The organism is Microbacterium murale (assembly GCF_014635185.1).
Lineage (GTDB): Bacteria > Actinomycetota > Actinomycetes > Actinomycetales > Microbacteriaceae > Microbacterium > Microbacterium murale.
Map to the genome: position 1 here is coordinate 1 of NZ_BMCM01000007.1, position 57,671 is coordinate 57,671.

Below are 57,671 nucleotides of genomic sequence, written 5' to 3' on the forward strand. Positions count from 1 at the left end.
GAACGCGGTTCAGATGCGTGGTGACGTCGCCGGCTGCGTAGTTCACTCCGACCGCGGGTCGCTGGCCGTATTCAACCGGTCGTCGCAACGATTGTTTGTTGGGTCGATCGTAGTAGCTCTTCGAAGGCCTCGGCGGGGGTGCGCCAGTCGAGGATCTCTCTCGGGCGGTTGTTGATCGCGTCCGCGACAGCGGTGATCTCCGCCGCGCTCCACCGGGAGAGATCTGTGCCCTTGGGGAAGTACTGGCGTAGGAGTCCGTTGAGATGCTCGTTGCTGCCGCGCTGCCAGGGGCTTTTCGGATCGGCGAAATAGACCGGCAGCCCGATCTCAGTCGTCAGCAATCGGTGTGCAGAGAGCTCTTTGCCGCGATCCCAGGTCAGCGAACGACGTAATGCCGCCGGCAGTGTGGAGAACGTCGCAGTGAGGGCGTTCTTCGTCGTGATCGCTCCATACCCCGCCAGCGCGGGGCCATTTTTCCGTGGTGGAATGATCCCGTATCCAGCCTGACGTGGAAGATGAACGAGCATCGCGAATCGAGTGGTCCGATCCACGAGCGTGGCGATCGCGGAGCGCTTCAACCCGATGATGAGGTCTCCTTCCCAATGCCCGGCGGTCTTGCGATCCGTTGCCTCCTTCGGACGCTTCGATAGCACCGTGTCCTCGGTGACGTGAGCCCACGCCTGCTGCCTGGTCCGTGCCCTTGGCATGCGCTTGGTTCGTCCTCGACGTAGATGCCAGGATCGGTGCCGCTCCAGTCCTCCGCGCGCTTCGACGTAGAGGGCCTGATAGATCGCTTCGTGCGAGATCCGCATCGAAGGATCGCCGGGGAAATCGATCGGTAGCCGCTTGGCGATCTGCCGTGGACTCCACGCCGTCACCCACTCCCGATCCCCGCGATGCGGTTTGTTCTTCCCATCCCAGGCAGGCCCGACCGGCCCGATCCGTGTGCCGTCCGCAGCGAAGAGGCTGCCGCTGAGCTTGTCCTGGACGTAAGTGCGCAGCGCATCGTGGGCGACGAGCTTCGCGTTCTTCGGCCTGCGTGCACGACGCTCCGCATGCCACTGCGCCGTCGACGCCTTGTACTCGAGCCGATACGTACGCGTGGACGCATTGCGCCGCAACTCCCGCGAGATCGTCGATGGCGCACGCCCCAAGCGTCCGGCGATCTCACGCACGCCAGCTCCTTGCGCACGCCACAGCGCGATGTTCTCACGTTCTGACGGCGACAGATATCGACCAGACACGGTGGGAGGCAATTGTGGATTCACTCCACCAGCGTCGCGGAACCACCGGTGCGCGACCGGTTCCGAAACACCCGCAGCCGCCCCCGCCTCGCGTGTCTTCTTCCCCGCAGCGATCGCCACCCAAAACTGCACCCGATCCTGCCGCCACGCGACGCTCGGCCGACCAGGAGACACGATCTGCCCTCGATATGCCCGGACCTGCTTCTGCTTGTCCCACACGCTCATCCGATACCCCGATTCGCCGGTGTTGCGACGACCGGTTGAATACGGCCAATACACGGCGCTGCGCTACACCGAGCGGCTCGCTGAGGTCGGCGCGATCGCATCGATCGGGACCGTCGGCGACAGCTACGACAATGCCCTCGCCGAGAGCGTCGTCGGGCTCTACAAGACCGAGTGCGTGAAGATCGATGGCCCGTTCCGAAGCGCCGACGACCTCGAACTCGCGACGCTGTCCTGGGTGCACTGGTTCAACGAGAACCGGCTGCACTCCTCGATCGGCTACCTCACACCCATCGAGAAAGAGAACGACTACTACCGTGAGATCAACCCCCAACGCCAGCCGGCGCTGGGAGAACTCGCCCTCCACTAAACCCGGGGCGATTCATAGGTCTCATCCTCTCGGGATTTCAGACCCTCCACGAGACCCGGGGCGATTCACCACCGACCCCACACCGGAATCGACGGCCAAACACCATCAGAACGTGTTAACAACCTCACGGGACTACCGCTAGGCGAGCTCGTCCCGGGATGGCGGGTTAGCGCCACGTCTCGATACCGTGACGGCTGCTGCTCTGGCGGCCCAGTCCAGGATTGATGCGAGACTGCCCTTCGTCATAGCGCGGAGATCGGGGCGGGCTGAGCCATTCGACAATCCTGCGGCGATTAGCCCGTCGATGAAGGCGCCCATGAAGGTGTCGCCCGCTCCGACGGTGTCGACGATGTCGACCGGGTGGCCCGGTACATCGATTTCGCCCGCGTCGGCGACCGCGAAGGCACCGTCTGCTCCTTCCGTCACGATGACCACTGCGGGTCCCGATGCCTGCCAAGCGTGAGCGGTCTCGTGGGGATCGCGACGCGGGTAGAGCCAGTGCAGGTCTTCGTCGCTGGCCTTCACCACGTCCGCCCGAACGACGAGTGCCTCGACTCGCTGCCGTGCATTTGCCCGGTCAGAGATGAGTGCTGGGCGGATGTTCGGATCGTATGTGATGAGGGCAGTGTCGCGCTGATCGTCGAGGATGCGGAGCATGTCGGACGCCCCTGGTTCTAGCAGGCCGGCGATCGAGCCAATATGGATGAGACCAGCCGGCTCGATGGCCGCGTCGGCGAGCGACCACTCGATGTCGAAGACGTATGTCGCGGCTCCTGCCGCGTTCAGCTCGGCTGTCGCCGTCGCCGTGCGCAAAACATCGACGTACGCGGTCGCCACGTCGGACTTCGCAAGCCAATCGCGTAACTGTCGCCCGCGGTCATCCGTCCCGAGTGCGGTGAGAAGGTGCGGCGATCGCCCGAGCCGACCGAGGGTGATGGCCACGTTCGCGGGGCTGCCTCCTGGGATCTCCTCGACGGTCCCGTCGGCGCAACGGACGACGTCGATGAGTGCCTCGCCGATCACGAGGATCCGGGACGCCATCAGGCGCTCCACGCGGTGATCGAAGCAGGGGTGAGGAAGCGCAGGGTGCTTCCATCGCCCACAATGTGCTCGGTAAGTCGTGTGTTGAACGCTTTTCCGGCATTCGCACCGAGATGGGCATCGAATGCGGCGCGATCGCGGTAGACCTCGAAGACGAAGAAGTCCGCTGGCGTCTCTGAACTCCGGTACACGTCGAAGACGATGTTTCCCGGCTCCGTGCGTACGATCTCGGCGTACTCGCCGATCAGCCGTGACACGTGCTCCTCTAAGCCGGGGCGGGCGGTGAATTCAGCATGCAGGACGACGGAGTCCTCTCCGGTCATTGTCTGGTCCTCTCGCGGTGGCGTTCGGAGGCGAGCCGGCCGCCCGCCCGCCGCCCAGGGCAGGGTGTTGCGAGCGGCCGACCTCTGGCCTTATGGGATGGTCGTGATCACCACGTCGCCGACGTCGATGCCGCCGTCAACGACGTCGATCGTCAACTGCGAACCGGCCGGCGTGTTGAACCGCGTGTTGAGTGCGACATCGTCGATGTATAGCGTGGCGATGTCGCCGTCGAAAACCAGAGCAACGGTGTGCTCGGCCCCGTCGTCGATCGCCAGCGGACGGTCCAGATCACGATTGTCGAACTGGCCCCAGGGCCAGTTCGGGAACCGGTCGAACTCGAGACGACCCTCGGTGGGACGTAGCGCGAACTGATATCCGGCCTGCGCGACCGGGTCCTCGCCGAAGCGGATGTTCACCACGCGCGTGCCGGGGTCGACACGGAGCGTCGTGGAGACGAGCGCAGTCTGCGGAACTTGCGCGGCGAGAACCCGCTCCGTGACCCCGTCACGACGCTCGAGGCGGAAGGCGGGAACAGCGTCGACGATGCGCGACGCCAGGTGCGCCGCCACGCTGTCGGGGACCTTCGTGCCCAGGGTTCCGTCAGTACGCACGACAATCTCGTGGATCACGAGGGTGCCGCCCCACTGCCAGCCCTTGGTGTCATCATCGTCCCAGCGCGTCGGTACCCAGCCGACCAGGTACCGATGCGTGCCGTCGGACACCGAGCGTGCAGCGTAGTAGGCGCGAGCGTCGAACGCATCGTCGGGTGTGGCCTCCCATGGTCCTTGAAGGGAACGAGACCGGCGATAGACCGTCTTGGACTTGTCGGAGTACTCCGTGACGAGGTGGTACCACCAGTCGCCTTCTTGGAACAGGTCGGGCATCTCGTGCATGGTGTACAGCCCGGGCGCCCAGAAGTCCCCTTGGAACTCCCAGTTCTCCAGATCCTTCGAGGTGAATGCCACGGTGCTGCCGGTCGCCTGCGTCTTCGGCCCCGCCTTGCGGGCTCCCAGGATCATCAGGTACTCCCCGCGCTCGTTATCCCAGATGACCCACGGGTCACGCCAATCGTCTGCATCGTAACCTGGCTGCGGGGCGACAATCGCTTTGTCGGTCTTCGTCCAGTGAACGAGATCGTCGCTCTCAGCGATCATGAGCACCTGCGACGGCTTGCCCGCCGCCTCGAAATGATCACGGTTGTAGCCGGTGTACATGGCGACGAATTTGTCGTTCGCGCGGATCACGGATCCGGCAAAGATGAACTGGTCCTGATCGTGGTCTCCGCCGCGGATGATGACGTCCCCAAGGTCTTCGTAAGTGACGAAGTCAGTGGTGCGGGCGAGGGCCCAGCCGAACGGCTCACAGTTGGGGAGCGGGCCAGGGTTGCGCAGGTCGCGCTGGTGGAAGAGGTAGAAGGCGCCGTCATGATGGATCGGCATGCAGTCGCCGAACCAGGTGTCGGGATGCTGGTAGTAGACCTCGGGCATAGATTCTCCTTTATGGGGTTGAGGACGAGTCATCAGATCTTGGCGCCGCCGAGGCTGGAGGCGAAGACCCGTTGGAAGAGCAGGAACACGATCACGGTGGGGAGCGAGACGAAGAGTGCGCCGGCGAGCACTACGGGCGGACCAACGGTGCCGTAGTTGGACTGCAAACCCGCGAGCGCCGCCATGACGGGGCGGATCTCCTCCGAGTAGCTAAGCGTGATGCCGAACAGCAGCTCGTTCCAGACCCAGACGAACTGGAAAATGAACGCCGCCGCGAGCGCGGACTTCGATAGCGGCAGGAAAAACCGCGTGAACACGGTCCACCAGCCGGCCCCGTCGAGTTGCGCCGCCTCGTTGATCTCGGGGGGGATCGACAGCATGTGGTTGCGCATGATGAAGAACGAGAAAGGCACGCAGGTCGCGATGTAGATGAGGAACAAGCCCCATCGCGTGTCATAGAGCCCGGTCTCGGCATACCCGGTGAACAGCGGGCGCAGGAACGCCTGTGCGGGGAACAGCGCACCAGAGTAAATCAGCCAGAACCAGAACGTGCGCCATCCTCCCTGAATCGCGGAGACGGCGAACCCTGCCAAAGCCGCTACGAGGACCGCTAGCGCGCCCGCTACGACGGCGTACAAAAGCGAATTCATTAGGGATGGGCCGAGATTGGCGGCCCGCCAGGCGATTGCAATGTTCTCGAAGAGGGCAAAGTCTTGGGGGAACCAGGCGACCTCGCCGGTGTAGCCCTCGTTGGAGTTGAAGGCGTTCACGATGATCAGGTAGGTCGGAACGAACCAGAGCACGGCGATGATGATGATCAGTGCCGAGCGCAGTGCCGTGCCCGCGTGGAATGTGGTCTTCATGGATGGCCTCAATCGTTCTTGAGCTGTTTGCGCAGGTAGGTGACCGAGACGGCGACGACGACGATGGTGAGGACGACGGCAATCGCGGCACCTGAACCGGGACGCTGGAGCACGAAGCTCTGCCAATACATCGACACGGCGAGAGTTTCGGTTGCTCGGCCGGGGCCGCCGTTGGTCAGCACCCAGATCAGGTCGAAGGACTTCAGTCCGTTGGCCAGGCTGATCCCCATCACGACGGCCGTTGTGCCGCGCAGTTGCGGGAGGATGATCTGGAAGAAGCGCCTCACGCCATCGACGCCGTCAAGGGATGCGGCCTCGATTGTCTCTCTCGGGATGCCCTGGAGGCCGACGAGGTACAAGATGACGGCCACACCCGATGCCTGCCAGGAGTTGGCGAGGATCAGCATGATCGTGTTGCCCGGCCATTCGAGCAGCCACGGGTGGGCCAATCCTCCGAGCCCGACGCCACGCAGGAAGGAGTTCAACGCGCCCGAGTCCTGGAGCACGAAGTTCCACACCACGGCGACTGCTGTTCCTGACAGCGCGTACGGAAGCACAATCGCGAGTCGGGCCCACTTCCCCCAGTTGACGGTGTTCGTCAGTGCGGCGATCACCAGCCCCAGACCCACCGGGATGATCACCGTTCCAATCAGCCACATCAGTGTGTTGACGAGGGACTTGACGATCACCGGATCCGAGATCAGACGCGCGTACGAGGCAAGCCAGTTGAACTGAGGATCGATGATGGCATCGTCGAAAAGGCTGCGCCACACGGTCGCGAAGAAGGGCAACAGGCTCAAAGCGCCGACCAGCGCGACTGCAGGCAACAAGAACATCAGCCGCGGCCGGCCACGGGTGATCCTGTTGCGGCGGCGAAGTGAAGCAGCATTTTCACCGACCGGTCGTGCACCTCCAGTGAGAGGTGAACCGGTCACGATTGTTCGGGTCTCGCTCCGGTGACTCATCGCGTCGCCTCCGTCCAATACGACCACTCAGACATCGCCTTCTGGTTCAGCGACGCAAGCACGGCTTCAGGGTTGTTGGGGTTGGCCATGAATCCGCCGAGGTCCTGCGTGACGCCGACGACAAGAGGTGGCGGTGACGCTTCCCAATATCGGTTCACGACTTGGACGTCGTCGCGGCGGATCTCGGTCTGCAGACGCTGGCTGACCTTGTCCGTCCACGGCACGGTCGGGTTCGCAGAGGAGCCCGACAGGAAGTCCGACCATGGCTGTTGTACCTGCGGGTCGAGCCAGGAGCACATCGCCTTCGTAACGTCCGCCACGTTGAGGGAACGCTCGGGGACGACCAAACCAGCGACCTCCGTTACGACGGACTGCGCGTCGCCGTTGACCATCGGAAGCAGGAAGGCGTCGTAGTCTTCTCCTGACTGCATGCCAAGCGCCTGGAGAGACTGCGAGCTCCAACTCACCGGGGTTGGCCACATCCCGACCTTCTCGCTCTGCAACATCGCAGGGAAGTTGTCGCTCAGCGAGTCGGCGGACGTGTGGTAGCCCTTGTCGATCATCTTCTGCCACAGATCCATCAGCCCTTCGGCTTCGTCATCCTCGAAGGACGCCCTGTTGTCGCACAACCGAACGAACCATTCAGGGTCGTACGCGGTAGCGAGCATGCTGAACCAGTTCGCAACGGGCCAGATGTTCACCTGAGTGGTTCCGATTGGCGTGATGTCTGCCGCCTTCAGCGACTCACACACGTCGATAAATTCGTTCCATGTCTTCGGAGCCTTCAGCCCGAGCCGGTCGAAGACAGCGACGTTGTAGAACATCACGTAGAACCCTTGAATCAACGGCAGTCCGTAGACTCCATCGCCGTAGCTGAACGCAGACCGCAGCGAGTCGTCGAGCCATCCCTTCGCCACTGAGCCTTCCCACGCGTTGGTGAGATCAGCGAGACCGCCGGTGCGCGCGAGGTCTTGCATGCGATACCCGCTGCCCCATTTCACAAGGTCAGGCGGGTTCTTCGTCTGCAACAACGAGCGGACCACCTGTTCGTACGCGGTCGCGTTCGGAATGGTCTGAGGGTCAATCGACCATCCGGTCTTCTTCAAGAGTTCGGCGCCGGCTGCCTTGTAGCCCGGCCCCCACGAGGCTGCGTCATTGAAGAACTGGATTGCACCGCCCCGGCCGGGCGAGACTGACTCGACGCCGGTGCAGCCGGCGAGCATAGCCCCGATGCCCGCTAAGCCTGCGCCGATCAAGAATTCACGTCGCTGCATTGCGATGTCCCTTTCTATGACGACGTTGTCAGAACGTTCCGCCGATAGAGCGTGGTCGTCCGTCGCTTTCTCTCAAACCATAGATCCGCATTGGAGCTAGATTCCACGTAGATTTAAACGCTGCACGTCTCTAAGACGCCTTGTGAGTGCCAAGAGCCGCGAGATTTCGCATCTGACAACGATGACAGAAATGTATCGAGTAGACTGGTGTTTCGGGCGGCACGAGCGATACGGGAGATCTGGATGAGCGCAAACCGCGCCAAGATGGAGGACGTCGCTCGTCACGCAGGGGTGAGTACTAAGACCGTGTCGCGCGTGTTAAATCAGGAGGCGTACGTCTCGGTCAACACTCGGGAACGCGTGCAAGCCGCGATGCGGCAGCTGTCCTACCGACCGAACCCAGCAGCACAGGGACTGCGCCGTTCCTCATCTGGTTCAATCGCGTTCGTCTGCGAAGACATCTCCGAGCCGTTCGCCGCTCAGTTGGCTCTTAGCGTCGAGCGTGCTGTCGGGGACCGGTACGTCGTGATCGTCGCGTCGACTCTGGGCGATGCCGCGCATGAACGCGAGACACTCGAATCTCTCGCAGCGGGCCATGTTGACGGGATCGTGCTCAGCCCTACCCCGACCCCGAAGAGTTACTTCGCCCGCCTCTTGCGAAGCACGCCGATCGTATGCATTGACCGGCCTGTGCGGGGACACGAGGCCGATGTCGTGCTCTCGGACAACGCCGGCGGCATGGATGCCGCCGTACGTCACTTGATCGCCGCCGGACATCGCCACATCGCGTATCTGGGTGATGACGAAGAAGTCTTCACGCAGCGCGAACGTCTTGACGGGTACCGTACGGCGCTACTGGAGGCCAACATAGACCCCGAACCGTCTCTTATCTATCAGCATACTCCCGACGCCCGACGCGTCAGGCAGCACCTCGCCTGGCTACGTCATTTGCGCACGCCCCCGACCGCGCACGTCTCGGGGAATTCGCTCACGACTCTCGCCATGCTCCATGCCGGATTCAATGCCGCATCGAACTCCTTCGTCGCCTTCGATGATTTCCCGCTCGCCGACGTCATAGGCGGCGGTATCAACGTCGTCGCTCAAAACGCCGAAGCACTCGGGGCCGAAGCCGTTCACACCGTGTTGAGACGTATCGAGAACGATGCTGCCCCTGTGAAGACCACCCGAATCGGGACGCGGCTTCTGATCAGAGCGCCGTTTCAGGAATCATCCGAGACCCCGCACGGCACGCTCGTCGACTCGAAGGAAGACGGAGTTGACGAGGCGCTCGCCGGCGAAGCCCTTGGTGCGGCTGGAGCCTCGTTGGATCGTCGACGTATCGGCGGCGATCGTGGCCGGGGAACGGCTGATCCCGCAGGCCGAGGATCCGGTCGCCAAAGTACGCTTTAGTCGCTCCTCAACTGGTCAGCACGCGCCGCCACCATCACCGCGCCACTCTCGGGAGTAAACCTGGTTCTCCGCGATGAACTCGTCCAGACCATTGACACTGAGCGGGGCACTCGATGCGAGACGGGTGAGGCATCGGAAAGCCGGAGTCCGCTGTTTTCGAGAGTCTCACCTGCAGTCCGTTGAAATCAAAGTATTGACATCTCGAAGCAAGACGATACATTAAGTAAACGATTACGTAATCGATTACGTGTCAGACTCGATCTCATCAATCCAACGGAGGCTTGAAATGAAGCGACCGATTTTCGGCATCGTTGCCGTAGTCATCACTGGTCTAGCAATGTCCGGATGCACTGGAAATGTCGGACTGACTGCGTCTGACGACAAGACGATCAACTACTGGGGATACGAAGGTGGAATCTCGACCGAGACCGCAAAGGAGGTCATCTCGGACTTCGAAGGCGCGCATCCTGGATACACCGTGAACGCCGTCGTCATGGACACCGCCGACTTTGACGTCAAGCTTCCAAGCACCCTGGGCAAGACTTCGGGACCTGACCTCGTCTACGCGGGGACGGAGCCCAATCATCTGGGTCGCTACGTCAACGTCGGTCAGGTCTCCGCCCTCGACGACGTCTGGGAAGTGAACGGCTGGGACGATCTCGTTCCATCGACGCAAGAACGGCTCACGTATGACGGAACACCGTACGCCGTCGGGAACGAGCTCGAGACCGTCGGCTTGATGTATAACCAAGTTGTTCTCGATCAACTTGGCATTGCAGTGCCCACGACCCTGGACGAACTTAAGACGGCGATGAACAAGGTGCTCGAGGCCGACGCCGGCACGCCCATGGTCCTGGCCTGTGGCGGCCCCTGCTACGCGGGGCTGCACATGATGCACGCGCTCGGCTACGCGACGATTCCATCCGATCAGATCGTCGCCACGACATCGGACGGCACCGGCGCCTACACCGACAACGGTTGGCTTGAGATGCTCGAGACGTTCGAGGCCTGGAACGAGGCCGGGTACTTCACCGCGAATGCAAGCGGGATTCCGGACGAGAACCACACAGCGGACTTCTGCGCCGGTAACACGGCATTCATGGTGAAGGGGCCGTGGATGTTCGATGCGATGGCCGAGTGCGAGAAGGCGAATCCGGATGCGTTTAAGTTCGGGTTCACCGAGTTCCCAGTCGCGGACGACTTGCCATTCCAGGCGTATGTAGGCACGGGGAAGGCTTGGTTCATGTCGTCGACTCTCGATGAAAACGACGAGAAACGTCAGGCTGTGCTGGATCTTGTCGAGGCTTTCACTGATCGGTCGATCTTCGCGTCGTGGATCGAAACCGATCAGAGGTTCCCTGCCATGCCGTTCGAGCCATCCGACTACGCGATGACCGAGCCGCAGCAAGAGGCGATGCAGATCATCCAGAAAGCCGGCGACAATGGCGGTGCCGTCGATATCGGATTCAATAACAGCGCGGCAGAAACCCAAGTCTGGGTCGCAGGGCTGCAGGGGATCCTCGAGGGTACGGCCACGCCGCAAGAGGTGATCGTCAATCTTCAGGCCCAGCTCGAGAAGGACCAGGCGGCATGGGCTGAAGCGAAGTGAGCGCGCGTCCAGGGCGGTTGACGCCCTACCTGTTCATCCTGCCGGCAGCGGCGATATACGGGGTCTTTCTGATCGTCCCCCTCGTTCAGACCGCGGTGATGAGCTTCTGGAAGTGGGACGGGTTGTCTCCGGTCTACGAATGGATCGGTTTCGACAACTACGTGCGGATGTTCAGTGACGGGACGGTCTGGTCGGCGGCGGGGAACAACCTGAAATGGGTGGTACTGGCAGTCTTCCCGATCGTGATCGGGCTCGCGCTCGCGCTCATCCTGCAGCAGGCCAGACCGCGCGGACGCACGGCATACCGCGCGATTTACTTCTTGCCGTACGTGCTGCCAACAGTCGTCGTGGCGCTTGCCTGGGGGTGGATCTACCACCCCTCTTTCGGAACGTTGAACTCCGGGCTGGAGGCGATCGGTCTCGGCGCGCTCGCTCAGAACTGGACGGGCGACTCGAATCTCGCACTCTTCGCGCTGGCGACGGCCGCGAACTGGACTGGTTTCGGCTTCTGCATGACACTTTTCCTCTCGGGTCTCAATGCCGTGGACCCAGCATTGTATGACGCGGCGAAAGTCGATGGCACGTCCGCGTGGCAGCGCTTTCGATACGTGACGCTTCCGGCGATCGCAAATACTACGAACATCGTTGTGCTCGTCGTGTTCATCAATACCGTGCGCGTATTCGACATTGTGTTCGTCATGACTGGAGGGGGCCCAGCCGGAGCCACCGAGGTGCTCGGGACGAAGATCTACCGCGGAACCTTTCAGGATCTCGACATCGGGTACGGCTCCGCGATCGCCATGTTCATGGTGCTCCTCATCCTGGTCACCACCGTCGTCTACCTGCGTTCGAGGGAGCGTGATAACGCATGAGCCGCAACAAGGCCGCACGCCGCACCGGACGCGTCGGCATCCAAGTAGTCCTCGTTTTCATGGCGTTCGTGTCGTTAGCGCCCATCGCTGTCATCCTGTCGATCGCGCTGAAGAGCAACACCGAGCTCGCGACGAACCCGCTTGGGTTTCCTCACGACTGGCTCTTCAGCAACTTCCTCGACGCCTGGAGCGAGGCCGGCATCGGGCGCTACATCCTGAACAGCATCATCGTGTCTGTCCCCACGCTGCTCATCGTCGTTCTCGCCTCCAGTCTCGCCGGGTATGCTTTCGCGCTCATCCGGTTCCGCGGTCGAGAGGTCATCTTCACCCTGTTCCTGGTGGGTCTGATGTTGCCAGCAGTCAGCATCGTTACGGCGCTCTCGTTCATAGAGCAGAGTCTTGGGCTCTATAACACTCTGCCCGGTCTCGTGCTCGCAGAATCGGCGATGTGCCTCCCGCTCGCGGTCTTCATCATGCGCGCCGCGTTCAAGGATCTACCGGGTGAGCTGCGCGAAGCCGTGTTCATTGACGGGGGCACCGAGATCACCGCATTCTTCCGTGTGATGTTACCGTTGGCGCGCCCGGCCGTCTCCGCAACCATCGTGCTTACGTTTCTGACGGTGTGGAACGACTATCTCATCCCGCTAGTGCTCATCAACACTGAGTCGCTTCGAACCGTCCCGCTCGGCCTTGCGTTTCTCAAGACTGCGTTCACCTCCGACACCGTGCTCGTGGCCGCGTCCACAGTACTCGCGGCGATTCCGAGCATCCTCATCTACGTCCTCCTCCAACGTCAATTCATTCAGGGCATCGCCCAAGGCTCGATCAAATAACTCTCTACCGACCAATACTCGAAAGGCACCTTCATGCTGTTTTCATCCACCACGAACTCCACTCTCTGGGATGTCTGGCTCTACTACGAGAATGAAACCCACTACCTGTTCTATCTCGCGAACTCTCGTCCCGACCGCCCGTGGGACGGCATCGGACTCGCAACCTCGTCAGATGGCGTGCACTTCGACGATCATGGAATGATCATCACCAAAGCATCCGACGCCGAGTATCTCGGGGCCGGGCACACGTGGAAGGTCGGTGACAAGTACGTCTTCAACTTCTCCGAAAGCCGGAACGGAACACTTGAGATCTTCTTCGCCGAATCGGAAGACCTCATCCACTGGAACCGCATTCCAGCTGAGCAGTCCGTCTCACGATCGAACAGTGAATGGTATGCCGACACAACCGAGATCTCACAGCAGCGCTGGGACAACATCTGGGCGAACACCGACGCAAGCGGCGACGGGTACTTCGGATACGTCACCGCCGTCGCGAAGGACGGCCCGGTGGGGCTTCGTGGCACCTGCGCATCAGTGACATCAAAAGATGGCATCGTGTTCACCACGGGCGCACCGGTCATCGAGCCCGGGTCCTGGCCCGATCGACTGGAGATCGGCGGGGTCACCAAGGTCGGCGACCAGTACTACATGTTCGCCGCGCTCGCCGAGGTACCGCTGGGGTTGGATTGGGCGAAGCATCATTCTCAGGCGGTCGGGGGCGTCTACGTGATGCGCTCGGACACTCAGGAGGGCCCGTTCGAGCTGGACACGAGGCAGCCGCCGGTGCTCGTGTCGTCGTTGGGACACCACACCTATTTCGCACGCTTCTATCCCTGCGGTGACGAGTTGCTCGTCGCTCATCACTCGCTGGAGTCGCGCGGATTCATCGCAACAGTGATGCCGAAGATGGGCACCTGGATGGCCCCTCTTAAGAAAGCGGAAATTGATGAAGGGATCCTCTCCCTTCATTGGTGGGCAGGTAACGAAGCGATGCTTGGTCGAGACCTGCCAAGAGTGACGGACTTAGTCGAGGCGAGATTGGCACAGTCACTCACGCCGAATGCAGACGGCTCCTTTACCTTTGAGGCCCCCCTCTACTCGCACGCTATGCTGCCGTTCCGGTATGACTTCGAGAAGGGAGTGTGCATAGAAGCCACACTTCGAGGGTCCGCCTATGACAACCGCGCCTTTGCCGCGGGTGTGCTGCTCGAGGGCGACGAGTCGTGGAACGGAACGGCGATCGTGCTCGACAGTACTGGGAAGTTCGAGATGGGGCACACGAACGGCTACTCCTTCTGGGACGAGGAAGGACTCAACACCGCACCACTGCGTGCCGAAGGTAGCAGGTTCCGCGTACTTGTCCGCGGCACTTTCGTTGAGGTTTATATTGACGATGCACTCATCCAGTGCTTTGCGCTCGACAAGATTCCGCACGGGCGGCTGGGCTTCGTCGCCGCAGCAGGCACAGTGACGGTGTCGGACGTTCGTGTGCGCGAGTTGAGTATGTAGTCCAGAGACGCGACAAATGGGAACAGTAGGCTTCACTTGAGCGCGGTCGAATCGCGCGTAACCGGGAGAAACGCAATGGTAGCGTCACTGATGGATGTCGCCCGAATATCCGGAGTCTCGACGGCCACAGTGTCGCACGTCATCAACGGCACACGACACGTCAGCCAGGCGACCATCGAGAAGGTTCAGAGGGCGATCGCGACTACGGGGTATCGGCCTAACCCGCACGCTCGGGCGTTACGAACGGCCACGTCGGAATCGATCGGATTCGTTGCTTCGGACGTCTCGAATCCATACTCAACATCGGTCATGCGAGGAATAGCCGCCGAGTTGAGACAGCAGCGGTATACGCTTCTCGTGGCCAATGCTGACGAGGATCCGGTGCTCGAACATGAGGCGATCGGAGCGCTCGTCGAGCGCAAGGTCGATGGATTGATCATCGCACCGACCACCTCGGCGGATCCGGGATCGTTCGAACAGGTGCAACGGATCGTGCCGGTGGTTCTGGTCGACCGCGCGGTGCCGGGACCGTTCGATCAGGTGCTCGTGGAGAACGTGGACTCGGTTGCGGTAGTGGTCGGTAGCATGCTCGATGCCGGGCATCGCCGGATCGCGATTATCGGTGGGCGCGCCGGCCACAGCACTGCCCTCGAGCGTGTGGAGGGGTGGCGGAAAGCACATGCCGACCGGGGGCTCGCATGCGATGAGCGACTCATAGCGCTCGGCATCGCCACCCCCGGTACCGCACGGCACGCGACGGAGACGCTGTTTTCTCAGGATGACCGCCCGACTGCCGTTTTTTCCATGTCGAACGTGACCAGTCTGGAGATCCTTCGCGGACTGTCGGACCTCGGTCTCACTGTTCCACGGGATGTGTCATTCGCCGCGTTCGATGACATCGAATGGGTCGACCTGCTTGACCATCCCGTCACCTGCCTTGCGCAGCCGACTGACCAGATCGGAAGGACCGCAGTCGAGCTCTTGATGGCACGCATTGCCGACTCCGATATTCAGCAACGAGTCGTGCGGCTCGCACCCGATCTCCGCGACCGCCATTCGATTGTGGCGCCACTGAGATCATGAATCCCGAAACGGAGCACGAAACATTGCGCGCAGCAACAACTTCGGATCCGCTCCGCCCAAGCTACCACTTCACCGCGCCGGCAGGATGGCTCAACGACCCGAACGGCTCGGCCCAACGCGACGGCGATTTCCACCTGTTCTACCAGTACAACCCGGTCGCCGCAGTGCACAACCGGATTCAGTGGGGCCACGCGGTCAGTCGCGACCTTATGCGTTGGGAGGATCGACCCATCGCCTTGCGCCCGGAGCACGGAGGGCCAGATGCCGATGGCTGTTGGTCTGGTGTACTTGTGGACGACTGCGGACGACCTGTGATCATATATTCCGGACACAGCAATGCCTTGTCTACCCAGACTGCCTGCCTTGCCTACGGGGACCTGGCCCTCGATCACTGGAGGAAGGAGCCGGCGAACCCGGTGATCGCCGCACCCCCGGCAGGCTACGACGTGACGGCGTTCCGCGACCATTGCGTGTGGCGGGAGAACGACGTGTGGCGCCAGCTCATTGGCAGCGGCATCCGCGATGTCGGCGGCTGCGCATTTCTCTACGAATCGCACGATCTCGTCACCTGGCGCGAACTCGGTCCGCTTGTCATCGGCGATGCTGGAGCACTCCCTGAAGAAGACCCAGCATGGGCCGGCACTATGTGGGAATGCGTGGACTTCTTCCGCTTCCGACCGGATGGCACCAGCGCATCGCCCGACGCCGCGTCAGGCGACCCCCATGTGCTCATCTTCTCGGCCTGGCATGAGGAGGTGACGCGACATCCGCTCGTAGCCCGCGGTCGATACCACGATGATCGGTTCGAGATCGAGGCGTTCCAGCGGCTCGATCTGGGCGGGCGCCACGCCTATGCCCCGCAGACCTTTGCTGATCAGAGCGGGCGGCGTGTGCTGTGGGCCTGGATGCAGGAAGCGCGCAGTATCGAAAGGCAACGTGTGGCAGGGTGGTCGGGAGCTATGATCCTGCCTCGTCGGCTCTGGCTCGATGCTGCGGGTGTCCTACGGCAAGAGCCAGTCGCTGAAGCCGAAAGCCTGCGCGCAGAGCCGCTTAGCTGGCAGGAAGATGGTACGGCAGCGGTATCCTCCGGGGTGCAGACTGAGGTCTCCCTCACGGTCGAACTGTCGCCGACTTCCGCCGTACGTTTCTCTGCGTTCTCAACGGGCGACAGCGGAGAGAACACGTGCGTCGAGCTCGGGCGGTCGGCAGAGGGCCAGTTGCGGCTCGTTCTTGATCGGTCGCACTCCTCTCTCGACAGCGACCTCGACCTATCGGGACACGAGGGAGAATTGCCGAGCGCCAAGAACCCCATCACGATGCGCATCCTGCTTGATCGATCCAGTATCGAGGTGTTCGCCGACGGTATCGCACTCACCTCGCGTGTCTATCCAGCACGGGGTGATGCTACGGGTATCCGCGTCGAGGCGGTGGGAGAAGCTGTTGTGCGCAAACTGCGGGGATGGCACCTGGCTGGTGTCGAGCAGGCGGAACGCGTGTAGTTGCCCGTATGGTGGTCTGCGGCACGATGGGCGTCGGTTACGTCGCGGACGTGGCCGACTCCACCGTAGGATCTCTCGAGGAAATTCTCGTTCGAAACCGGGCTCCGGCAGGACCGCCCGATGCGGGGACGGCCTGGTGACGCCATGACGCTCTTCTCCCAGAAAGGTGCGTGCGGTCTCGAAGAAGCGTTATGCGACCGACGTGGACGCGTCGGGCGCGATCTCGCCGCTGCCCCTCTCGACGAGCCGCATAGGAACCGTGATACGTGCGGGCGGATCCTGGTTGCCGTTCAGCCGCTCGAAAAGCCGCTTGGCAGCTAGGCGGCCGAGGGCGACGACGTCCTGTGCCACCACGGTGATAGCCGGATCCAGAAGGTCGGCCATCGGGAGGTCGTCGAACCCGACCAGCGCGATCGCATGATGGCGGCCCGTCGCCCGAAGAGCCCGGATCGCGCCGACGCTGATGGTGTTCCTGGCGCAGAATAGGGCCGTAGGCTCGTTCGGCGACTCCAAGAGGCGCCGAACGAGCGTCTCCGCCTCCGCCTCACTCGTGAGGTCTTCGTGTATCGTGACGGTGCCTCCGACGCCATCAATCTGGCGCATCGCGTCGACGAACCCACGTTTACGCTCGATCGAGGTTGCCAGCTCGTGCCGACCGCCGAGGTAGGCGACGTGCCGATGCCCGTGCTGGAAAAGATGTCGCGCAGCGCGGTCGGCTCCAGCCCTGTTCTCACTCATGACGATGTCGGAGAGCAACCCCATCGGCTCACGATCGACGAAGACGACGGGAGTGCCTCGCGCTACCTCGCTGGCGAGATAGTTCAGCGAGTACGACGGGACGGCCATGAGGATCAGCCCGTCGACGCGTCGGCCGATGAACGCGCGGATAGCGGTCTCCTGCCTATTCGCATCGTCATCCGAGCTGGCGGCGAAGACGGTGTACCCGTGCCTCACCGTTTCGTCTTCGATGGCTCGATGCAGTGCACTTGAGAACGGGTTGTCGACGCTGTTGACCAGGAGCCCGATCGTCTTCGTGCTTCCACCGCGTCGCTTCAGGCTTCCGGCACGGAAATCAGGGGAATAGTTCAACGCCGCCGTTGCCTGGTGAACACGCGCAGCGAGCGCAGGCGAGACGTTGCCCTCTCCGTTCACGACACGCGAGACGGTCTTGAGACTCACACGCGCCAACGCGGCAACCTGCCGCATTGTCGGGCGAGCGGCATCGGTGGGTCCATCGTCCCCGACAACTGGTTGCGAGTTCAATGCGGAATCGCCTTCGAACCGTGAATCGGTCGCCGACGAACATCAATGTGTCGCATAATGCCGCACCGCTTCCTCATTGACCTCGACCCCCCACCCCGGAGCATCGGGAAGCTGGAGATAGCCGCCCGTGATCTTGGGCGGCGAACTCACCAGCTCGCTCCGCCAAGGCACGCCGTCCACGTCGACCTCCAGAGTATCGAAGTTGGGGATCACAGCTGCGAACTGCGCACTGATCATCGTTGCGAGGTGCCCATAGAAATTGTGCGGCGCCACCGCGACGGAATGCGTCTCACACATCGATGCTATCTTCACTGATTCTGCCAAACCGTTCCAGATGACGTCCACGATCGCGGTGTCCCACGCTCGCGCCTCGAGGAATGGGCGGTAGTCGAGCCGCCCGTACTGGGTCTCTCCGGAGGCGAGAGGTACGTCCACCGACGATCGCAGTGCGGCTACTCCGGCGGGGTCCTCGTGGTCGAACTCCAGCCAAGAGAGACCCTCGTCGTCAAGCGCCCGAGCCAGCCGTCGGTATCCCGCCAGGTCGAAGCTGTAGCTGACGTCGAGGTAGAGATCCAGGTCCTCCCCTGCGCCTTCCCGGAAGGCGTGAACGGTCTTCTCAGCCTCTCGGATCATTCTGTTGTCCCAGTCACGTCCCGTGTTTGCAAGGAGTCGAGTGTAGGGATCCGGTCGTTCTTGAATGTCCAGATCGTCGAGTCCGAGAATGTTGGCTTTTAGGCCGAGATATCCCTTCTCGCGAACTTCAGCGCCGAGTTCACGCACATCCGCATACGTGCGCACCGGCTGTTCGCCTGTGAACTTCGCGACGCGCGGCAGCCGATACCACCCGCAGTGAGACCAGTAGACCGGAAGCCTGTCGCGGACCGGTCCGCCGAGAAGGCCAGCCACGCTGAGGCCCCGTGCTCTGGCTGCGATGTCGAGCAGTGCATTCTCGATGGCACCCAACGCCTGCCGGTTGACGCCGCCCCTCGCGGGACGATGAAGCATGTCGATGTCGTGTGTGATCCGACCGAAGGCGAGTGGGTCTTTCCCCACGAGGAACGGCGTCAAGCGCGCGATGGCTGCCGCGACGCCGGCGTTCCCATGACTCTCATTGAACTCCGACCAGCCGTCCGGTCCGTCGTCGACGCTGATCTTGAGAAACGACAGCCTGCGCCAACCCATGTCGCACTCGAACGCCTCCACTGCGGAAATCTTCATCTGATACTCCTTCTCTGAAAGTTGACAAAGCTGCCTGGAGTGGCGACTCGGCCCATCACGATTTGACCGCACCAACGGTCATGCCTGCGATCACACGCTTCTGTAGCACGATGTAGATCAGAATCTGCGGGATCAGAATCAGGCACGTGGCTGCCATGATGGCTCCGTAGTCGACGGTGTACTCACCACGGAACTGTGAGGCGACGAGCGAGATTGTCGCCATCGAGTCATCGGCGATGAGGATCGATGCGAACGGGAATTCGTTAAAGACATAGAGGAAATGGAGTATCCCGCACGTCGCGAAGATGGGCGCCATCAGGGGAGCGACGATGCGCGTGGCGAGCTGCCTGAAATTACACCCGTCGATGACCGCTGCCTCGTAGAGCTCCTTGGGAAGATCATTCAGGAACCCGGAGACCAGAAGGACGTTGAACGGGATCTGGACCGCAATGTACGGCAGGATGAGCGCAAGGTACGAGCCGTACAGGCCCAGAGCTAGGTCGATCCGATACACCGGGAACAGCAGAATGTACACCGGGATCGCCAATCCGGCGAGGAAGACACCGCGCACGATGTTCTGCAACTTCGGGTTGCGGAAGACCAGGATGGTCACGGCCATCGCGACCATGAACGAGAGCACGAGACAAACGACCACCGCTGAGACGGCGATCAGAAGCGTGTTCGCGTACATTCTCACGAGCGGTACGTTCGCGAACGCTTTCGCGTAGTTCTCGAGAGTGAAGTCCTTCAGCGCCAGCGGGTCCTGCAGGAAGCTGCCACCTTCGCGGAACGACAGGAGTAAGACCCACGCCAGCGGGAAGACTATGAGGGCGGTCACTACCCATGCGGCGACGGTGACGACCGTACCCCGACTGGTCCGACGCCGCCGCTGTGCTGGCGCGGTCTCCGCTCCGGACGTCTTGCGCAGTTCCTTCTGGTCCAACAGATTCACTGGGTCCGTTCCTTTCCGCGAGCAAGCGCCAGGTAGCCGAGAGATCCGACGGCGCCGATGATGGCGATCACGACGGCCATGGCCATGCCCGCTCCGTATTGCTGCTGTGTGAATGCGGTGTAGTACATGTAGCTCACCAGCACCTCCGACATGTGCACGGGACCACCGCCCGTCATCGAGTAGACGATTTCGAAGACGCGGAGGGCCCCGGTGATCGCCAAGACGATGCAGATCATGAACGTCGATCGCATGAGCGGGATCACGATGTGCCACACCTGTCGAGGCCGGCTGGCACCGTCCATCTGACTCGCCTCCAGCAGCTCTGCAGGAAGGCTCCGGATTCCCGCATAGAAGATGGTGACCAAGAAGCCGATAGCAGTCCACATGAAGACCACGGCCGAAGATATGGGACTCCACTCGGCACTGCCGATCCATGACGGAGGGTTCTCAATGCCCAAGCGTCGCAAGATCTGATTGAGCACTCCGAGCTTCGGATCCAGCATGAACACCCATACGAGCCCGACCAGGATGGGTGCGATGATGTGTGGCGCGAAGACGAGGGCTCTCGCCGTTCCTCCACCTCGGACCCCGCCCGCGAGCAGCAAGGCGAGGAGGAAGGAGCAGGGAATGAGTACGAAGATCGCGGCGACAAGGATGATTCCGGTGTTCCTGAGCGCTACCCAGAACAAGTCGTCGGCTAGGAGGGCGTGGTAGTTCTCCAGACCAGCGAATGTCGGCTGCCCGAACCCTTGGTAGTTCATCAGGCTGATGACGACGGAGTACCCGACCGGATAGAGAACGAAGACGATATAAACCACCGCGGCCGGGATCACCAGCCACCCGAAAGTCGACCTCTTGCTGAGCCAATGCACCTTGACGTCCTGTCGTTGTCTGAGAGCTTGCGAAAGACCAGGTCGTGGACGCGTCTTCTTCGGTGAGCGTGCCCACGACCAGTTGGAGGAGGTCCCGACGGAACCAACTCGGAGCGGTTCTAGCGGGCCGCGTCGATGGCCTTCTGAACGATGTCGAGCGCTGCATCAGCGTCTAGGTCGCCGGTGACGAGACCATTGAAACTGTCGTACATCGCGTTCTGCACCGAGGTCGGAACTACGGAGTCGACCTGCGCCCGAGGGCTCCACCAGCCGTCAGCGCTCGCCTGCTCGACGACGTCCAGGACGGCAGCAAAGGCCGGACGCTTGGCGGGGTCGATCTCGGCGGTATAGGTCGTGGCGGGGGCGAGCCCGCCTTCGGCTGCGAGGATCTGCTGCCCCGCATCCGAGTACCAGTACTCCACGAACTTCTTGACGGCTTCGATCTTTGCGGGGTCGTCGGCCACAGAACGACCGAACGCGATCGGTGCAGCAGGAACGTTCACGATCATCTGCTGATCGCCGACCCCGTCCGAGAAAGTTGGGCCCGCCCAGAAGCCGACGTCCACGCTCTCGACCTTCGATGAATCGACGATGGTCGATGCGGAGGACGTCGAGTTCACGAACGCCGCGTTGCCCTGCGCGAACTCGTTCATCGCCTGTGTGTACGACTGCGTGGTCGCGTTGTCGGAGAAGCATCCGACGTCGTGCATTTTCTGGATGTACTCATAGAGGATTCTGAAGTCGTCGTTCGCGTACGAGTCATCGCCCGCGAGGATTTCTTCGTATCGGTCCATATAACCGAATCGCTGCAGCATCCCGGTGAATGCCCAGATCGAGTACGTCGACCCGTTGAATCCCTGAGCGATCGGCGTGACGCCAACGGCATGGAGTTTCTCGCATGCCATCAGAAGATCGTCCGCCGATTGAGGTACCTCGAGACCGAACTCATCGAGGATCGTCTTGTTGTAGTAGAACCCGGTGACGATCGCGGTATAGGGCAGCGCGTACTGCTTGCCATCCATGCTGAACTGGCTCAGCATCTCACCGGAGAACCGCGACTCGAGGTCGAGGGAGTCCTTCATCTCGGTGACATCCATGGTGACGCCGGCCTCGAACATATCCCGCGCGTTCGCGTCGTTGATCCAGAACATATCGGGCAGGTTTCCGCTCTGCGCCGCCACCACCATGTTGTTCAGGTGCGTCGCGACCTCGTCGCCCTTGAGTTCGACCGTGATCCCGGGATTCTTGCTCTCGAAGTCCTGGATCGCTGCCCAGACAGCGGGAATGTTCTTCTTTGGATCCGCGTAGTGATCAACGAACGTGATGGTGACGTCGCCGTCCTCACCGACGGAACCGTCGCCGCCCGGCGAACATGCCACGAGCGCCCCCATAGCGAGAGTCGCGGACAATGACACCGTTGTGATCCGCGAAAGCGGACGCCGCAGAGTTTGCCTCTTCATTGAGTTCCTACCCTTTCAATTTGGGATGAGCCTTCTTTGGAAGCGATGCTAATCTCGGGGAGACACCGTTGTCAAACATTTCTAGAAGGGACCAAAATGGCACTGCCCAACGCCACGATCGCCATCGCCGACCCCCAGCTCTCCGAGCGATTGGCATCGTTCGATCACCTCGACCTCGTGCCCTTCAATTCGGATGCCATTCCGGACAAGGCGATCGATGTGATGGTTCGGCCCCTGGGCGCGTCGGCCTCCTGGCTGCGCACATTGCGGGGGCACTCGATCAGGCTCGTACAGGGCGCCGCGGTCGGAACGGACGGCGTCGAAGCCAACCTTCCCCCTGAGTTCACGTACGCCAACGGAAGGTCTGCTCAAGAAGCGTCGACGGCCGAGTTTGCGCTACTCCTCGCTCTCGCGATGGAGCGATGCCTGCCTCAGTACGTCCGCGACTCAATGGAGGGCCGATGGGCACCCGGATTCGGCGGTGCGTTGCTCGATCGGCGCGTGCTCGTCCTCGGTTACGGTCAGATCGGCAAGCGTATCGCGTCGCTTTTTCGCGCGCACGGGTCACGGGTCGAAGCCGTCGCATCTCGGCGCAGGCACGGGGAAGACGTTCCGGTGTACGGTGTCGAAGAATTTCCAGAGCGAGTGCGCGCGTGCGAGATCTTGGTGATTTGCCTTCCCCTGCAAGCGTCGACAACACGAATCGTGTCCAGTGAGATCCTGGCGAGCATGCCTCCGGAATCCCTTGTCGTGAACGTCGGCCGTGGCGGGGTTATGGACTATGAGGCCGTTCGACACGAGGCAGCCGCTGGACGGCTGCGGTTCGCGCTCGACGTGACGGATCCCGAACCGCTTCCTTCCGACGACTCGCTCTTCATCATGCCCAACGTGCTGATCACGCCCCACGTCGCAGGGGCGACCGATCGGATGTTGGACGCTTTCGCCGACCTGATCGCTGAACAGGCGCGCCGGCTGGTGTCTGGACGGATTCCGCTGAACATCGTGTTCTCCCCGTGACCATTGCGGGCTCTTCACGAACGAGGGTGTAGTCGGGGTCTGAATCCTCCTGACTCGAGCAATGATCTGGCGATGTAGTGGTTGAGGTTTCGGAAGCCGAGGGCGGTGCCGCGGAGGTGTTCGAGTCGGCCGTTGATCGCCTCTGTCGGGCCGTTCGAGGTGCCGGGTCGGTCGAAGTAGCCGAGGACGTCGGTGGTGCGTTGCTTCAGCGTGCGCGCAAGTTTTCGCACCTCGACGAGGCCTGCGGGAACGCCGACGCCGATCCGGTCGATCGTGTCTTGTAGGAAGAACCGTCCCAGCCCGCGGTCTTTCTCCCGGTATGCGGTGATCATGTCCTGGTAGACGCCCCGCGTGGCCAGGACTTCGACGTGCCGCTCGTCAGCGAACGGCGCGTCGAGCCGGGTGTGTTGCTTCTCGGTGAGGAGCCCGGCACCGGTGAGCAGGGTCCGTCGGGCTTGGTAGAGCGGGTCACCCTTCATGCCCCGGCGTCCGAAGACGTCATGCTGGACGCGGCGTCGACAGTTCTCCAGTGCGTCACCGGCGAGGCGGATCACATGGAACGGATCCATCACCGCCGACGCCTTCGGGAGCTCTTCCGCGGCGGCGGTCTTGAACCCGGTGAACCCGTCCATCGCGACGACCTTGATCCCATCACGCCATGGCTTCGGCCTGTCAGCGAGCCACTGCTTGAACACGGCCTTCGAGCGCCCCTCGACCATGTCCAGCAACCGTGCCGGTCCGGTCTTCGTTCGCACCGGGGTGAGGTCGATGATCACGGTCACGTATTTGTCGCCCTTGCGCGTGTGCCGCCAGACATGCTCGTCAACCCCGCTCGTGGTGACGCCATCGAAGCGGTTTTCGTCACCGATGAACTGCCGTTTGCCTTCGGCGAGGACAGCCGCGTTCGCGGCGTTCCAGGACACCCCCAGTCCTGCCGCCAGGAGCTTTCTGGGGATGTCCGGCGGACCCGCCCGGAAGGTGTCGCTCGTCAACAGTTGACCGTACCTACGAGGAACCCGCATGCGCATCGACGTGCACGCCCACCACTATCACCGGCATTCGCAGACGCCTGGACCGAACACACAGGATCCCCCCTGCGCGCGATGCACCCGACGGATCTGGCAGACCGCTGCCGAGCATGGACGCCGCTGGCATCGAGCGGCAGATCATCAGTGCGGGCGCGCTCATGTACGACGATAATGAGGCGGCAGCCGTGGCGTTGGCGAAGCGGATCAACGACGTGTACGCCGATGCTGTGACCGCCCATCCTGATCGCTTCGCCTTCGACACGGTTCCTCTCGGCACGTGGCAGCGAGGCAGAGCGATGCCTGGATGTCTTCGGGTTCGATGGATCGCCCTCGGCAGCAGAACGAAGAAGCCGCCCATCGACCATGAGGACTTCGCTCCGGTCTGGCATGCACTCGACGCGAGAGCCGCTCTCGTTACATCCGCCCCGGAGTCAACAACGGGTCGGTCATCTCCGCAGCGAATGCCGTTTTCAGCGCGACCGGTCGTCAGGCAACCCGGCCGAGATGGCCAGGTGGGTCGCCCGCCTCGCGCTCGCGCGATGGGGCCAGCAGTAACCCTTCGTCCGCCTGGTGATCGGGAACTGGGGTGGTCTACGTCGGCCGGATGGCACCACTTCCCCGCGCCCTGGAATGCAGCAAGGACCTTGCACCACTGCAGGAGCCGAAGTCGATATGGTTCGACACCGGAACGATCACCGAGTCCGCACTGCTCGCCATCAGATCGAGCTACGGGATCGACCGTCTCGTGCTCGGCACCGACGCCACATACGGTGACGCCGCTGAGACGGTCGATCTCATCCGCACGACGAAGACACTGGCGTCGGGCGAGGCCCACTGGATCCTCGACGCGGCAACGGCCTCGATGCTCGGGGGGCTGTGGCTGTCAGCGCGGTTTGCGTTCCCGCACAGGTGGTAGCTCTGGGAACGGAGCATTGATCGTCGTCTGGTACCAGTAGGCAGTCGTGGAGATATCGTCCGCGCGCTCGAACAACCCGTGGTCCCAAGTTCCGATCTGCTGGAGCGTGACTTTGAGGCGCTCCAGGAAGAAGATCGGATCGGGGAGGTGCCACCGGTACATGCCGTGCATGGGCAGCATCGGCGTCCAGAACTCCGAGGCCTTCGTCTCGTCTTTCGCGCTCGCGAAGGGATAGCCGAAGTACGGTGCGCTGAACGTGATCGGCTCGGGCTCGGGATCGGCGCTGAGCATGTCCTGGAACGCCCAGGCCCCGCCCGCATAGTCCTCCAGACCGGTGCTGCACAACGTCGGAAGATCCGTATCGTCATCGACGTAGAACTTCACCTCTCCTTCACCCCACCAGTAGCGCTGAAGCGATGCGAGCGCCACGTAGGTGCCGATGTAGGTGCCGGTTCCGTTGATGTCGTCGGCGATCACGTGGTCTTCCCCCAGCGCGGTCGTGCCGTTGCTGCGGCGCCACTGAGCATGGAAGTATCCGGGCCAGTCTTCGAAATCGTCGCCCGTGGTGTAGTCGATCTGGAAGAAGACGTGGCCGATGTCGGCGTCGTGCTCGCTGGCGATCTCGATGCGCGCACCGGTGCGGAACGGCATCGGGAAGTACGAGTTCATGCCGCTGGTCGGTGCGACGACGATCGGTTCCGAAGTGACGAGCGCGCGTGCACCGAACCCGTTGCAAAAGAAGTCTCCGAGTGGCACTTCCACTTGAGGGTGGGCTGCGTTGTCCCAGTACGCTCGGAGGATCAGGTCGCGAAGCACGAACGGCCCGGCGTCGGTCTTGTCCGTGACCGTGATCCAGATGTGGCGGATCACGCCTGCACCGGAGATGTCGGCGAGTGTGACGGTTTCTCCCGCTGGCAACTCATACCAGGCGCTGCCTTTACGGCCCGGCCCGAGGTTCGAGCTCGCGGCACCGGCCGCTCCCGATGCACCGGTCGGGTTCTCGGCGTTGATCGAGCGGCTGCGGAGGGTGCCGTCATTGCGGAGGGCGTTGTACTGCGTGGGCATGTCGTACGTCTTTCTCGTTCGGGATGGAGATCGGTCACTTCACCGCGCCGGCGGTCACGCCGCGGCTGATGGTGCGCTGGAAGATCAGGAAGAAGATCAGGGTCGGAATGAGCGACAGCAGCGACCCGGCATTGACCACGGTGATGTCGATCGAGTGCTGCCCGCGCAGCGTGGACAGGGCGATGGGGACGGTCTGCGAGGCGGGATCAGACAGAAGGATCAGCGGGATGTAGAACTCGTTCCATGACCAGATGAAGATGAACACGACGAGCACCGACAGCGTCGGCCGGACGATGGGGAACACGACGGTCCACAGGATGCGCCAGCGCGTCGCGCCGTCGATCGCCGCGGCCTCGAGCACCTCACGAGGGAACGTCGACATCACGCTGGAGAGGATGTAGGTTCCGTACGCGGCCCACAGGATCGTGAACACGATGACGATGGACCACACCGTGTTGAGGGTCTTCGTCGCCTGCGCCCCGTAGAACAGCGGATAGATCAGTGCCTCGTGCGGAACCATCGTCGCGATGAGCAGCACCGCCGTCACGGTTGTGCGCGCCCGGATCCTCCCGATGCCGATGGCGTAGGAGGCCAGCAGGGCCAGACCGGTCGCGGCGAAGGCGATGATCGTCGAGCTGACGACGGAATTCCAGAGGGCGAGCGGGAAGTTCACCCTTTCGAGGTAGCCGATGAAGGCATCCAGTGTGAAGGTCGTCGGCCACGCGAGCGGGCCGTGCGCGGAGTAGTCGGCTCCGGTCTTGAACGCGTTGAGCACCAGAAGCAGGAACGGTGACGCCATCACGATGGCGACGATGATCGCCACTGCGAGCATGGCCCAGTTGGTGCGGGTGCGGCGCGGCTTGTTGAACGCGGTGGGATCGATGAGGGCGACGGTGGCCATCAGCGGTGCTCCTTTCGGGACTCGCGGTGCTGCCAGATGAGCATCACGGTGGCGACGATGAAGATCACGACAGACATGACGGTCGCGATGGTGGACCCGTAGCCGACGCGGGACAGTTCGAAGAAATTGCGGTACGCGTAGTAGGAGGGGACGATCGTGGATTCCTCGGGGCCGCCACCGGTGAGGATGAGGATCGGCGCGAAGACCTTCAGCGCCGCGATCGTGGCGGTGAGGACTACGACGAAGATCTCCGGGCGGATCTGCGGGATCGTGATCGCCTGGAATCGGCGCCACCAGCCGGCCCCATCGAGCTCTGCGGCTTCGTAGAGTTCAGGGTCGACGCGTTGCAAAGCCGACATGAAGATGACCACCGGGTATCCGATCTGCAGCCAGATCAGCATCAGCATGACGGCGTAGATCGCGATATTCGGATCCCCCAGCCAATCCGGCTGCGATGAGATGCCGAGGCTCTTCAGACCGAGATTGATCGAACCCTTCTGGGTGTCCAGGATCCAGGCCCAGATGAACCCGGCGACAGCGATGGGAAGGATCTGCGGCACATAGTAGGTGGCACGCAGCAGAGCGATCGCTCGGTCGCCGAATCGGCGGCCGAGATAGTCGAACAGCAGTGCCGCCAGCAGGATGCCGATGATCGTGGGAATCACGGTAATGGCCACGATCATCGCGATGGTGTTCTGGAAGGAATGCCAGAACGTCGCGTCTGCGAACAAGTCCGCGTAGTTCTCGAGCCCTGCCCAGCGCATGCGCGCCTGGCCACCCTTCCAATGGAAGAGGCTGGTGTACACGTTCATCGCGAACGGAGCCGCGACGACGACGACGAATCCTGCCACCAGCGGCAGCAGATAGAGCCAGTACGAACCCCGCCTCGCTTTGGGACGGCGGGCAGCTGTGGCCGTGGATGCCATGAGTGTTCTCCTTCGGGGTCCGGGTGGGGCCGCGCCGAACGCGGCCCCACCCGACTCGGTCAACCGGCGAGCGCAGCCTCGCGGCCGTCGTCGTAGAACTTCTGCAGCTTGTCGGTGTATTCGTCGGCATCCTCGTTGCCGTTCGATATCGCCTGCATGTTCGACTGGATGAAGTCGAGGAATCCGGGAACGGGATAGTCCGGGTAGAACGTCAAGGTGTCATCTGCCATGAGCTGGTTGAACCGCTCGGTGTACTCACGCGTCAGCGGATCCTCGATGGTCGACGCATCACCGGCAAGCGGCAGGCCGCCCAGCTGACCGATCTTGTTCTGCACTTCCTCACTGAGAGTGATGTCGATCCAGTCGTACGCCAATTCCTTGTTCTTCGCGTTCGCAGGCACGCCCCAGAGGTGACCGCTCGAGCCCATCTGCATATTCGCCCCTGGCAGGGTGAAGTAGTCCCAGTCGAATGTCGCCTGCTCTCGGATGCGGGCGAACTCTCCCTGGTTCCAGATCAGCATCGCCTTGTCACCGCTGAGGAAGTTGACGGTGGCCTGCTCGAAGTTCAGACCGCCCAACTGATCGCCGACGTACCCCTTGTCGATCCACTCCTGGAATCGGTCGGCACCCGTCGACCACGGAGCCTTCGAGAAGTCGATGGGCTCGCGCAGGAACATGTAGTCATCGATGGCCTCGCGATCGGCCTCCGCCGACACGAGCGAGTACCAGATCCACATCTGGTTGAAGCCCTGGCTCGTCGATGCCGACGACGAGATCGGGGTGATGCCGGCGGCGACGAGTTTGTCCATCGCGGCCTCGAACTCGTCGAGAGTCGTGGGCTCCTCAGTGATGCCCGCCTGCGCGAACACCTCCTTGTTGTAGTAGAACATCACGTACTCGCCGATGTTCGGGATGCCGTACCAGTCGCCGGAGCCCGCGAGGCCCTGCTCGTCGTACTTCGCGAACGCCTGCATGGCGCCCGTGATCTTGTCGTCCCAGCCGTATTCCTTCACCTGATCGTTCAGCGGTGTGAGCAGGCCCTGGCCGGCGAGCTGTCCTCCGTCGGCGTTGCCCTTATTGAACTCGATCACGTCCGGAACGTTGTCGCCGGTGAGGGTGATCTTCGCGTTCTGCCGCATCGCGTCGAAGCTCGTGGTCTGGAAATCGACCTTGACGTCAGGATGCTCTTTCTTGAAGATCTCCAGAGCGAGCTGCCAGCCCTGCCCCTGTGCGGAGTCGGGGTTCTCGTACTGCATGATCGTGAACGTGTCGCTGCCGGCGGCTTCGTCGGATGCAGCGCATGCGGTGAGAGAGCTCGCCACGGCGACGGTGGCCGCGATGCCGACTGCCGCGCGCAGGGCACTGCGCTTGATGGTTGCCATTCTTTCCTCCATTGGTGAGTGGATGGTGCGCCGGGGCGCACCGGGTACCAGTGACGCGTCGCGTCACCGGAAGTGAGATGAGAGTCAGTGGGCGGGTGGTCCTACCGATGCGCGTTCGACCAGCGGGCACGGAACTCGCACCGAGATCGGTGGGCCGACAGCTTCTGCACGGATGCGGCCGATGACGCGCTGCGCAGCCCACGCCCCCATGGCATGGTGCGGAAGCTGCACCGTCGTGAGGCCGGGACGAAGAGCATCGGCGATGAACTCCTGATCGTCGAAGCCGATGACGGAGAGATCCTCAGGGATGCGGAGTCCGAGGTCGGTGCAGACCTGGTACACGGCGAAGGCGATCTGATCGGAGAAGCAGAAGACCGCGGAGGGCCGGTCGTCAGATGACAGCATCTCGCGCAGCGGCTCGACGGCGTGCGAGGTGCTGGGGTCGGGAAGGGACAGGATCATCGCCAGGTCGACATCGACACCGTACTCGGTCAATGCGCGCTCGTACCCGTCGAACCGCAGCTTCGAGGCGATGAAGCGCTCACCACCCACAGTGCAGAATCCGATGCGCCGGTGACCCGCTTCGAGAAGGTGGCTGACGGCGGCGTAGGCCCCACCGGCCTCGTCTGGAACGACGCAGTCGGCAGTTGCAGGGTCGTCGGGGATGCCGTCGAGCACCACGACCGGAATCGTCGGTGGAACGCTGGGCACATCGATGACGCGGTGGTAGTCGGCGGCGATGATCATCGCCTCGATGTCGCGTTGGAGAAGAGACTTCGATGACTGGGCGACGAGTTCCGGACGGTTCGTCGTGTCGATGATCATCGCCAGGTAGCCGGCGTCCCACGCCGATGCCTGTACGCCCTCGAGCATCCGTCCCGCGAACGGCACGCTGGCGACGCCGTCGGAGAGGAGTCCGATCGTGTGCGTGCGCTTCGTTCTCAGGCCGCGAGCGAGGACGTTAGGGATGTAGCCCATCTCGGAGGCCGTCGTCCGGATGCGCTGCGCGGTCTGCGCGTTCACCCGGCCCTCATGCCTGTCGTTGAGCACGAGGGAGACGGCCGACGCAGACACCCCGACCGCGGCGGCGAGGTCTTTCAACGTGATCACGGATGCTCCTTGAATCAATCGTTTGACGCGGTCGTGTCAGGGGCCGGGTCAAACGTTTGATGCGAAAGTACGAAGGTCAAACGTGTTGACGCAAGCGCGTTATCCGACTGTTACACGACGGAGTCGAACAGAACGGGGGGCTCGGCACCGTCGCAGCACCGAACTGCCCACTCTCAGATGCGGTCTACGCACGCTATCCGAATCGCTAAGCTCAGAACCGACCCGACCCGACCCGACGCTAGATCTCCCCGATCTCCTGCCCGAGCCTTAGATAAATCTCCGTGACCGCCTCATCGTTCACGCGGTAAACCACCCATTCGCCGCGCTTGCGCTCACCCCGAGGCGGATCCGCCAGCAACAGCCCAGCGGCCTCCAACTCTCCAAGGTAGGGAACAAGTGTCGAGTGTGGCACCTGGAGCGCGTCGGCCACCACCTTCCGCCCTGCGCCACCTTGCCATGGACGGCAAGGCACCCGTACCACCCGTCCACATCACCGAGCACAAGCGGATCTATCGACGCATCGACGTCGAACGCCTTGCGGGGGTGGTGACATGAGCGTCGAAGCACGGTCAACAAAGGCTGGCACCCGCTATCTGGCGAGGGTGAAGTCCGGCCCGAAACTCGTTGCTTCAAAGACCTTCAGCCGCAAGAAGGACGCTGAGGCATGGGAGCGTGAGCAGAAGCACCTGCTCGAGACCGGACGACCGCTCCCGCCAAGCCGCAAGTTCACCCTTGAGCAACTCGTGAAGAGATTCCAAACGTCGCGCAAAGGCGGCAATCCGCACACCGTCAACACCGATGACAACAACCTCGCCGCTCTTCCGCCCGCGCTTCTCGCCCGTCCGATCACCACGATTCAGACCAGCGACATCCGCGCGCACCTCATGTCGGAGCTGCACAACGGCAAGGCACCTGCCACGGTGGCCCGCGCCAAGACGACTCTGAGTGCCCTGTTTACCTACGCCGAGGCCGAAGGCATGCTCAGCCAACCGCATCCGGTGCGATCGATGAAGAAGATCACTCAGCTGTCGATCACTCAACCATCGGTAAGCCCTGGCAATATTCCGACGCCCGAGATCCTTGCGGCAAGGCTCGAGGTACTGCGCGAGCGTCGCGAGGACATTGCGGACGTGTACGAGTTCAAGTCGCTGACCGGTCTTCGATGGGGCGAATTGCGAGCGATGCGTGTCGGGTGGCTGATCGAAATTCCCCTTGCGCAACTATCCGTGACGCGCTCGCACTCGGACAACTACGAGGAGAAGGATCCGAAGTCATGGCGCGGAACCCGATTGGTACCGCTGTCCCCGCGCGCGCTTGAAATCTTCCAGAAGTACGCGGACGGTAAGTCGGCCGATGAATACCTCTTCACGAACAGGTATGGCGGGCAGCTGAAGGCTGGCGTTGTGCGCAAGTTCTCTCTCGGCTTCCGACGCCATGCCCTACGCCACTATGCGGCGTCGACATGGCTCAGGCTGGGGACTCCTGTCCACGAAGTGGCCGAATATCTCGGTGACGATCCACGCACTGTTCTGAAGATCTACGCGCACATCCTCGGCGAAGGACAACGGCGTGATTTCGTGCGTCGCCTCGGCGAAGCAGAAGCCGCTCAGAATAAGGCGGGACACTACAGGGACACTAACATTTCGAATTCGGCCACACCGGCCAAGATTTCCGACCCGAACGGCTTCGGAATCTAGCGTCTGATCTGGGATTCAATGGCGGAGACGAGGGGATTTGAACCCCTGGACCCCTTGCGAGGTCTCCACCTTAGCAGGGTGGTGCACTAGGCCGGACTATGCGACGTCTCCAGGCATCCGACTCGAAGAGTATGGATGCGCTCTGCAATCATAACTGGTCGAGCGTCGAGGTTCGAACCAGGCGGCTGACGTCAGGAACAGGTTCCACAGTCGCGAGGCGGGTCGCTTCACCCATCCACGCTCCGATCGCCTGGCGCAAGAGCGTCGTCGGGGACGAGCGGCAGGATCAGTTCGTACACACGTCGCAGATCTTCGGAGCCGACCGGAGGCATGATCACGCTCGCACCGACCGAGATGAGATACGGCAGCAGGGCCGCGATGCGGACCTGCTCAGCATCAGAGGCGAGGGGACGCCAGATCTCCTGGAGGACCTCGAGGCGGGACTGGTCGATGTTCGACTGCGCGCGCGCGGCGTCAGGATCGGTAAGCGCCCAGGCGCGCAGGGCGACCTCGAGCTCTGGCCGATAAAGACCCCCGTCCGCATCGGTGAGGAGCGACGTCAGACGTGCCAACGTTTCACGCCCACCGACAGCGGGCACGGGTGCCGCGACGACTGCCTGCAGGGCGTCGGTCAACAGGCCTTCAACATGGTCGAGAAGGACGCGCTTGAAGTCATCCGCACCACCGAAATGGTGATGGAAAGAACCCTTGGACAGTCTGAGCCGTGCGGCCAGTCGATCGATCCGAACGCCGTTCGCCCCCTCCTCGGCGAGCGCCTCGACACCGGCTGTCAGCCACCGATCACGTGCTCGCGACATCAACGCCCCCGAGAACGAAGCAGAAGAGCGTGACGGCAAGGCAGGTGAGCAGCATCCCGCTCGCGTTGAGGAACAGATTGCGCCCGAAGTCCCGAGCCCGTATGTGCATCCCGATCGCCACCACGAAGTACATGATCAACGCGACCGCCGTGACGACCCCGAGGAATGGGATCCAGATGCCGGCGATGAGCCCGACCGCTGCCGCGAGTTTGAGCGGCGGCAACATCCACCAGAACCGTCGAGGGAACCGCACGTCTTCAAGGCAGGCTGCAACGAACGCGACCGGCCTCAGACAGAGGATCGCGTCGATGAGCTGAATGACGGCGAGCGCGACGATCGGCCAGATCGGCTCGGGAAGTGCGGACATGGCGACCTCCTCCACGGGACCATACCATACCGTATGGTCCTGTACATGCATGCAGGAGCGCGCAGACTCTCTCAGCTCGCCGGCAGCGCTTCGCCGCCGTCGGACAGCAGGCGTGCAGTCGCGGTCGCCATGTGGACAGCCATCGCGGACGCCGCAGCATCGCCGTCGCCTGCACGCACCCCTGCCAGCACGGCCTCATGCTCGGCGACCGCCCGCTCCGCCTCGGCACGGTCGTGCACCGCCCGATCCGCGTAGACCTGCAGGAGCGAACGGATGACGTGCACATGGTCCGTCAGCGTCTCGTTGCCTGCGGCTTCGGCGAGCGCGTGGTGGAAGTCAAGGTCGGCCTTGGCGAAAGCAGGGAGGTCGCCGACGGTCTCACGCATTCGCTTCACGCTCTTGTCGAGGCGGGAGAGGACGCCGGCATCCGCCCGCGCGGCAGCAAGGCGGGCGACGTAGATCTCCAGGCCTTCGCGCAGCTCCAGCAACTGAGCCGTGTTGCGCTCACCGATCAGTAGACCCCATCGCAGCGTCTGCGGCAGGAGCTCACTCGCGAGCCCGCGAAGGTACGTGCCGGACCCCGGCCGCACATCGACGATTCCGAGGATCTCCAGAGCGGCGAGCGCTTCGCGCACGGCCGAACGACCGACGCCGAGCGTTGCGGAGAGTTGCCGCTCCGGTGGCAGTCGAGTGCCGGCTGCCACCGAACCGCTCGTGAACAGGTCGAGCAGACGGCGCGCGACTTCTGACACCGGTGTACCAGAGGGCAGCGCGCTCAGTGCGGCGGTGATGTCATCAACCGGTTCGCCGGGGTATGCGGGCATGGGTTCAACATACCCGGATCACTTCACAAGGCGAGACTTGCAATTGGTCAACCGGTTTGCCAAAATGTTCGAAGCATCGCCCGTGATCATCGTCGATTCAGGAGTCACTGTGGACAACCCTCAGACCGAGAGCCCGGTCGCGAAATCTGCGATCCGCAAGGTCGCCATCCGCCTCGTGCCGTTCGTCGCCCTGATGTTCTTCATCAACTACCTCGATCGCACCGCCATCGGCTTCGCCTCCCCCAATGGCATGAACGACGACCTCGCCCTGAGCGCCGCACAGTTCGGTTTCGCGTCCGGCGTCTTCTTCATCGGCTACATCCTTCTCGAGGTACCGTCGAACCTCGCCCTGCACAGGTTCGGTGCCCGCCGCTGGCTGGCCCGGATCATGGTCAGCTGGGGCATCGTCGCGCTGCTGTTCACCTGGGTCCAGAACTTCGAACAGCTCGTCGTCCTGCGCTTCCTGCTCGGGGTCGCCGAAGCAGGCTTCTTCCCTGGGGCCATCCTGTTCCTCAGCCTCTGGGTCCCCGCTCGCTACCGCGGCCGCATCCTGATGCTCTTCTACCTGGCGCAGCCCCTGACCACGGTCATCGGCGCGCCGCTCGCCGGGGCTCTCATCCAGCAGCACGGCGTCTTCTTCGGCCTCGAAGGCTGGCGCTTCATGTTCATGGGCGTGGCGATCCCGGCGATCGTCGTCGGCGTCATCGCCTGGTTCTATCTGAAGGACAAGCCTGCCGATGCGAAGTGGCTCACTCCCGAAGAGCAGACCTGGCTCACGGGCGCACTGGAAGCGGAACGCAAGACGACCGAGTCCTCCGAGAAGCACGTCTCCGCACGATTCGCCTTCTCGAGCGGACGCGTCTGGATGCTGTCGTTCATCTACTTCGGCTTCATCTACGGTCTCTACGCGCTGGCGTTCTTCCTCCCCACGATCATCGAGGGGTTCCAGACGGAGGCCGGCGGAGCATACGACGTGTTCCAGAAGGGGCTCATCACCGCGATCCCGTATCTTCCCGCAGCCATCGTGATGTACTTCTGGTCACGCGATGCCGGCAAGCGCGGGCTCAAGACATGGCACATCGCCGTCCCCGCGCTCGCGGGTGCGGTCTCCATCCCGCTGGCGCTGTTCATGGGATCACCGGTGGCGACGATGATCGTCATCACAGTCACGGCGTGCGCGATCTTCGCGGCGCTGCCGAACTTCTGGACCCTGCCGACGCAGTTCCTCACCGGTGTCGCCGCAGCAGCGGGCGTCGCCCTGATCAACACGATCGGCAACCTCGCCGGCTTCAGCGCGCCGTACATCACCGGAGCTGTGCACGACTGGACCGGTGGTTACGAGGTGCCGATGTTCATCGTCGGCGGCTTCATGCTGCTGTCGGCGGTGCTGATGGTCGTCCTCGCACGGCAGAATCGCAAGACGCCGGATGCCGTAACCGTCGAGCGCGCCGAGTCGGTGGCAGGCGAAGGATGATCGGTCTCGGCACCTACGCCTACTTCTGGCAGCACTCCGACCGCGTACCGGAGCCGCTGAGCCTGATCGACGCCTTCGAGGACACCCGCGCCCAGGGCGTCGACCTCTTCCAGATCTGCGACTACGCACCGTTGGAGCAGATGAGTGACTCCGAACTGCGCGATGCGGCGGGAGCAGCTCGCGACCTCGGTCTCACGATCGAACTCGGCACCAAAGGCATCGTTCCCGAGCACCTGACCCGCTTCCTCGAGCTGGCCAAGATCTTCGATGCGCACCTGGTGCGCAGCATGCTCTATGGCCCTGACTCACGCCCCTCACTCGCCGAGGCCGAGACCTGGTTGCGGCACACACTTCCCACTTACGAGGCCGCCGGCGTCACCCTCGCGCTCGAGACCTACGAGCAGCTCGCCACCACCGACCTGCTCGCCGTGATCGAGCGCGTGGGCAGTGAACACCTCGGCGTCTGCCTGGACCCCGCCAACGTGGTCGCTCGCCTCGAGTCCCCGCGCATTTGCGTCGAGCAGACGGCCGCGCTCACCAAGAACGTGCACGTGAAGGACTTCGCCTTCGCCCGCCAGCCGGGCTGGGTCGGGTTCACCTACAGCGGTGCCTCGATGGGGTCGGGCCTGCACGATTACGCCCATCTTCTGGAGACCGTGCAGCCGCGCGAGCGCGGCATAAACGAGATCGTCGAGCACTGGCTGCCCTGGCAGGACGACGCCGAGACCACCATCCGAACCGAGCGGGAATGGACCCGCGCCACCCTGGAACACCTGAGGAGCACACAATGAGCAGCAGCTACAAGATCGCCGTCATCGGCGCCGGTGGAAAGATGGGCATGCGAGTGTCCGACAACCTGATGAAGACGGGGCACACCGTCTGGTACATCGAGAACTCCCCCGCCGGCCAGCAGCGCACGATCGAGGCGGGCCGCGAGCTTACCGACGCCTCCGCCGCGGTCGCCGATGCAGACATCGTCGTGCTCGCCGTTCCCGACCTCGCCCTCGGACAGGTCACAGCAGACCTCGTCCCCCAGCTGCGCTCCGGCGCGATCGTGCTGACTCTCGACCCCGCTGCCGCCTACGCCGGACTCCTCACCACCCGCGAGGATGTCATCCAGGCCGTGGCGCACCCGTGCCATCCGTCGATCTTCCTGCAGCGCGAGACACCGGAGCAGTGGGCGGACACCTTCGGCGGCATCGCCGCCCCGCAGGATGCCATCGCGGCGATCGAAAGCGAAGACGACGCCAAGAAGGCCATCGTCGAGGCCACTGTCCGCGCGATCTACGCGCCCGTCATCGACGTGCACTGGGTCACGATCAAGCAGCTCGCCCAGCTCGAGCCGACGCTTGTCGAGACGGTCGCGTGCATGATCGGCTCTCTTCTGAACGAGGCTCTGCAGGAGACCGTGAACACGATGGGCGTCCCGGAGGCGGCTGCGCGCAGCATCCTGTACGGTCACACGCAGGTGGCACTGGCCAACGGGCTGCGCGGCGACAACCCGTTCAGCGACGCGTGCCTGATCGCGATGGACTACGGCAGGGAGAGCATCATCAAGGACGACTGGAAGAAGATCTTCCGCGACGACGAGCTCGACAAGAACCTCGCCCGCATGCTGCACCTCGACGAGATCGAGCGCTGAGATGACCCGGCTGACTGGCAAGACGGCGCTCGTCACGGGCGCCGGATCCGGCATCGGACGCGCGGTCGCGGAGCGGTTCGCTCGCGAGGGCGCCCGAGTGATCATCGCTGACAGAGATGCGGATGCCGCGGCATCCGTCGCCGCCGACATCGGCGATGCTGCTCGTGCGGCCGTCGTCGACATTGCCGACGAGGCATCCGTCGAGGCTGCCTTCGCTGACCTCGTCGCCGCCGGCTGGAGTCCAGACGTGGTGGTGGCGAACGCCGGTGTACAGCTGTTCGGGCAGGATGCCAAGGCCGCTGATCTCGATCTCGACGTGTGGCGCCGCACGATCGACGTGAACCTGACCGGCACCTTCCTCACGGTCAAGCACTCCGTGCGGGCGATGCTCGCCTCGGGCGGCGGGTCGATCATCCTCACTGGGAGCCCGACCGGCCTGAACGGCGAAGGCCAGGACTTCACCGCCTACTCCGCTTCGAAGGCCGGCATCCATGGCCTGACGCGCACCGTCGCCGCGGCGTACGCCAGTGACGGCATCCGGGTGAACACCGTCGTGCCGGCTTACACCGAGACCGGACTCGTCTCCACGATCTCCGACGACCCTGAGTCGCGCGCGGCGATCATCGGCCGCATCCCGCTCGGCCGCGCCGGCAGTCCCGCCGATGTCGAAGGGATCATGGTGTTCCTCGCGAGCAGCGACGGCGAGTTCGCCACCGGTGCGCTGTTCGCGGTCGACGGGGGTATGACGACGCTGTGAGCACGGTCGACGCGTGACGACAACATCCTGGTGGCGAAGCGAGGCTGCCACGTGGCAGGCCGACGGATGGTCATTGGAGCTGCGCGGTGATGAGCTGGCGGACATCCGCCGCGGTGGCGATGTGATCCTGCGCGCGGTGCGTGCAGTCGTCCGAGATCGCAGCTGGAACACCGTGCCAGCCATTGTCACCGCGATGGACTCGGATGCGACGTCACTCCGACTCGCTCTGCGCCACGAAGGTCTCGGCGCCGAAGTGCTGTCGACGCTCACGGTACACGCGAGCGGAGACGATCTCCTGGTCGGGTGGGATGCCGAGAACCTCCGCGAATTCTCGACGTGCCGCATTGGTCTCGTGGTGCTGCATCCGGCGTCAGATTCCGGCCGCGGTGTCACCGTCGTGCACTCTGACGAAGCCTCGGAACAGACATCCTTTCCCACACGCATCAGCCCGCACCAGCCGATAGTCGACATCCGCGCATTGGAGCTTCACCCCAGAGCAGGTGCGGATGGCGTGACCACGCTGCGTTTCGATGGCGATGTCTTCGAGATGGAGGATCAGCGCAACTGGTCGGACGCCTCGTTCAAGACATACAGCCGTCCGCTGAGTCTCCCCTACCCATACTCTGTGGCAGCCGGTGAACGCGTGCGCCAGGCGATCACCGTGAACGCAGTTCTGTCGCGGTCCACCGATGGCCCCGTGCCGGACGAGATCGTCCTCGTCGAAGGCGGCGTGTTCCCTGCCACCGGCGTCGAAGCCTCGACCGCGCCGGATCCGGTGCCGCCGTGCGCGGACGGAAGCTTCCGCGTCGTCGAACTGGACCTGACCACACCCACGTGGTCCGCGGCGCTGCACAGAGCGGCCGCGGATGGGTTGCCGCTGGACGTCCGCCTCGTCGCTGCTGAAGACCCGCAGCCCCTCGCGGACGCGGCGAGCGCATTCGCGCGCCTACCGATCATCGCGGTCACACCGTTCGACAGCGTGCTGCACGTGAGTGATGGACCGATCGTGGCCCGCACCCGCACAGCGCTCGACGAAGCCTGCATCCGCACCGAACTCAGAGCAGGTGCGCGATCGCACTTCACCGAGCTCAATCGCGAGAAGGCGCGCATCCCGAACGAGGTCGACGGCATCGCATTCACGACGACGCCCCTGTTCCACTCGCTCGACACCGAACAGCTCGTCGAAGCTCTGCCGATGCAGCGCCTCATCGCCACCCAGGCAGTCGGGATGGCCGATCACCGACCCGTGCACATCGGGCCCGTCACGTTGCGCCCCCGGTTCAACAATGTGGCCACCTCTCCCGGGACCGCTCCGACCCGGACCGACCTCAGTGGGGGATACGGAGCGCAGTTCACCGGCGCGGACGATGATCGGCAGAGTTCGCCGGAACTCGCGGCGTGGACCATAGCGAGTGCAGCAGCACTCGCCATTCCCGGTGTCGCCAGCATCTCGTGGTTCGAGACCTGGGGACCGCGCGGACTGAGCGATCTCGGCCGCGAACCTCATCCCGCAGCCGAGGCGATCGCAGTGCTCACATCGTTGGCTGGACGAACACTCTTGTCGGGTTCGAGTCCTGATGGACTTCTCTGGGCGATCGGGGCAAGGGCGGCTGATGAGGACATCGTGCTCGTGTCGAATCTCGACCGGGAGTCGAGAGCGTACAGGGTCGCAGTACCCGGCCGACCGGCACTGTCGGGCTCGCTTCCCGCCGGCTCATGGATGCGCCTCACGACCTCCGGCAGATCCGACTAACGCCAATCCGCGGCAGGCTCGAATGTGTTGCATCGTCGACCGCCGACCATTCACCCAGACGTCGACTGCCTCACCACCAGCTCGGGCCGGAACCGCACGTTGCGCTCGTAGTCTCCGTCGGGCTCGCTGATCGACCGCAGCAGCAGTTCGACAGCGGTGTGACCGATCAGCTGCGCCGGCTGGCGGATCGAGCTGAGCGGCACCACCGTAGCCGAGGCGAAGTCGATGTCGTCGTACCCGATCAGGGCGATGTCTTCGGGCACCCTGAGAGTGTTGAACATCGAGAACGCCTGCAGCAGCCCCACGGCGAGAAGATCGTTCGCGGCGAAGATCGCGTCAGGCCGGACCGCACGCTCGACGAGAGCCTCCCCTGCCGCTCTCCCGTTCAACACGGTGAGCGCAGGCATCTCGATCACCTCGAGCGAGGCATCCGGCGCCTCATCGACCGCGCGCCGCGCGCCGCGCAGACGATTGGCGACCTGCGCGATCGACGCCGGGCCGCCGATGAACGCGATGCGTCGACGACCGATTTCCAGCAGATGCCGCACCGCGAGGTAGCCTCCCTCGACGTCGTCGACCGACACCGAGCAGAACCTGCTGCCGGGGATCTCGTGGTCGACCAGGACCACCGGTGTGCCGGCATCCTGCATTCTGGCCAGCTTGTCGGCGGTTCCGGATGCCGGCGTGATCAGCACCCCGTTGACGCGCTGCTCTCGGAACAGATCGAGATAGCCGGCTTCCCGCGAGGCATCGTCGTCGCTGTTGCCGAGCAGCACCGAGAGGCCGTCTTCCTGCGCGCGCGTCTCCGCGCCGCGGGCGACATCGGCGAAGAACGGGTTGCCGGCGTCGAGCACGACGAGCCCGATGCTGCGGCTGCGGCCGGCGCGCAGCTGACGTGCCGCGTCGTTGCGCACGAAGCCGAGCTCCTCGATCGCGGCGAGCACGCGCGCGACCGTCTCGGCTGCGACCTTGTCCGGCCGGTTGAGAACGTTCGAGACCGTTCCGACAGAGACGGATGCCGCGACCGCGACATCTCGCACACTCACTGCCACTACTGCTCCTCATCCTTCACGCTGGTCGCGAGTGTACGGCATCACCGGCCGCGTTCCGGGCCGACGCGGAACGACGAACGCGTCCAGCACGACGCGGATCCTGATCGATGTTGCGGGCAGCCGTCGACCGACCTATCATTGAAACGATTCACGACCCCAATACTCACCGAGGAGCATGCCACCGATGACAGCCGCAACCCGCGTCTGCTTCCAGCTGCAGGTACGCCCAGAGCTGCTGGACGAGTACCTTCGCCGCCACTCGCCTGTCCGGCCGGAGATGCTCGCCGAGATCGCCGCAGCCGGTCGCCGCAACTACTCGCTGTTCCTCGGCGAGGGCGGCACCCTGATCGGCTACTACGAAACCGACGACGACGCGTCCGCTCGGGCGTACCTCGCCGAGTCGGCCGTCGCCACCCGCTGGGAAGCGGAGATGGCACGATTCTTCGTCGATCTCGACGGCCGACCCGACCAGGCCGCATCCCCACTCACCGAAGTCTTCAATCTCGCGGAGCAGCTCTCCGCCTCAGCATCCGACACCTCCGCAGAAAGCGAACAGTCATGAGCATTCTCAACCCCGCCATTCTCACCGAGCTCGAGAAGCAGTCGATCGAACTGCCCTCGTGGGCGTTCGGCAACTCCGGCACCCGCTTCAAGGTGTTCGGCACCCCCGGCACGCCCCGCGACCCGTGGGAGAAGATCGCTGATGCCGCGCAGGTCAACAAGTACACCGCCCTCGCTCCGAGCGTCGCGCTGCACATCCCATGGGACCTCGTCGACTCCTATGATGACCTGCGCAAGCACGCGGAAGACCTCGGCGTCTCACTCGGCACTGTGAACTCCAACACGTTCCAGGACGACGATTACAAGTTCGGCGCTCTCACGCACGAGGACGCGGCGGTCCGCAACAAGGCGATCGATCATCACCTCGCCTGCATCGACGTGATGGATGCGACCGGATCGCGCGACCTGAAGATCTGGCTCGCCGAGGGCTCGAACTACCCGGGCCAGGCCGACCTGCGCGGCCGCCAGGACCGCCTCAACGAATCCCTGCAGAAGATCTACGCGCGCCTGGGCGACGACCAGCGCCTCGTGCTGGAGTACAAGTTCTTCGAGCCGGCGTTCTACCACACCGACGTTCCGGACTGGGGGACTTCGTACGCGCAGGTCGCTTCGCTCGGCGACAAGGCCATGGTGTGCCTCGACACGGGCCACCATGCGCCGGGCACGAACATCGAGTTCATCGTCATGCAGCTGCTGCGTCTCGGCAAGCTGGGCTCCTTCGACTTCAACTCGCGCTTCTACGCCGACGACGACCTCATCGTGGGTGCGGCAGACCCGTTCCAGCTGTTCCGCATCCTGTTCGAGGTCATCCGTGGCGGCGGCCTCAACAACCCCGACGTGGCGTTCATGCTCGACCAGTGCCACAACGTCGAGGACAAGATCCTGGGCCAGATCCGCTCGGTGCTGAACGTGCAGGAGATGACGGCGCGTGCGCTGCTCGTCGACAAGGATGCTCTGACCGCCGCCCAGAAGTCGGGCGACGTTCTCGCGGCCAATGCCGTGTTCATGGACGCGTTCTACACCGACGTGCGCCCGGCCCTTGCCGAATGGCGCGAGACGCGCGGCCTCGCCGGCGACCCGATGACTGCGTACGCGGCATCCGGTTACCAGCAGAAGATCGCGGCCGACCGCGTCGGCGGCGTCCAGTCCGGTTGGGGCGCGTAAGCGCCGCCCTCAAACTTCGACACAAGGACTATGACATGACGAACCCCACTGCCGCCGCCCTCATCGCGCGGTCGAACCGCCTCGGCGCAGACCCGAAGAACACGAACTACGCCGGCGGCAACACGTCGGCCAAGGGCACCGAGACCGACCCGGTCACTGGTCAGCCCGTCGAGCTGCTGTGGGTCAAGGGCTCCGGTGGAGACCTCGGAACGCTAAAGGAGCAGGGCCTCGCGGTGCTGCGCCTCGACCGCTTCCGTGCGCTCGTCGACGTCTACCCCGGCGTCGACCGCGAAGATGAGATGGTCGCCGCGTTCGACTACTGCCTGCACGGCAAGGGCGGCGCTGCACCTTCGATCGACACCGCCATGCACGGCCTGGTGGATGCTGCACACGTCGACCACCTGCATCCCGACTCCGGCATCGCGATCGCGACAGCCGCCGACGGCGAGGCGCTGACCACGAAGATCTTCGGCGAGAAGGTCGTCTGGGTGCCGTGGCGCCGTCCCGGTTTCCAGCTCGGACTCGACATCGCAGAGATCAAGAAGCAGAACCCGGCCGCGATCGGCTGCATCCTCGGCGGGCACGGCATCACCGCATGGGGCGAAACGTCCGAGGAGGCAGAGGCCAACTCGCTGTGGATCATCGACACCGCCGCCGCCTACATCGAGGCGAACGGCAAGGCCGACCCGTTCGGCAGCGTACGGGCCGGATACAAGGCACTGCCTGAGGCCGAGCGTCGTGAGCGCGCCGCTGCCATCGCCGGCACGGTCCGCGGCATCGCATCGACGGACAAGCCGATGGTCGGTCACTTCACCGACTCCGACGTGGTGCTCGACTTCCTGGCATCCGAGCGCGCACCAGAGCTCGCGGCCCTCGGAACCAGCTGCCCCGACCACTTCCTGCGCACCAAGGTCAAGCCGCTCATCCTCGATCTGCCGACGACGGCGTCCGTCGAAGAGCAGATCGCGCGCCTTCACGAACTGCACACCGAGTACCGCGCCGACTACCAGGCCTACTACGACGCGCACGCGACGGACGAGAGCCCGGCGATCCGCGGCGCAGATCCACTCATCGTTCTGGTCCCCGGCATCGGCATGTTCTCGTACGGCGCGAACAAGCAGACCGCCCGCGTCGCCGGCGAGTTCTATGTGAACGCGATCAACGTGATGCGCGGCGCGGAGTCGCTCTCGACCTACTCCCCCATCTCGGATGCCGAGAAGTTCAACATCGAGTACTGGGCGCTGGAAGAGGCCAAGCTGCAGCGGATGCCGAAGCCGAAGTCGCACCAGGGTCGCATCGCATTCGTCACGGGCGCGGCATCCGGAATCGGCAAGGCCATCGCCGTCCGCCTCGCCGCCGAGGGCGCGTGCGTCGTCGTCGCCGACCTCGATCTCGAGAAGGCGCAGGCCGCGGCCGCCGAACTCGGAAACACGGATGTCGCGATCGGCGTCGCCGCCAACGTCGCGGATGCTGACGCCGTGCAGGGCGCGCTGAACGATGCCGTCCTCGCCTTCGGTGGTGTCGATCTCGTCGTCAACAACGCCGGACTGTCCCTCTCGAAGCCGTTGCTGGAGACCACCGAGAAGGACTGGGATCTGCAGCACGATGTCATGGCGAAGGGCTCGTTCCTCGTCTCGAAGGCCGCGGCGAAGGTGCTCATCGATCAGAAGCTCGGCGGCGACATCATCTACATCTCGTCGAAGAACTCCGTCTTCGCCGGCCCGAACAACATCGCCTACTCGGCGACCAAGGCCGATCAGGCCCACCAGGTGCGTCTGCTCGCCGTCGAACTCGGCGAATTCGGCATCCGCGTCAACGGCATCAACCCCGACGGCGTCGTGCGCGGGTCCGGCATCTTCGCCTCCGGCTGGGGCGCGAACCGCGCCGCGACGTACGGAGTCGAGGAGAAGGATCTCGGCCAGTTCTACGCGAACCGCACGATCCTCAAGCGCGAGGTCGTGCCCGAGAACGTCGCGGATGCCGTGTTCGTGCTCACGGGCCCGGAGCTCAGCCGCACGACGGGCCTGCACATCCCGGTCGACTCCGGCGTCGCCGCCGCCTTCCTCCGATGACAACTGACGGGTCGCCGAGCGAGCGTACCCCCGGGTCGTTGAGCGAGCGCAGCGAGACGAAACGGGTCGAGCGAGGAGCGCAGCGACGAGTCGAAACCGCCTCGCACGGCGAACCGACCCGCGCCGTAGCCGCAGTCGACCTCGGCGCCACGTCGGGACGCGTCATGATCGGGCGCGTCGGACCTGACACCCTAGACCTGGAGCTCGTCACCCGGTTCCCGAATGGCCCCGTCGAACTCGAAGACGGCCTGCACTGGGATTTCGACGCGCTCTATGGCCACATCATCGTCGGCCTAGCCGAAGCGGTCCGCCGCGAACCCGCGATCGAGAGCATCGGCATCGACTCCTGGGCCGTGGACTACGGGCTGCTGCGTGACGGCGAGCTGCTCGCGCAACCCTTTCACTACCGCGACGATCGCACCGAACGGGGCGTCGCGAAGGTGCACGAGATCACTCCGTTCGCCGAGCTGTACCAACGCAACGGCCTGCAGTTCCTGCCGTTCAACACCCTGTATCAGTACCGCGTCGATGAGCGACTCGCGGATGCGGACACCTCTCTACTGATCCCTGATCTCATCGCGTACCTGTTGACGGGTATCAGCGTCGCCGAGCGCACGAACGCGTCGACCACGGGACTCCTGGGCGTGCGGTCGGGCGAGTGGGATGCCGAACTGGCAGATCGCCTCGAAATCCCCTCGACGGCGCTCCCCGCCCTGGTCGACCCCGGATCGGTGATCGGGATGCTGCGCCCCGAGCTCGCGGCACGCATCGGGAAAGACCTCCCCGTCATCGCGGTCGGCTCGCATGACACGGCATCCGCCGTCGTCGCCGTTCCACTCTCGTCGCAGAACTCGGCGTACATCTCCTGCGGCACCTGGGGACTCGTCGGCGTCGAGCTCACCGAGCCGGTGCTGACGGATGCCGCGCGCGAAGCCAACTTCACCCACGAACTCGGAGTCGACGGGCGCTACCGCTTCCTGCACAACGTCACGGGGCTCTGGCTGCTCAGCGAGACCGTGCGCACGTGGGAAGCGGAGGACGACACGGCGATCGATCTGCCCGAACTGTTGGATGCCGCGTCCGCGGTGACCGGCGACATCGCGCTGTTCGACGCGAACGATGCGTCGTTGAGCGCCCCCGGTGACATGCCCGCACGCATCGCAGCGGTGTTGCGCGCCGACGGCTCGGTCGTTCCCGGAGCCCGTCCGGCCTTCGCCCGCACGATCGTCGAGTCGATCGCTGCGGCCTTTGCGACCGCGGTCCAGACGGCCGCTGACTTGTCAGGGCGTCGGCTCGACAGCATCCACCTCGTCGGCGGTGGATCGCTCAACCGGCTGCTCTGCCAAGCGACCGCCGACCGTTCCGGTCTTCCTGTGCTGGCGGGGCCCGTCGAGGCGACTGCACTCGGCAACGTACTCGTGCAGGCTCGCGCCCTCGGCGCCGCACCGGCGACGCTCGAGGAACTGCGGGCGCTGGTCGCCCGTACGCACGAGCCCGTGCGCTTCGACCCGCGCTGAGCGGGCGCCGCCGACACACTCGTCGGTCCAGATCACAGTTGTCGGTCGAGAAACCGCATTCTCGACTGACAACTGTTTTCTCCGCCGCCATGTGTGCACGAAGAGAGCACCCCGGGCCGAAACCCGGGGCGCCGTCCGTACGAACAGTTCAGCGGCGCCCGCACACGACGACGCCCCGACCGCGCGAGCAGCCGGGGCGTCGTGCATCGCGACTCAGAAGTCGAAGTCGCCGATGTTGTCCGCGTTGAACTCGAACGGGTCGCCGAGCAGGACGGTGCCGTCGGCGCCGACCGTGTACTCGCCGAGGTCTCCGGCTTCGAAGGTGTCACCCTCGGCGCCGGTGATGTCGCCCTGGATGAGTGCCGCCGCCGCGTAGGCCGACAGGTATCCGAGCTCCTCCGGGTTCCACAGCGCGAACGCGGTGACGGTGCCGTCCTCGACGTATTCGCGCATCTGGTTCGGGGTGCCGAGGCCGGTCAGCGCCACGGTGCCCTTGTAGTCCGACGTCGAGAGGTAACGCGCCGCGGCGGCGATGCCGACCGTCGTGGGCGAGATGATGCCCTTCAGGTTCGGGTGAGTCTGCAGCAGCGCCGCGGTCTTGTCGAACGAGGTCTGGTCGTCGTCGTCGCCGTAGACCGTCTCGACGAGCGTGATATCGGGGTAGTCGCTCGCGAGGTACTCCGTCATCAGGTCGATCCAGGCGTTCTGGTTCGTCGCGTTCGCCGAAGCGGACAGCACCGCGATCTCACCTGCGCCACCGATCTGCTCGGCGATCAGGTCGACCTGCACCTTCGCGATGCCCTCGGCATCGGCCTGGTTGATGAACAGGTCGCGGCAGTCGGGGTTGGTGTCGGAGTCGAACGTGACGACCTTGACGCCGGCGTCGCGCGCCTCGTTCAGCGCATCGCAGATGGCCTTCGGGTCGTTCGCCGAGACGACCAGCGCACCGACGCCCTGCTGCGTGGCCGTGTTGATGTAGCTCACCTGCGCATCGGGAGTCGCCTCAGCCGGACCCACCTCGGCGAACGTACCGCCGATCTCTTCGACCGCCGTCTTGCCGCCCTTGCTGGAGGTGTCGAAGTACGGGTTGCCGAGGTTCTTCGGCAGGAACGTGATGGTGAGATTGTCGGATCCGCCTTCGGATCCGCCGCCGTCACCCCCCGAGCCGGCGCCGGTGTCGGCGCAGCCGGTCAGGACCAGCGCCGCGGCCACGGCGACAGCCGCGAAAGCCGTGACGCGCTTGCGTGAAAACTTCATTGTTCTTCCTTTCGTGGGTGCTGCCACGGACGGATGCCGGTGGCACGAGGCGCCTCAGGGTGCAGAGGAGGCTGTGAGACGTGAGGGGGGAATCCTGGCGCGCAGTCGCTGCGCCCAGGCGAGCAGGCTGGCTGCGACCACGGACGCGACGAGAAGACCGCCGGTGATGATGTTGATGACATCCGAGGTGACGTTCGCCAGTCGCAGCGCGCTGGAGAGCACGCCGATCAGGAGCACCGCTGCCACGACCCCGTGCAACTGCCCTCGGCCTCCGAACACGGACACCCCGCCGAGGACGACCGCGGCGATGACCTGGAGTTCGAGCCCGGTGGCGTTGTCGCCGCGGGCGCTGCCGAAGCGCAGCGTGAAGAAGATTCCGGCGAATGCGGCGACGACGCCGGCGAGCACGAAGAGGATGAACTTCGTGCGTTCGACGTGCACGCCGGAGAATCGCGCGGCATCCTTCGACAGGCCGATCGCATAGATACCGCGGCCGAACGGAGTGAAGTGCAGCAGCACCACGAAGATCACGAGCAGGATGAGGAACGGCACGGTGATGTACGGGATCGTCGTACCCGCGATCTTCGCCTTGGCGAGCGCCGTCCACATCTCGGGGAAATCGGTGACTGCGGTGGTGCCGAGCAGTCCGACGGCGAGACCGCGGAACAGCGCGAGCGTTCCGATCGTGACGGCCAGAGACGGCAGTCCGACCACCGTGACCAGGAAGCCGTTGACGGCGCCACCGACCACCCCCACGGCGAGAGCAGCGAGGGCGGCGACCTCGAACGGCGCACCGGCCTGCGTGAGAACACCCGTCACGACGCTGGCGAGTCCGACCATGCTGCCCACGGAGAGGTCGATCTCGCCCGTGACCATGATCAACGCCATGGGCAGCGCGATGAGCAGGATCGGTGCGACGTCGAGCAGCAGATAGTTCAGGGTGATCGGCTGCCCGAACCCCCGCACCGTAGACATCGCGACGACGATCACGAGGATGAGCAGGGCGATGATCGCCATCTCCCTGGTGAGCAGTACGCGGTGCCAGAGCGGCCGGTCGTGCTCGCGGATGACGCGGGTCGTGGCTGTGGCCGTGGTGGCGGTCATGATTCGTCCCTCGCCTCGATGAGTCGCCGTTTCTGTCTGACCGCGAGCACGCGGTCGAGCACGATGGCGCCGATGATGAGCGCGCCGACGACGGCCCGCTGCCAGAAGTCCTGGATGCCGAGGATCGGAAGCGCCCGGTTGATGGTCATCAGCAGCATCGCTCCGATCGCGGCTCCCCACACCGAGCCGACGCCTCCGGTGATCGCGATGCCGCCGATCACGGCGGCGCCGACGGCATCCAGTTCCCAGCCCGCGCCCGCCTGCGAACTGACGGATCCGTATCGGGCGGCGTAGAAGACTCCCGCGAGTCCGGCGAGCGCGCCGGAGAGCACGAACGCCGTGAGCAGGCGCCTTGTGACCTTGAGCCCGTACAGCTCTGCCGCGGCGGGGTCGGATCCGATCGCGTAGTACTCACGCCCGGATCGCGTGTTGCGCATGTACCAGGCGGCGATGGCGAGGACGATCAGCGCGACGATCGCCAGCACGGGGATGCCGATGAGCTGAGCTGTTCCGAGCCCGAGGAAGTCCTTGGGCATGTCGGACGCATTGACCCGGTCGCTGCCTGCCCACAGCACGTTGATGCCGCGATAGGCGTACAGCGTGCCGAGGGTGATCACCATGGCAGGTACTTTCGCGAAGGCGACCAGCGCGCCGTTGACGAGCCCGAGCAGTGCGCCGAAGGCGACGGCCGCGATGACGACGATGACGATCGGGATGCCGGGGATGTCGATGAAGAGCCGCCCGGTGAGATAGGCGGTCAAGCCCATGACCGAGCCGACAGACAGGTCGACGTTGCGGGTGATGATGACGATGGCCTGGCCGACCGCGACGAGTACGAGGATCGAGGGCGTCAGCAGCAGGTCGCGCCATCCGTCGGCGCTGAACAGGAAGTTCGGGTTCTTCGCGGTCGCGGCGATGACGACGAGGGCAAGGGCGATCAGGATGCCGAACTCCCGCGCCCGGCCGACGCCGCCCATGGCCTTGCCCAGTCCTGAGCGCTGGATCGAGGTGGTGGTCACGAGTGGAGCTCCGTTGCATGTGTGGCGGCGAACATGACGTTCTCGCTTGTCGCTTCTGCGCGGTCGATCTCGGCGGTGATGCGGCCCTCGCGCATGACCAGCACGCGGTCGGCCATCCCCAGCACCTCAGGGAGCTCCGAGGAGATCATGAGGATGCCCATGCCTTCGCCGGCGAGCTGGGAGAGCAGCCGGTGCACCTCAGCCTTCGTGCCGACGTCGATGCCGCGCGTCGGTTCATCGATGATGAGCACGCGCGGGTTCGTCGCCAGCCACTTCGCGAGCACGACCTTCTGCTGGTTGCCGCCGGAGAGCGTGGAGGAGACCGTGTCGAGAGCGTGCGCCTTGACCTCGAGGCGGCTGGCCCATTCCTTCGCAGCGCGATTCTCCATGCCGGTGGTCAGCAGACCGAACTTCGCGAGCCGGCTGCGGATCGCCATCGTGATGTTGCTTCCCACACCCGACTCGATCACGAGCCCCTGCTTGCGTCGATCTTCAGGTACCAGGGCGAGGCCTGCACGCATGGCGTGGGTCGGGTTGTGTCGCGGTACGGTCTCGCCCAGCATCCGCACCTCGCCTTCGCGATATGCGTCGACGCCGAACACCGCACGGGCGACCTCGCTGCGCCCGGCACCGACGAGTCCGGCGAGCGCGACGATCTCGCCGGCTCGCACTGTGAACGAGATGTCGTGGAAGATGCCTGGGCTCGTGAGACCCGTCACCTCGAGCAGCGGCCCGCCGACCGGCACGGTCTGCTTGGGGAAGAGTTCTGTGACGTCTCGGCCGACCATCTGGCGGACGAGTTCATCGACGGTGGTCTCGGCTATCGGCGTGGTGCTGATGTACGCACCGTCGCGCATGACGGTGACGGTGTCGCAGAGGGCGAACACCTCGTCGAAGCGGTGCGAGATGAAGAGCACCGCTCGCCCTTCATCGCGAAGGCTGCGGGCGACGGCGAAGAGCCGTTCAACTTCGACCCCGCTCAGCGCGGCGGTCGGCTCGTCCATGATGAGCACGCTGGCATCGAGTGAGATCGCCTTGGCGATCTCGATGATCTGCTGGTCTGCGATCGACAGACCTTCGGTGATGCGGTCGGGGTCGAGCGAGACGCCCAGCCGCCGGAAGATCTGCTCGACCTCCTGACGCATCGACTTGCGGTCGATTCGTCCGATCCTGCTCGTCGGCTGCCGCCCCATGAAGATGTTCTCGGTGACCGAGAGATCGGGGAACAGCGTCGGCTCCTGATAGATCACGGCGATGCCGGCCGCCTTGGACTGCGCCGTGCTGGTGAAGTCGACGTCGTCGCCGTGCAGTCGGAACTCGCCCGAGTCGCGGCGGTACAGACCGGCCATGATCTTCACGAGCGTGGATTTGCCGGCACCGTTCTCGCCGATGAGCGCGTGGATCGACCCCGAGCGCAGCGTCAGGCTGCCGGAGCGCAGCGCCACCACCGGCCCGAACGACTTCACGACGCGATGCAGTTCCAGCGCGGCATCCGCTGGACTGCGGTTCTCGACTTCGACGGCCACTGGCGCGTCCTCTCCGTTGAGGGGATCGATCTGATCTGCGACTGAATCTAACATGAATCGATTCAGGTACGTTTCAAGCTAGTGTATGAAACAACGCCACGAGGTCAACACCACGGTGACCGAATCGTGATCCGATCAACGAGGAGAGGTGAGGTCGTGCCGGTGAGCATCCGCGAGGTCGCGCAGCGCGCCGGAGTCTCCGTCGGCACCGTCTCGAACGTCCTCAATCGCCCAGAAGAGGTGTCGGCGGATTCCGTGCAGCGCGTCAGTTCGGCGATCGAAGAACTCGGGTACGTGCGCAATGACGCGGCCCGCAAGCTTCGCGCCGGCATCAGCACGACAGTGGGATTCGTCGTGCTCGACGGCCAGAATCCGTTCTACAACGACGTCGTCCGCGGTGCGGAGGACGAGGCGACCCGTCATGGCATCGCGATCCTCTACGGCAACACCGATGAAGATCCGTCACGCGAGAAGGTCTACCTCGACCTGTTCCGGGAGCAGCAGGTGCGGGGGCTCCTCATCGCCCCTTACGGCGACGTGATGACGCAGCTGCGACGATTCCGCTCCTCCGGCATCGCCACCGTGCTCGTCGATCGGTTCAGCGCCGACAGCGGCTTCTCGTCGGTCTCGGTGGACAGCGTCGCCGGGGGGCGGCTCGCCGTGGAGCACCTGATCGAGAGCGGGCGACGGCGGATCGCCTTCGTCGGCGGCCCGTTCGAGATGCGCCAGGTCACCGATCGGCTCGCCGGGGCGCGGGCGGCGGCTGAGAACGCCTCCACCCGCATAGATCTCGAAGTCATCCCCACGGCGGCGATGACCGTCGAGGAGGGCGCGGCGGCGGGCACCCGCATCCTCGCGCGGCCGCGTCGGGAGTGGCCGGACGCCCTGTTTGCCTCGAACGATCTGCTCGCGCTCGGGCTGCTGCAGTCGCTCGTCTCGGGAGGTCGGATGCTGGTGCCGGACGAGATCGCGATCATCGGATTCGACGACATCCCGTTCGCGGCCGCTGCGGCGGTGCCGCTGTCGTCCATCCGCCAGCCCAGCCGGATGATCGGGCGCACCGCCCTGCGGATCGTCTTGGAGGAAGCGGCCGATCCAGACAGCATCCCGCGTCAGACCGTCTTCCCACCCGAACTCGTGATCCGTCGGTCGACGACCGGCTGACTCACCCCTTGACCGCTCCGCCCATCCCGACGCCGTTGAGGAACAGGCGCTGGAAGACGAGGAAGAGCGCGATCGGGATGATGGTCGAGATCGCGAGAGCGGCGAGGAAGACGTCCAGTTCGATGAACTGCTGCAGTGCCGGGAGCCGCACGGACAGCGGCTGGATCGCCGGGTCAGGGAGAACGAGCATCGGCCAGAGGAAGTCCTTCCATGCACCGATCACCGCGAACACCGACACCACGCCGATGATCGGCTTCGACATCGGCAGCACGACAGACCAGAACAGCCGGTAGTTGCCTGCGCCGTCGACTCTGGCCGCCTCGAACACCTCTCGCGGCAGCGAGTCGAAGAACCGCATCACGAGCAGCACGTTGAAGGCGTTCGCCCCTGCCGGCAGCCACACCGCCCAGAACGTGTTGATCAGGGACTGCCCGAGCAGCGGAGGATCGACGATCGTGAGGTACAGCGGAACGAGCAGCACGATGCTGGGCACGAAGAGCGTGGCGAGCACGAAAGCGACGATGATCTTCCCGTATCGGGGCCGCAGCACACTCAGCGCGTAGCCGGCAGTCGTCGCGACGAGCACCTGCACGGCCCAGACACCGGCCGCGATGAGCACGGTGTTGAGGAAGAACTTGTCGATCTCCACACGGGTCCATGCGGTGATCAGGTTCTCCCAGTCCATGCCGTTCGGCCACAGCGCGAGAGGTGTGCGGAGGGTGTCCTGCGTGGGCGTGATCGCCGATTTCGCGAGCCACAGGATCGGTCCGAGCCCCACGACGAACAGCGACACCAGCAGCACGATGTGGGTCGCGCGGGTTGCGATGCGGATGCGGGGGCGTCGCCAGTCGGCGGGCGAGAGGATGCCGCGGTCGGCGCTCATTAGGTGCTCCAACTGCGGGTGAGACGGAAGTAGATCATCGAGAATACGGCCAGGACGATCGCGAGCATGAGGCTCAGCGCTGTCGCAGCGCCGTAGTCACCGCCGAGGCTGTTCTGGAAGGCGTACTTGTAGATGAGCAGGAGTACGGTGATCGTCGAGTTCGCGGGGCCGCCTCCGGTGAAAAGGAATGGTTCGAGAAAGACCTGGGCTGTCCCGATGATCTGCAGGATGAAGGTCACGAGCAGCACGCCGCGCAGCTGCGGCATGGTCACATGCCACACCTTTCGCCAGACGCCGGCGCCGTCGACTTCGGCCGCGTCGTACAGCTCGGGGGCCACGCCGACGATCGCGGCGAGGTAGATGATGATGGTTCCTCCCGCGGCGGACCACGTGGCGAACAGCACGAGCGACGGCATCGCACTCGCCTGATCCTGCAGCCATGGCAGTGGCCCACCTCCGAACCAGCCGAGGATCGTATTGAACACCCCGGTGGGCGATGCGTCGTAGAAGAACTTCCACAGCAGTGCCGAGACGACGGGCGGCACGACGACCGGCAGATAGGCGAGGGCGCTGTAGAGGCCTCGGCGCTTACGGACCTCGCTCATCAAGACTGCGACGACGAGCGGGATGGGATAGCCGAGCAGCAGCGCCAGAACGGCGAAGTACAGGGTGTTGACGACAGCTGTGCCCAGCAGCGGATCCTGCAGCACCCGACTGAAGTTGTCGAACCAGACGAACTCGGGAGTGCTGAGCAGGTTCGTCTCCTGGAACGCCATGATCGCCGAGTCGACGATCGGCTTCCACGAGAAGAAGATGAAGCTGAACAGCAACGGCAGCAGGAAGACGAACGTACTGATCCCTCCGCCGCGGAACCGGTTCCTGACCCGCCGAATCGCGCCTGGTCGGCGGCGTTCGGCGGCGCGGACGATCGTCGGCCCCGCTTCCGGCGTCTCCGGAGGTGCCGTCAGGGGAGAGATCTGCGTCATCGCATGTTCCTTTGGATGAGGATCCGGGGGCGAATGCATCGCCCCCGGATCGACGGGTCACTCTGCTGCGGCGTAGATGCCCTCGGCCTGAGTCTGCGCATCGGCGAGAAGCGCCTTGATGTCGGCGTTCTGATCCGTGAGCACGGCCTGCACGACGGTGTCGAGCAGCGCGTACACCTCCTGCGTGGAGATCCGCGGCTCCGGGAGGATCTGCTGCTCCCCGATCTGATCCGTGTACGGATTCATCTGCTCGACGGGGACGTTGATGAACTCCGAGATCCATTCCCGGTTCTGATCGAAGAGCTCCTGATCGAACACCGGCAGCTCCGGTGCACCGACGGGCTGGTCGAGGGAAGCGGAGAGCTTCGCGGATGCCGTCGCAGCCTCCTCGTTCGTGATCTTGCCCATGTAGTAGAAGTCGATCCACTTGACGGATGCCGCCTGCTCGGCCGCGGTCGCCTTCGGGTTCACCGCGGCGAGCGTCCCACCGCCGAGGACTCCGGGGTCATCGCCCTGGAGCGGCAGGACGGTGAGACCGTAGTCGTCCGGGTTCAGCGCGTTCTGCGTGACCAGGTTCGGGTAGTTTCCGCCGCCGGAGATGTACATGCCGATCCGGCCCGCGGCGAAGTCCTGGTTGATGGTGCCCCAGTCGTAGAGGAAGTTCGCGCCCATCGAGTTGTCGTCCCAGCGCAGCTCTTGCAGATACTCCAGCGCCTCGACGACCGCGTCCGAATCGATCGTGGGCGCGGTGCTGTCGTCGTTCTCCGTACGACCGCCGAACGCGTTCACCGTGGTGGCGAGGATCCATCCTCCGGTGTTGGCCGATGTCATCGTGGCGTAACCCGCTTCGCCCGTGGCATCCGTGATCTGCTTCGCGTACTCACGGACCTCGTCCCACGTCGTCGGGGGCTTGTCGGGGTCGAGCCCTGCCTCTTCGAACAGGGTGCGGTTGTAGTGCAGGCCCTGGCCGTATGCGGCGATCGGCACCGCCCACATGTTTCCGTCCGCGTCCTGCCCCGCCTGCGCGACGTTCGGATTGAACTTGTCGGCGTACGGCAGTTCGGCGACGAGACCACTGATGTCGGCGATCTGCTTGCGCTCGATCAGCCCTCGGCCGTCGGTGAACGGGATCGGGAACACATCCGGCAGCGTGCCTCCGGCGAGTTCGGCGGCGAAGGTGGTGCCGGTCCAGGTGTACTCCTGCGCCTCGACCGTGATGTCGGAGTTCACCTCCTCGAACTCGGCGACCCGTGCGTCGAAGGTCTCGCGCGCCTCCGGCTCGAGGCCTGCGTCGATCGCGACCTGGATGGTCACCGGACCGTCGGCTGCGGCATCGTCGCCGGTACTTCCTGCGCAGCCTGCGAGCAGCGCTGCGGTGGAGAGTACGGCGGTGCCGGAGAGGGCGATCCGCTTGATGCGTGACTTCATTGTCTGTCCTTCCATTCCTGTGTTGCAGTTCAGGTGTTCTAGGCGCGGGGTTACTGCTTCGCTCCGGCGGAGCGCTCCGGCAGGTCGCGCAGGGCGAGCCAGGCCGTGGAGTCGGGTGGCAGCGCGGCGTCGAGCGGCGCGCTGGAGAGGAGCACCTCGTGGTGCGCGGGAAGCGGCACCGCAGTGCCGCCGAGGTTGGTGACGCTGACGAAGTCGTCGCCGCGGCGGAACGCGATGACGTCCGCGCCGAGCTCAAGCCATTCCAGTGCACCGGCGGTGAGGTCGCGGATGCTGCGGCGCAGCGCGATCGCCCGGCGGTAGAGGTGCAGCGTCGATGTGGGGTCCGTCTCCTGCGCCTCGACCGTGAACGACTCCCAGTCTCCCGGCTGCGGCAGCCATGGTTCGCCGCCGAAGCCGTAGGGAGTGCGTGCTCCTGCCCATGGCAGCGGCACGCGGCATCCGTCCCGCCCAGGGTCGACGCCGCCTGAGCGGTGATGCATCGGGTCCTGGATGACCTCCCGCGGCAGCTCGACCTCCGGCAGGCCGAGCTCGTCGCCCTGGTAGATGTAGAGGCTTCCCGGCAATGCCGCGGTGAGAAGCGCGGCGGCTCGTGCGCGTCGCTGGCCGCGCACGGCATCCGTCGGCGTTCCGAACCGCTTGCGGTCGAAGGCGAACGACGAATCGGCCCGGCCATAACGCGTCGCAGGGCGGGTGACGTCGTGATTGGAGAGCACCCACGTGGCCGGAGCGCCGACAGGCGCATGCTCGGCGAGCGTGCGCGTGATGGATGACCGCATGGCCTGCGCGCTCCACGGCTGGGTCATGAAGTCGAAGTTGAACGCCGTGTGCATCTCGTCGGGGCGGAGATACCGGGCGAACCGCTCGGCGTCGTCGAGCCAGACTTCGCCGACGAGCACCCGCTCCCCCTGATACTCATCGGCGACGGCGCGCCAGCCGCGGTAGATGTCGTGCAGCTCGTCGCGGTCCAGGTGCGGGTGGGCACCGGGTGCGATCGCTCCGGAGGGTAGCGCCGGCAGCGCAGGGTCCTTCACGGGGAGCGCCGCGGAGTCGATGCGGACGCCGGCGACACCGCGGTCGAACCAGAACCGCAGGATGTCCTCGTGCTCGCGCCGAACGTCGGGGTGGTTCCAGTTCAGATCAGGCTGCTCCGGCGTGAACAGGTGCAGGTACCACTCGCCCGGCGTGCCATCGGGGTTCGTCGTGCGGGTCCAGGTGTCGCCCTGAAAGCTGGAGACCCAGTCCGTCGGCATCTCGTCACCGTTCTCGCCGAGGCCGGGGTGGAACCAGAACCGCTCGCGCTCCGGGCTGCCGGGGCCGGCGGCGAGCGCCTGCCGGAACCACTGGTGCTGGTCGGAGAGGTGGTTCGGGACGATGTCGATGATGGTGCGGATGCCGAAGGCGAGTGCCTCTGCGATGAGCTGCTCCGCCTCGTCCAGCGTGCCGAAGCGCGGGTCGATGTCGCGGTAGTCCTGCACGTCGTAACCGCCGTCAGCGAGGGGGCTCGGGTACCAGGGGTTGAACCAGATCGCGTCGACCCCGAGGTCTTTGAGATAACCGAGGCGTGCTCTGACGCCTGCGAGGTCGCCGGTGCCGTCGCCGTTTCCGTCGGCGAAGCTGCGCACGTACACCTGGTAGATCACGGCATCGCGCCACCAACCGGCATCCGTCGGCATCGTCACGGTGCTCGCGTTCTTCATCAGGACTTCGGTGTCCACATCGCTCCTCAGATCGGTGATGAACCGAATGTAGCTTCACCGACGAACATTTGCAAGAACTAAACAGTTTCGCGTAATTCTTACACTCTGCGATCGGGGCGCCGTCCGACAGCCAGCATGAGGTGTCGCCCGTGGTCGCATGGGCGCCGTCGATG

49 protein-coding genes, 1 tRNA gene and 2 pseudogenes are annotated in these 57,671 nt (G+C 64.2%); 21 read left to right on the plus strand and 31 right to left on the minus strand.

Annotated features, from left to right (window positions below; all coding sequences use genetic code 11):
- Nucleotides 1-71 precede the first annotated feature (71 nt).
- Entirely contained in the window at nt 72-1,469 is a 1,398-nt protein-coding gene (locus IEV67_RS17315; RefSeq protein WP_188437980.1) for an IS30 family transposase, read from the minus strand.
- Nucleotides 1,470-1,515: 46 nt separating this feature from the next.
- Here IEV67_RS17315 and IEV67_RS17320 point away from each other — a divergent pair.
- Nucleotides 1,516-1,836, plus strand: a pseudogene (locus tag IEV67_RS17320) (integrase core domain-containing protein); the annotation flags it as partial.
- Between the two features lie 138 nt (nt 1,837-1,974).
- On the opposite strand, the gene IEV67_RS17325 reads toward IEV67_RS17320, so the two are convergent.
- From IEV67_RS17325 to IEV67_RS17350, 6 genes are all read right to left on the minus strand, one after another.
- Nucleotides 1,975-2,877 carry a carbohydrate kinase family protein gene (locus IEV67_RS17325; RefSeq protein WP_188437982.1) on the minus strand — a complete coding sequence of 301 codons (903 nt, stop codon included), beginning with the start codon at nt 2,875-2,877 and terminating at the stop codon, nt 1,975-1,977.
- Nucleotides 2,877-3,200, minus strand: coding sequence for a putative quinol monooxygenase (locus IEV67_RS17330; protein WP_188437983.1), 324 nt, complete (start codon nt 3,198-3,200; stop codon nt 2,877-2,879). Before IEV67_RS17330 ends, IEV67_RS17325 begins: the two co-directional genes overlap by 1 nt.
- Before the next feature lie 90 nt (nt 3,201-3,290).
- Nucleotides 3,291-4,688, minus strand: a complete 1,398-nt coding sequence (locus IEV67_RS17335) for a family 43 glycosylhydrolase (protein WP_188437984.1) — start codon at nt 4,686-4,688, stop codon at nt 3,291-3,293.
- Between the two features lie 32 nt (nt 4,689-4,720).
- Nucleotides 4,721-5,491, minus strand: a complete 771-nt coding sequence (locus IEV67_RS17340; RefSeq protein ID WP_229703308.1) for a carbohydrate ABC transporter permease — start codon at nt 5,489-5,491, stop codon at nt 4,721-4,723.
- Nucleotides 5,492-5,559: 68 nt separating this feature from the next.
- On the minus strand, nt 5,560-6,381 hold the full coding sequence (locus IEV67_RS17345) for a carbohydrate ABC transporter permease (RefSeq protein ID WP_229703310.1): 822 nt from the start codon (nt 6,379-6,381) through the stop codon (nt 5,560-5,562).
- A 131-nt stretch (nt 6,382-6,512) separates the two neighbouring features.
- Complete coding sequence (locus IEV67_RS17350; protein ID WP_188437987.1) at nt 6,513-7,772, minus strand: ABC transporter substrate-binding protein; 1,260 nt, start codon at nt 7,770-7,772, stop codon at nt 6,513-6,515.
- Nucleotides 7,773-8,033: 261 nt separating this feature from the next.
- Between IEV67_RS17350 and IEV67_RS17355 the strand changes: the two genes are divergently transcribed.
- The 7 genes from IEV67_RS17355 (at nt 8,034) to IEV67_RS17385 (ending at nt 16,605) form a co-directional block, all read left to right on the plus strand.
- On the plus strand, nt 8,034-9,200 hold the full coding sequence (locus IEV67_RS17355; protein ID WP_188437988.1) for a LacI family DNA-binding transcriptional regulator: 1,167 nt from the start codon (nt 8,034-8,036) through the stop codon (nt 9,198-9,200).
- A 286-nt stretch (nt 9,201-9,486) separates the two neighbouring features.
- Nucleotides 9,487-10,809 (plus strand): ABC transporter substrate-binding protein, encoded by a 1,323-nt coding sequence (locus tag IEV67_RS17360; RefSeq protein WP_188437989.1) that lies wholly within the window; start codon nt 9,487-9,489, stop codon nt 10,807-10,809.
- Nucleotides 10,806-11,681 (plus strand): carbohydrate ABC transporter permease, encoded by an 876-nt coding sequence (locus IEV67_RS17365; protein ID WP_188437990.1) that lies wholly within the window; start codon nt 10,806-10,808, stop codon nt 11,679-11,681. Before IEV67_RS17360 ends, IEV67_RS17365 begins: the two co-directional genes overlap by 4 nt.
- Nucleotides 11,682-11,740: 59 nt before the next feature.
- Entirely contained in the window at nt 11,741-12,514 is a 774-nt protein-coding gene (locus tag IEV67_RS17370; RefSeq protein ID WP_188437991.1) for a carbohydrate ABC transporter permease, read from the plus strand.
- Between the two features lie 33 nt (nt 12,515-12,547).
- On the plus strand, nt 12,548-14,023 hold the full coding sequence (locus tag IEV67_RS17375; RefSeq protein WP_188437992.1) for a glycoside hydrolase family protein: 1,476 nt from the start codon (nt 12,548-12,550) through the stop codon (nt 14,021-14,023).
- 90 nt (nt 14,024-14,113) lie between these two features.
- The gene (locus tag IEV67_RS17380) at nt 14,114-15,106 is read left to right on the plus strand and encodes a LacI family DNA-binding transcriptional regulator (protein ID WP_268238598.1); all 993 of its coding nucleotides are present in this window, start codon (nt 14,114-14,116) and stop codon (nt 15,104-15,106) included.
- Complete coding sequence (locus tag IEV67_RS17385) at nt 15,103-16,605, plus strand: glycoside hydrolase family 32 protein (protein ID WP_188437994.1); 1,503 nt, start codon at nt 15,103-15,105, stop codon at nt 16,603-16,605. Before IEV67_RS17380 ends, IEV67_RS17385 begins: the two co-directional genes overlap by 4 nt.
- A gap of 189 nt (nt 16,606-16,794) precedes the next feature.
- Here the strand turns inward: IEV67_RS17385 and IEV67_RS17390 are convergent, their stop codons facing one another.
- From IEV67_RS17390 to IEV67_RS17410, 5 genes are all read right to left on the minus strand, one after another.
- Nucleotides 16,795-17,811, minus strand: a complete 1,017-nt coding sequence (locus IEV67_RS17390; RefSeq protein ID WP_188437995.1) for a LacI family DNA-binding transcriptional regulator — start codon at nt 17,809-17,811, stop codon at nt 16,795-16,797.
- A gap of 99 nt (nt 17,812-17,910) precedes the next feature.
- The gene (locus IEV67_RS17395; RefSeq protein ID WP_188437996.1) at nt 17,911-19,071 is read right to left on the minus strand and encodes a mandelate racemase/muconate lactonizing enzyme family protein; all 1,161 of its coding nucleotides are present in this window, start codon (nt 19,069-19,071) and stop codon (nt 17,911-17,913) included.
- A gap of 70 nt (nt 19,072-19,141) precedes the next feature.
- Nucleotides 19,142-20,038 carry a carbohydrate ABC transporter permease gene (locus IEV67_RS17400; RefSeq protein WP_188437997.1) on the minus strand — a complete coding sequence of 299 codons (897 nt, stop codon included), beginning with the start codon at nt 20,036-20,038 and terminating at the stop codon, nt 19,142-19,144.
- A complete protein-coding gene (locus IEV67_RS17405) occupies nt 20,035-20,910 on the minus strand; it encodes a carbohydrate ABC transporter permease (RefSeq protein ID WP_188437998.1) in 876 nt (291 codons plus the stop codon). The genes IEV67_RS17400 and IEV67_RS17405 overlap by 4 nt, the downstream gene beginning before the upstream one ends.
- A 119-nt stretch (nt 20,911-21,029) precedes the next feature.
- Nucleotides 21,030-22,370, minus strand: coding sequence for an ABC transporter substrate-binding protein (locus IEV67_RS17410; protein WP_188437999.1), 1,341 nt, complete (start codon nt 22,368-22,370; stop codon nt 21,030-21,032).
- 96 nt (nt 22,371-22,466) lie between these two features.
- Between IEV67_RS17410 and IEV67_RS17415 the strand changes: the two genes are divergently transcribed.
- Entirely contained in the window at nt 22,467-23,387 is a 921-nt protein-coding gene (locus IEV67_RS17415; RefSeq protein WP_188438000.1) for an NAD(P)-dependent oxidoreductase, read from the plus strand.
- Nucleotides 23,388-23,401: 14 nt separating this feature from the next.
- Here IEV67_RS17415 and IEV67_RS17420 read toward each other — a convergent pair.
- Nucleotides 23,402-24,421, minus strand: a pseudogene (locus tag IEV67_RS17420) (ISL3 family transposase); the annotation flags it as partial.
- Nucleotides 24,422-25,019: 598 nt separating this feature from the next.
- Between IEV67_RS17420 and IEV67_RS17425 the strand changes: the two are divergent.
- On the plus strand, nt 25,020-25,331 hold the full coding sequence (locus IEV67_RS17425; protein WP_188438001.1) for an amidohydrolase family protein: 312 nt from the start codon (nt 25,020-25,022) through the stop codon (nt 25,329-25,331).
- On the opposite strand, the gene IEV67_RS17430 is transcribed toward IEV67_RS17425, so the two are convergent.
- The 5 genes from IEV67_RS17430 to IEV67_RS17450 form a co-directional block, all read right to left on the minus strand.
- On the minus strand, nt 25,299-26,396 hold the full coding sequence (locus IEV67_RS17430; RefSeq protein WP_188438002.1) for a DUF2961 domain-containing protein: 1,098 nt from the start codon (nt 26,394-26,396) through the stop codon (nt 25,299-25,301). The genes IEV67_RS17425 and IEV67_RS17430 overlap by 33 nt on opposite strands.
- A 34-nt stretch (nt 26,397-26,430) precedes the next feature.
- Entirely contained in the window at nt 26,431-27,297 is an 867-nt protein-coding gene (locus IEV67_RS17435; protein ID WP_188438003.1) for a carbohydrate ABC transporter permease, read from the minus strand.
- Complete coding sequence (locus IEV67_RS17440) at nt 27,297-28,223, minus strand: carbohydrate ABC transporter permease (RefSeq protein WP_188438004.1); 927 nt, start codon at nt 28,221-28,223, stop codon at nt 27,297-27,299. Before IEV67_RS17440 ends, IEV67_RS17435 begins: the two co-directional genes overlap by 1 nt.
- Nucleotides 28,224-28,282: 59 nt before the next feature.
- Nucleotides 28,283-29,605 carry an ABC transporter substrate-binding protein gene (locus IEV67_RS17445; protein ID WP_188438005.1) on the minus strand — a complete coding sequence of 441 codons (1,323 nt, stop codon included), beginning with the start codon at nt 29,603-29,605 and terminating at the stop codon, nt 28,283-28,285.
- Nucleotides 29,606-29,689: 84 nt separating this feature from the next.
- Complete coding sequence (locus IEV67_RS17450; RefSeq protein ID WP_188438006.1) at nt 29,690-30,715, minus strand: LacI family DNA-binding transcriptional regulator; 1,026 nt, start codon at nt 30,713-30,715, stop codon at nt 29,690-29,692.
- 551 nt (nt 30,716-31,266) lie between these two features.
- Between IEV67_RS17450 and IEV67_RS17460 the strand changes: the two genes are divergently transcribed.
- Nucleotides 31,267-32,412 (plus strand): tyrosine-type recombinase/integrase, encoded by a 1,146-nt coding sequence (locus IEV67_RS17460; protein WP_188438008.1) that lies wholly within the window; start codon nt 31,267-31,269, stop codon nt 32,410-32,412.
- Nucleotides 32,413-32,431: 19 nt separating this feature from the next.
- Here the strand turns inward: IEV67_RS17460 and IEV67_RS17465 are convergent.
- From IEV67_RS17465 to IEV67_RS17480, 4 genes are all read right to left on the minus strand, one after another.
- A tRNA-Ser gene (locus tag IEV67_RS17465) sits at nt 32,432-32,523 on the minus strand.
- Between the two features lie 116 nt (nt 32,524-32,639).
- Entirely contained in the window at nt 32,640-33,230 is a 591-nt protein-coding gene (locus IEV67_RS17470; protein ID WP_188438009.1) for a TetR/AcrR family transcriptional regulator, read from the minus strand.
- On the minus strand, nt 33,214-33,597 hold the full coding sequence (locus IEV67_RS17475; RefSeq protein WP_188438010.1) for a DoxX family protein: 384 nt from the start codon (nt 33,595-33,597) through the stop codon (nt 33,214-33,216). The genes IEV67_RS17470 and IEV67_RS17475 overlap by 17 nt, the downstream gene beginning before the upstream one ends.
- Before the next feature lie 71 nt (nt 33,598-33,668).
- Nucleotides 33,669-34,421, minus strand: coding sequence for a FadR/GntR family transcriptional regulator (locus IEV67_RS17480; protein WP_188438011.1), 753 nt, complete (start codon nt 34,419-34,421; stop codon nt 33,669-33,671).
- Between the two features lie 193 nt (nt 34,422-34,614).
- Between IEV67_RS17480 and IEV67_RS17485 the strand changes: the two genes are divergently transcribed.
- The 5 genes from IEV67_RS17485 to IEV67_RS17505 are packed head-to-tail and all read left to right on the plus strand — an operon-like array spanning nt 34,615 to nt 40,047.
- Nucleotides 34,615-35,895: an MFS transporter gene (locus tag IEV67_RS17485; protein WP_229703332.1), complete on the plus strand. Its 1,281-nt coding sequence runs from the start codon at nt 34,615-34,617 to the stop codon at nt 35,893-35,895.
- Nucleotides 35,892-36,686: a sugar phosphate isomerase/epimerase family protein gene (locus IEV67_RS17490; protein WP_188438013.1), complete on the plus strand. Its 795-nt coding sequence runs from the start codon at nt 35,892-35,894 to the stop codon at nt 36,684-36,686. Before IEV67_RS17485 ends, IEV67_RS17490 begins: the two co-directional genes overlap by 4 nt.
- Entirely contained in the window at nt 36,683-37,537 is an 855-nt protein-coding gene (locus IEV67_RS17495; protein ID WP_188438014.1) for a phosphogluconate dehydrogenase C-terminal domain-containing protein, read from the plus strand. The genes IEV67_RS17490 and IEV67_RS17495 overlap by 4 nt, the downstream gene beginning before the upstream one ends.
- 1 nt (nt 37,538) lies before the next feature.
- Nucleotides 37,539-38,294: an SDR family NAD(P)-dependent oxidoreductase gene (locus IEV67_RS17500; RefSeq protein WP_188438015.1), complete on the plus strand. Its 756-nt coding sequence runs from the start codon at nt 37,539-37,541 to the stop codon at nt 38,292-38,294.
- A gap of 13 nt (nt 38,295-38,307) precedes the next feature.
- On the plus strand, nt 38,308-40,047 hold the full coding sequence (locus IEV67_RS17505) for a D-apionate lactonase family protein (RefSeq protein WP_188438016.1): 1,740 nt from the start codon (nt 38,308-38,310) through the stop codon (nt 40,045-40,047).
- Between the two features lie 50 nt (nt 40,048-40,097).
- On the opposite strand, the gene IEV67_RS17510 is transcribed toward IEV67_RS17505, so the two are convergent.
- Entirely contained in the window at nt 40,098-41,099 is a 1,002-nt protein-coding gene (locus tag IEV67_RS17510; RefSeq protein ID WP_188438017.1) for a LacI family DNA-binding transcriptional regulator, read from the minus strand.
- Nucleotides 41,100-41,274: 175 nt separating this feature from the next.
- Here IEV67_RS17510 and IEV67_RS17515 point away from each other — a divergent pair, with 175 nt between their 5' ends.
- The 4 genes from IEV67_RS17515 (at nt 41,275) to IEV67_RS17530 (ending at nt 46,413) form a co-directional block, all read left to right on the plus strand.
- Nucleotides 41,275-41,661, plus strand: a complete 387-nt coding sequence (locus IEV67_RS17515; RefSeq protein ID WP_188438018.1) for an L-rhamnose mutarotase — start codon at nt 41,275-41,277, stop codon at nt 41,659-41,661.
- Complete coding sequence (rhaI, locus tag IEV67_RS17520; protein WP_188438019.1) at nt 41,658-42,824, plus strand: L-rhamnose isomerase; 1,167 nt, start codon at nt 41,658-41,660, stop codon at nt 42,822-42,824. The genes IEV67_RS17515 and rhaI overlap by 4 nt, the downstream gene beginning before the upstream one ends.
- 35 nt (nt 42,825-42,859) lie before the next feature.
- Nucleotides 42,860-44,896 carry a bifunctional aldolase/short-chain dehydrogenase gene (locus IEV67_RS17525; protein WP_188438020.1) on the plus strand — a complete coding sequence of 679 codons (2,037 nt, stop codon included), beginning with the start codon at nt 42,860-42,862 and terminating at the stop codon, nt 44,894-44,896.
- Nucleotides 44,897-45,060: 164 nt separating this feature from the next.
- Entirely contained in the window at nt 45,061-46,413 is a 1,353-nt protein-coding gene (locus IEV67_RS17530; RefSeq protein ID WP_229703334.1) for a rhamnulokinase, read from the plus strand.
- Nucleotides 46,414-46,626: 213 nt separating this feature from the next.
- On the opposite strand, the gene rhaS is transcribed toward IEV67_RS17530, so the two are convergent.
- From rhaS to IEV67_RS17550, 4 genes are read right to left on the minus strand one after another with little or no spacing between them, the layout of a single operon-like run.
- Complete coding sequence (gene rhaS / locus IEV67_RS17535) at nt 46,627-47,670, minus strand: rhamnose ABC transporter substrate-binding protein (protein WP_188438022.1); 1,044 nt, start codon at nt 47,668-47,670, stop codon at nt 46,627-46,629.
- A 54-nt stretch (nt 47,671-47,724) separates the two neighbouring features.
- On the minus strand, nt 47,725-48,774 hold the full coding sequence (locus tag IEV67_RS17540) for an ABC transporter permease (protein ID WP_188438023.1): 1,050 nt from the start codon (nt 48,772-48,774) through the stop codon (nt 47,725-47,727).
- The gene (locus IEV67_RS17545) at nt 48,771-49,751 is read right to left on the minus strand and encodes an ABC transporter permease (RefSeq protein ID WP_188438094.1); all 981 of its coding nucleotides are present in this window, start codon (nt 49,749-49,751) and stop codon (nt 48,771-48,773) included. The genes IEV67_RS17540 and IEV67_RS17545 overlap by 4 nt, the downstream gene beginning before the upstream one ends.
- 38 nt (nt 49,752-49,789) lie before the next feature.
- Nucleotides 49,790-51,373: a sugar ABC transporter ATP-binding protein gene (locus IEV67_RS17550; protein ID WP_188438024.1), complete on the minus strand. Its 1,584-nt coding sequence runs from the start codon at nt 51,371-51,373 to the stop codon at nt 49,790-49,792.
- Nucleotides 51,374-51,475: 102 nt separating this feature from the next.
- Here IEV67_RS17550 and IEV67_RS17555 point away from each other — a divergent pair, with 102 nt between their 5' ends.
- A complete protein-coding gene (locus IEV67_RS17555; protein ID WP_188438025.1) occupies nt 51,476-52,483 on the plus strand; it encodes a LacI family DNA-binding transcriptional regulator in 1,008 nt (335 codons plus the stop codon).
- Between the two features lies 1 nt (nt 52,484).
- Here IEV67_RS17555 and IEV67_RS17560 read toward each other — a convergent pair whose 3' ends face one another.
- The 4 genes from IEV67_RS17560 to IEV67_RS17575 are packed head-to-tail and all read right to left on the minus strand — an operon-like array spanning nt 52,485 to nt 57,498.
- Nucleotides 52,485-53,366, minus strand: coding sequence for a carbohydrate ABC transporter permease (locus tag IEV67_RS17560; RefSeq protein ID WP_188438026.1), 882 nt, complete (start codon nt 53,364-53,366; stop codon nt 52,485-52,487).
- Nucleotides 53,366-54,352: a carbohydrate ABC transporter permease gene (locus IEV67_RS17565; protein WP_188438027.1), complete on the minus strand. Its 987-nt coding sequence runs from the start codon at nt 54,350-54,352 to the stop codon at nt 53,366-53,368. Before IEV67_RS17565 ends, IEV67_RS17560 begins: the two co-directional genes overlap by 1 nt.
- A gap of 57 nt (nt 54,353-54,409) precedes the next feature.
- A complete protein-coding gene (locus IEV67_RS17570; RefSeq protein WP_188438028.1) occupies nt 54,410-55,780 on the minus strand; it encodes an ABC transporter substrate-binding protein in 1,371 nt (456 codons plus the stop codon).
- 50 nt (nt 55,781-55,830) lie between these two features.
- Complete coding sequence (locus IEV67_RS17575) at nt 55,831-57,498, minus strand: glycoside hydrolase family 13 protein (RefSeq protein WP_188438095.1); 1,668 nt, start codon at nt 57,496-57,498, stop codon at nt 55,831-55,833.
- Nucleotides 57,499-57,671 lie beyond the last annotated feature (173 nt).

Coding starts and splice junctions, on each gene's coding strand:
- IEV67_RS17315 (WP_188437980.1), bottom strand. CDS start 1,469: ATGAGCGTGTGGGACAAGCAGAAGCAGGTCCGGGCATATCGAGGGCAG.
- IEV67_RS17325 (WP_188437982.1), bottom strand. CDS start 2,877: ATGGCGTCCCGGATCCTCGTGATCGGCGAGGCACTCATCGACGTCGTC.
- IEV67_RS17330 (WP_188437983.1), bottom strand. CDS start 3,200: ATGACCGGAGAGGACTCCGTCGTCCTGCATGCTGAATTCACCGCCCGC.
- IEV67_RS17335 (WP_188437984.1), bottom strand. CDS start 4,688: ATGCCCGAGGTCTACTACCAGCATCCCGACACCTGGTTCGGCGACTGC.
- IEV67_RS17355 (WP_188437988.1), top strand. CDS start 8,034: ATGAGCGCAAACCGCGCCAAGATGGAGGACGTCGCTCGTCACGCAGGG.
- IEV67_RS17360 (WP_188437989.1), top strand. CDS start 9,487: ATGAAGCGACCGATTTTCGGCATCGTTGCCGTAGTCATCACTGGTCTA.
- IEV67_RS17370 (WP_188437991.1), top strand. CDS start 11,741: ATGGCGTTCGTGTCGTTAGCGCCCATCGCTGTCATCCTGTCGATCGCG.
- IEV67_RS17375 (WP_188437992.1), top strand. CDS start 12,548: ATGCTGTTTTCATCCACCACGAACTCCACTCTCTGGGATGTCTGGCTC.
- IEV67_RS17380 (WP_268238598.1), top strand. CDS start 14,114: ATGGATGTCGCCCGAATATCCGGAGTCTCGACGGCCACAGTGTCGCAC.
- IEV67_RS17385 (WP_188437994.1), top strand. CDS start 15,103: ATGAATCCCGAAACGGAGCACGAAACATTGCGCGCAGCAACAACTTCG.
- IEV67_RS17390 (WP_188437995.1), bottom strand. CDS start 17,811: ATGCGGCAGGTTGCCGCGTTGGCGCGTGTGAGTCTCAAGACCGTCTCG.
- IEV67_RS17410 (WP_188437999.1), bottom strand. CDS start 22,370: ATGAAGAGGCAAACTCTGCGGCGTCCGCTTTCGCGGATCACAACGGTG.
- IEV67_RS17415 (WP_188438000.1), top strand. CDS start 22,467: ATGGCACTGCCCAACGCCACGATCGCCATCGCCGACCCCCAGCTCTCC.
- IEV67_RS17425 (WP_188438001.1), top strand. CDS start 25,020: ATGGCACCACTTCCCCGCGCCCTGGAATGCAGCAAGGACCTTGCACCA.
- IEV67_RS17430 (WP_188438002.1), bottom strand. CDS start 26,396: ATGCCCACGCAGTACAACGCCCTCCGCAATGACGGCACCCTCCGCAGC.
- IEV67_RS17435 (WP_188438003.1), bottom strand. CDS start 27,297: ATGGCCACCGTCGCCCTCATCGATCCCACCGCGTTCAACAAGCCGCGC.
- IEV67_RS17440 (WP_188438004.1), bottom strand. CDS start 28,223: ATGGCATCCACGGCCACAGCTGCCCGCCGTCCCAAAGCGAGGCGGGGT.
- IEV67_RS17445 (WP_188438005.1), bottom strand. CDS start 29,605: ATGGCAACCATCAAGCGCAGTGCCCTGCGCGCGGCAGTCGGCATCGCG.
- IEV67_RS17460 (WP_188438008.1), top strand. CDS start 31,267: ATGAGCGTCGAAGCACGGTCAACAAAGGCTGGCACCCGCTATCTGGCG.
- IEV67_RS17470 (WP_188438009.1), bottom strand. CDS start 33,230: ATGTCGCGAGCACGTGATCGGTGGCTGACAGCCGGTGTCGAGGCGCTC.
- IEV67_RS17475 (WP_188438010.1), bottom strand. CDS start 33,597: ATGTCCGCACTTCCCGAGCCGATCTGGCCGATCGTCGCGCTCGCCGTC.
- IEV67_RS17480 (WP_188438011.1), bottom strand. CDS start 34,421: ATGCCCGCATACCCCGGCGAACCGGTTGATGACATCACCGCCGCACTG.
- IEV67_RS17485 (WP_229703332.1), top strand. CDS start 34,615: ATGTTCTTCATCAACTACCTCGATCGCACCGCCATCGGCTTCGCCTCC.
- IEV67_RS17490 (WP_188438013.1), top strand. CDS start 35,892: ATGATCGGTCTCGGCACCTACGCCTACTTCTGGCAGCACTCCGACCGC.
- IEV67_RS17495 (WP_188438014.1), top strand. CDS start 36,683: ATGAGCAGCAGCTACAAGATCGCCGTCATCGGCGCCGGTGGAAAGATG.
- IEV67_RS17500 (WP_188438015.1), top strand. CDS start 37,539: ATGACCCGGCTGACTGGCAAGACGGCGCTCGTCACGGGCGCCGGATCC.
- IEV67_RS17515 (WP_188438018.1), top strand. CDS start 41,275: ATGCCACCGATGACAGCCGCAACCCGCGTCTGCTTCCAGCTGCAGGTA.
- rhaI (WP_188438019.1), top strand. CDS start 41,658: ATGAGCATTCTCAACCCCGCCATTCTCACCGAGCTCGAGAAGCAGTCG.
- IEV67_RS17525 (WP_188438020.1), top strand. CDS start 42,860: ATGACGAACCCCACTGCCGCCGCCCTCATCGCGCGGTCGAACCGCCTC.
- IEV67_RS17530 (WP_229703334.1), top strand. CDS start 45,061: ATGATCGGGCGCGTCGGACCTGACACCCTAGACCTGGAGCTCGTCACC.
- rhaS (WP_188438022.1), bottom strand. CDS start 47,670: ATGAAGTTTTCACGCAAGCGCGTCACGGCTTTCGCGGCTGTCGCCGTG.
- IEV67_RS17540 (WP_188438023.1), bottom strand. CDS start 48,774: ATGACCGCCACCACGGCCACAGCCACGACCCGCGTCATCCGCGAGCAC.
- IEV67_RS17545 (WP_188438094.1), bottom strand. CDS start 49,751: ATGGGCGGCGTCGGCCGGGCGCGGGAGTTCGGCATCCTGATCGCCCTT.
- IEV67_RS17550 (WP_188438024.1), bottom strand. CDS start 51,373: ATGTTAGATTCAGTCGCAGATCAGATCGATCCCCTCAACGGAGAGGAC.
- IEV67_RS17560 (WP_188438026.1), bottom strand. CDS start 53,366: ATGAGCGCCGACCGCGGCATCCTCTCGCCCGCCGACTGGCGACGCCCC.
- IEV67_RS17565 (WP_188438027.1), bottom strand. CDS start 54,352: ATGACGCAGATCTCTCCCCTGACGGCACCTCCGGAGACGCCGGAAGCG.
- IEV67_RS17570 (WP_188438028.1), bottom strand. CDS start 55,780: ATGAAGTCACGCATCAAGCGGATCGCCCTCTCCGGCACCGCCGTACTC.
- IEV67_RS17575 (WP_188438095.1), bottom strand. CDS start 57,498: ATGAAGAACGCGAGCACCGTGACGATGCCGACGGATGCCGGTTGGTGG.